Consider the following 55,969-nt stretch of genomic DNA (forward strand, 5'->3'; position numbering starts at 1 on the left):
GGCACCACTTTGAACTGTTTCAAACGCCGCGACTAGGCGGCCTTCACATGACGCTTACGACGATTGTTTGCAGCGTGAGCAGTTGAAACTCTGGTTTGAGCATGTGTGCGCTATTGCAAACCCGGTTATCAGTGCCTACCTGCAAACCGCCTTGATAACAGGCGCCCGCCGTGAAGAAGTGGCGGAGCTGCGCTGGGCCGATGTGGACTTTCAATGGAACAGCATGACCATACACGACAAGGTAGAGGGAGAGCGCACGATACCGTTGACGCCCTACGTTAAAAGCCTGCTGCTGGGCTTGCAGCGACTCAATAACGCCCCCTCTAATGTTCGCTACCTGGAGCGCCTGAAAGAGCAAGGCAAGCAGTGGAAGCCGTCCAAGTGGGTTTTCTTTAGCCCGGCTGCCGAGTCTGGTCGCATACAGGAGCCGCGTGTAGCGCATAACAAGGCTATACAGGCCGCTGGATTGCCACACCTGACGATACATGGCTTGCGCCGTTCCTTTGGCACGCTGGCCGAATGGGTAGAGTGCCCTGCTGGTGTAGTGGCTCAAATACAGGGCCACAAACCAAGTGCCACCGCAGAAAAGCACTACCGGCGCCGCCCCCTAGACCTGCTACGCATGTGGCATACGAAAATAGAGGGCTGGATTCTTGAGCAGGCCGGTATTGAGCAGCCAACGGCCGGGACAGCCAAACCCAAAGCAATTACCGCCGCCTGACGACTTCAGGCAAAGCGGGGGCGGATGGTATTGAACCTACCAGTGCCCCCTGACCACAACCCTACTGAAAGGAGTAGAGATCATGGCTAACCACGATATTAGCCCAGGCGTGAAATATAGTGAATGTCTTTGGGGCGATTTAATCGTAGGCACTAAGGAACAATTGCAGGCTCTAAGTCTTGGTGTTGGTCTCGCCTTCCCGGGCGAGCCCGGCGGTCCTAAGCGCACGCTTAATGTACGAGACCCTCGAGGCTACAAAGCTGAAATCTCAAACCTATATCACGAAGATGATGATCTATTTACAGTGCATCTTTATTTTCCGAATTGGCCTAAGAGTCCAGAGCCGGAATGGAAACCTGCATTTGCCGGTGTCAAGAAGTGCGAGCACACCTGGGGGGATGAATATACCGGTAGTGCCGAGGCGTTAGTTGCCGCGGGCCTTGTACCTGTTGGCCATTTTCCTGGTCAACCAGGTATGCGCAAAACGCGCGTCACGATCCTTCCCGATGGAACCTTACCTAGCGGGCCCCCTACGACAAATCCGCGTCTAGCGAAATTCCCTGGCGCCCGGAAGATTGCGCGCGCCTCCGTTTCATTATATAGAGTCCAAATCCACGGACCGGAGGACGAGTGTAGCCGCCGTTGGATGGCATCTATGGCTGCTAAGGAAGAGTGGCGGCGGAAAGTCCGCGCATTACCACGCCCCCACCGACTGGAGGCCGGGATGACATCGCAAAAGCAGAATCATCACGCACGCGGAAACCTCCGTCTTGTGTGGTCTGCCGCCTAACCGCCTTACGCCGCGCCTAGCTCGACGGAGCGAAAACCGGGTACGTTCCCCGGCCGGCGCGGCACCTTATACATCGAACGATATACACAGGAACGAGTGTTATGCATGAAATGGAACCTAAGGATTCTGGCGATGACTTGCAGGAGCATCCACTTGTTACGTTCGGACGAGAGAAGAGATACGTTCTTGAATCAATGGCGGAATTTCGGAGAAAAGCCAGCGATAGCGAACGGAAAATAGAACATATACGCCGTGCGATTCTTGGGGATAAAAAATTAACTCTGGAACAAGCTATAGATGCAATCACTAGGCTTTCACCCAGTGCTATGGACCTTGTGGTCTTGTTGGTAAATAGCAATGACTTAGAAGACCGGTTCGAGAAAGGAATACAGGCGGCTGCAGCGGGGGCGCGCTCCGCAATGGGCAGGAAAGGCGGGGAAGCGGAAAAACTACCAAAGACCAAGGCATACGCTTTGCAGTTAGCAGGAGAGTATGTTTCTGCCCATACAACATTGCAGTGGGCTGGAACCATTGCCAATGCCATAAAAGCACGGGTCTATTTATACTCACGGTGCAAAGAAATTCGCGAGAATCTTAGTGAAAACTCCGACACTCTAAAGACGTGGATAAAAAACAGCAATTTGTCGCAAAAACGACGATAAATTAGGGAGTAGTAACCGCTTGCTGCCCCCCATTAACCGCTTGGTAATCTGTTAGAAGCGCCGCTAAAAAAACACAATCAAGTCTGAATCAACAAGCCGCAAGGCTAAAGGATATAGACTCATGACAGGCATAGCTTCCCAACAGTTTCCGTCTCTGGAAACTATTACACGCCCCGCAGTAGACACTGCCGCGGCAGCTTTCTACCTTAATCGTAAACCGCAGACCCTGCGCACGTGGGCATGTTTTGAGGATGGCCCCATTCGCCCCATGCGTATCAATGGGCGTCTTGCCTGGCGCGTGTCAGATATCAAGCAGGTGATGGGGGTCAAATGAACCCCTCCTTCATTACAGGTGGAAGTGATTTGACGGGAGGGCGCTGACATGGCCCGATCCCGAAATATCAAGCCTGGCTTTTTTACAAACGACGAACTGGTAGAGCTGCCGTTCGAGTATCGGCTGTTGTTCATTGGCCTTTGGACTATCGCTGATCGGGATGGCCGATTGGTTGATCGCCCTAAAAAAATAAAAATGGAGATTTTTCCAGCGGATAACGTCGATTGCGAGAAAGGGATTTCGATGCTGGCCAGCGCTGGTTTTATCACCAGATACTCGGTCCATGAACAGCAGTTTATTCAAATAAAAACTTGGGTAAAACACCAAAACCCGCACATTAAAGAAGCCAAGAGCACCATACCAGCACCGGGATTGCACGGTGCCAGCACCATACAAGAACCATGCGAGGCACAACCTTTACCGGAACAAGCCGGGCTGATTCCTGATTCCCTTAACCTGATTCCTGATTCCCTTAAAACTACATTGTCGGGTAACCCCGACGAATCACTCAACACTCAGGCCAAAGAGGTATTGGAGTATCTGAACACCAAATCGGGGAGAAACTACCGGATGGTTGAGGCCAACATGGACCTGGTGGTTGCCAGACTTAAAGCGGGTGCGACGGTTTCAGATTGCAAAGCCGTCATCGATGCCAAAACCACACAGTGGGCCAGTGATAAAAAAATGCAGGAATACCTGCGCCCGACCACCTTGTTTAACCGAACAAAGTTTGAGCAGTACCTAGGCCAGCTTGGGGGCGGTGGGTCCGTTTCCGGAACGGAATGGGAGAGTGCGATATGAGAGGCCAAAACGCCATCATTCGTATGCGCCTGGACGGCTACAAACCCGCATTTGTTTTTGTTGATGCTCTGGATCATCCGTGCGAGGAATCTTACTTTCGAGATGCCGAGAACAATCTGATGAACGGCGGCCAGGCGCTTATTCATATCGGTTCCGATGATCAAGTGCCAACTTTGGATTTAAGGGCCGTAGCGGGCACCACAGTCGTTTTAAACGGCACTGATCGGGATCGGCTGCGTGGCATCTATGCCCAACTGAAAAAATTCAAGCCATCGCGCATTGTCGCCTCGACGCCGGATTTTGTCTTCGACTCACAGGAGAAAATGGCATGAACGTCGTGCCCCTTATCACGCCTGATAGTTTTAATTTTCGCGAATACATGGCCGCTACTGAGCCACAGGTCAAGGTGTTGCCGGCGGACGCGTGGCGCAGCCAGCTTTTGGACGCTGCGCGCGGCGGCCATGCTTTGCAAGGCGCTCGGCTGCCTTGGACAAAAACACATGACCATATTCGGTTCCGTGGGGGTGAGGTAACGCTCTGGCAGGGCATTAATGGGCATGGCAAAAGCCAGCTGCTTGGCCAGGCGTGTCTCGGATTCGCATCGCAAGGCGACCCCTGCTGTGTGGCCAGTTTCGAGATGAAACCCATTTCGACGCTGAAACGCATGCTGCGCCAAGTGGCGATGAACGACCAGCCCGGCGAACAGGCAGTAACCCAATTAATGGACTGGGCCCACGGTCGTTTTTGGTTGTATGACCAGATGGGCATGGTTAAGCCGGAAATGATTTATGCGGTTATTCGGTATTGTGCTGACCGCCTCAAAATCAAACATATCGTCATTGACAGCCTCATGAAGTGCGTTCGAGGTGAGGATGATTACAACGGGCAGAAAAACTTTGTCGATGTTCTGGCCGGCCTGGCGCGTGACTTGGACGTGCATATTCATCTGGTCCACCATGTCCGCAAATCTGAAAACGAAGAGCGGGTGCCCGGCAAGTTTGACGCCAAAGGGTCCGGCGCCATATCCGACCAGGTCGACCAGGTACTGACCGTCTGGCGGAACAAGAAAAAGGAGCAGGCCGTCGAAAAGCTGCTGCGAAACAATCAGCTCATTGACGCCACTACCAAGGACACACCCGACGCTATTTTGCTGTGTGACAAAAACCGGCATGGCGAGTGGGAGGGCCGTACGGCGCTCTGGTATCACCCACAAAGCCTCCAATACACCGGCGACCAACGCTGTATTCCGTTGGACATGCTAGGGGGGCGCTATGAATGAGCAGCAAGCATTCTTGGCCACTAGGCGAACCCATAGGGCAATCAACGTAGCCATACACAGTACGAAATCTTTCCGAGCATGGGCTGATCCGGCAGGCTTTGACTCGCTCTCAACACCGGAATTTTGGAGTTTCAAATGACAGTTCAGAAAAAACGAATGGCAAAAAAGCCGAGCAAGACTCCTTTCGCCGATGCGATGAAGCGAAATGGACTCGCGTCCGGTTCGGAAACGCAGCGGCGCGTGACGAAAATGTTCAAAACCGGCGACGGTCTGGAGTTTCCTGTGGACGTTCCGGCTGGGAGCAGCGTCGATGAATAAAACTATCAGCCCGGTGAAGGTCGCCAGCGATCACGTGGACGCGATCAAGGCTCAAATCAAGCGCTGTGACAATGTTGCTGAGGAAGCCCAGCAAGTTTCGACAGCGTTGGAGATGCTGCGCCAGGAGCGGGCCGATCTGACTGCGCATGCGTTCCTGAAACAGGAAACTTGCGATACGACCGGGATCGACGCGAAAATTGCTGAAGCCGAAATAAAGAACGCCGACTTGCACTCACAGGCCAACGCAGCGACAGGCGCCAGGGAAATGCTGGCAGCTCAGTTGGCGGAGGCCGAAAAACTCCTTGAGACGGCGCAGCAAGACAGGCGCTTGCAATGCTTTCAATTGCTTGTTGAAGAACGCAATCGAGCCTCCGAAGAGTACACCGCAGCGTTGGACGCACTGCGGTTGAGCTTGATTCACATGGACGCAGCGTGGGGGTTGTCGACAAAGTATGAAGTCGAAGGTCATGGACGCCTGTCGGGATCCGAGTATCTCCGACGAAATCTCTATGATGGCCTTAATTGGTATCAGCACTGGGTTGACGATAGACGGCCAGCTATTCAGGCAGAGATTGCGGAACGCCTGGGCCTGGACTCGGTTTAGTCTGAAGGACAGGCATCACGCCTAACTCAAGCAATCGCCGCTGTTTGACGGTTTCAGGCAAAGGCGGGGGCGGCCGGTATTAGATGTACCGGCGCCCTAACCATCATTCACTATACAGAAGTAATAACGATGGCTGACGTACGTTCTACCCAATCCGCTGTTAACAAAGCCTTTATCTTTCTTGGCCGCCAGCATGAGCAAACCGACCGTATCGTTGCGCTTCTGGCCGGGGCAATCGCGATGGATCGGGACGCCCCCCTTTGGGTCCTTCCGCCGCTTTTTTAAACACGAGGCATTGCGCACCCCGATGTGGCCCCAGCTATGGCCATCGAAAGGTGTTCGCAGTGTTCGCACCGGCGCCGGGCCAGCGCTGGCGGCGGCTCGGGCGCGAGGGGAAGCAGCCGTCGCACCCACCAATGAAACCGGGGCTCTTGGCGATAACAAGCGTAAGTCGCTTGTCTTTGGAGGTACCCGATGAATGGCACGTAAAGGGTGCGAACACCAGTGCAAACACTGCGAACACTGTTCGCACTGGTGTTCGCACAAGAAATCCCTTGCTGGCGGGGCCGGTCGTTACCGGATAGCCAGACGCGGATTAGTCGGTGAGTGCCGCGGATAGCAAAACCCCGACAGGCGGCGCGGTGCGGTTCCTTCACTGGCGGCCGCCATCTATTGGGGAATACGCTGAAAGCGCGACCTGGAGCATGTACCGATTCCCTGGCCTGCGTATTAATTATCCGCCTGGGGCCAGGTTGACCGTTTGGCAATTCGGCTCTGACTATTTTTCCAGTGCGTCGGCGCCGGCTGTCAAATACAACTCACGGCACAATCGACCTGAGCCATAGCCCGGGAAAGTAAGGCTATATCGTCCCGCAATGCTTAAAAAAAGGGGCGCATGGTGGGAGCTGAGCCAGGCCGTCAAGGGCTTGAACGCCGCCTTGAGAGAGCAGGCTGCAATGCTGGATATGCTTTGATGTGGTGGTCAAGGCCTGATGCACTGGCTGCCAAAAAGGTGGCTACAGAAAAAAAGGGGGGGTGGTCGACTGGCCAACGGGTTACCAGTCGCAAGGTTATCAAGTCGGCAAACCTACATCGTCACCAGTGCGCAGGATTGGGGCAGGGCGCAGACACGCGGCGGCGGCCGCACAGAGCAAAGTGCAACGTTGCACTTTGATTCGGTGGCAAAACACGCCGCAGAGTCTGGGGCAAGCCTCTGCACTCAAAAGATGGCCGACAAGGTAAAGGCTGATCCTGGTGGCAGAAAATGCACATTTCGCGCCAAGGATATTGCTCATAAAAGAGCAATTTGCTAAACTACATGTGATTTCCGGCGCTACGGCGCTCGGCTGGAGTCTGAGAGGTCTAAGCCCCTCTCAGCGGCCCACCGAAGGCGATATCAAGCCGTGGTGGGTGTCAGAGAAGAAGGCCCCCTTTATTGGGGGCCTTTGCTTATGCGGGTTCCAAGTGATAGATACAATAAAGAAAAATAACGCTCTAAAGCTCTACTTAAAGACCGGCGAGGTTGTTATCTGCAACTTCGATACTGGTTTTATGGTTCCGGAAATGGTCAAGATCAGGCCCGTGGTTGTCATATCCAAGTCAGCCACTCATTGGCGTGGGCTTTGCACGATCGTCCCACTTTCGACTACATCTCCCGAAAAGGTAGAGGGCTGGCATATTCAAATTGCGAATCCACTCGCAAAGGTGCTTCCCTTGAGCCATGAGTTTGCCAGGGCGGAACGGGTGTGGGCAAAGTGCGACATGCTGTACACGGTTTCGTTTGATCGTCTTTCGCGACCCCATCGTCGCTCAGGTGGTCATCGCTGCTATGACGGTGTCCGGATGGCAAAAGATGATTTGGATGCGGTTTTTAGGGGTGTACGGGCCTATCTTCCTGCTGAGCGGTAAGGCAAAGCATCTTCCCCTCATTTGCATGATGTTGATAACCGGGTCAGCGCTATGTATGCGCCTGTGGCGCCCTTGGACAAAAATAGTCAGTCTTTAGTCAATATGCGGAAATACTAAGCCCTGTTTTTTGGCGGCTGTTTTGGTATTGACTGTTAAAGTCTACACAGTGGCTACATGGTGTAAGAAAAGCAAAACGCCAACCCTTGCGGATTGGCGTAAGTGCTTGAATCTACTGGTGCCGGTTAGAAGAGTCGAACTCCTGACCTTCGCATTACAAGTGCGCTGCTCTACCAACTGAGCTAAACCGGCAAAGCAGACATTCTACAAGATTTTTGTGTTTAGCGTTTGCCGCTAACACACGCAGAATAAGGCTTTGCAGGTTTTCTAACCGTGACAGCGCAGGACAGGAAAGTTAATAAATCACTGTCTTATGCAGTAAGACCTTTAATACATATAAAGGGGCGCTTGTGTTGCTTAATTACTTTTTTATCAATGGGTGCCGACCCAGCCGTTAAATCGACAATGTCTGTGCGGCAACGCGATACACGCAATTGTCCGTGTATGGTCAGAAGAAAGAGGCCAGTGCCAGGCGCGCCTGCCGGGCAAGTGCTGTTATCTCTAATCAGGAAATTCCTGGTCTTACGGATAGGTCATAACTGGTATTAAGAGAAATAACGGCAGTCACGTACCATTTCCCAAAAGCAAAATATGGAGACAAAATCATGAACGTCATTGTAAATAATGGCTATGCCGCCATTAACGCTCCGCCACCTTGTCACGGCATTTGCCGTTAACAACCATGATTGCCAGGGATAAGTTTCTACGGGCGCAAGTGGGTGTTGTTGTCGTGTTGACAGTGCTTGGTTCGTGGTATTTCGGCTCCAAGTATGGCTTTATCAACCCACAACTTTTCCCAACGCCCGAACAGTTCATTGCGGCGGCGCGTCAGTTAACACTGGGCGAAGGCTATGCCGGAGGGCTTTTGCTCCAGCATATTTTGCAAAGTGTAAAGCTTATCTTGCTGGGGTTTCTTGCTGCGACGGCTCTAGGTGTGCCATTAGGGCTATGGATTGGCTGGAGCAGAAAGGCCGAGGCGCTGGTGGGCCCCGTTTTTCTACTAATTCGGCCCATTCCTGCATTAGCCTGGATCCCATTAGCCATTGTATGGCTCGGGCTGGGTGATGCAGCGAAAATCATGATTTTATGGCTTGCTGCGTTTGTACCTTCGGTTATCAATAGTTTTACAGGCGTGCGCAATATTCCCTTAACCATAATCGAAGCCAGCCAAATGCTCGGTATTCGCGGGTGGCCTCTTGTGAAAGAAGTGATTGTGCCGGGCGCATTACCGTCCATTTTCACGGGAGTGCGGTTGTCACTACAAGTCTGTCTTACGGCTCTTGTCGCCGCAGAGCTTCTCGGTGCTCCCTTAGGATTAGGCAAAATTCTCTACCAGGCAAGTCTGGATATCTATCCTGCGATGATTCTGGTGGGTATGGTAACCGTAGCGATTGTCGGCTTTGTGCTCACCGCAGCATTTGATTATGTTGAGCACCTTTCGATGCCCTGGCGTACAAACAACTGAGGTTTTACGATGGACGGCAGACTTACTAAAGCACAGGCCATTGCGCTTCCAATAACGGGAATGCTGCTTTTTTTCGGCATATGGGTTTTTGCGGCTTGGGCCAAACTGGCGCCACGTGAATTTTTGCCATTTCCTTGGGATGTATTGGACGAAGGACTAAAACTAGTAACGGTTCCATTTTCTGGCTTAACTCTGCAAGACCACCTGGCCGCCAGCATTGGACGATTCATGAGTGGCTTCTTCTTGGCCGCGGCTGTCGGGGTTCCGATGGGTCTGTTAATGGGCTGGTATCGTTGGCTGGACAATATCGTGACGCCCCTGTTTGATAGCTTGCGGTTTATTGCTCCTATTGCGTGGGTACCCTTTGCGGCATTGTGGTTTGGAGCTGGAATTGGCGGCCCCACCATGATTATCTTTGCCGGAGCCTTTCCCCCATGTCTCATTAACGCTTATCGAGGCTCCCTCTTTGTCGAACAAAAGTATATCGAGGCGGCACAGGTCTACGGTGCTTCAGGCGTCCGCATTGTCTATGAGGTGCTTTTACCCGCCGCGCTCCCATCTGTCATCGCCGGCCTGCGAGTTGGTGCAGGGGCTGGCTGGCAATCGTTGATTGGTGCCGAATTGATCGCGTCTAACAGTGGTATTGGCCTATTGATGGTGCGCGCGCAAGCCGCCTTGGACACCCCGATTGTGATGGTGGGCATGATCGCTACGGGTGTAGTGGGCATGCTTATTGATTTTGGTTTGGGTGGTGTTGAGCGTTGGCTTAATCATAAGCGAGGCTGATGGATTTATGAGCAATATTGTCTTTTCTAATGTCTCTCGTAGCTTTCGTCGGGAAGGTAAAGATTTCCTGGCTCTCGATGACATTACTTTTTCTGTGCAGGAAAAGGAGTTTGTCGCCGTGGTCGGACCCTCTGGCTGTGGCAAAACTACGTGTTTGCGCATGGCTGCCGGGCTGGAGTTCGCCAGTACGGGGAGTGTTGCAGTGGGTGGCAAGGAGGTTAAAGCTCCGGGGCCGGAGCGTGCAGTGGTGTTCCAGCAGTTCGCACTATTTCCATGGAAGACCGTCTCGGAGAATATTCGGTTCGGGCTTCGGTCGCTGCGTGTTGCTCGCAGCGAGGCAGACGAGCGCATCCAATGCAATATACGGCTTATGGGTTTGGACGGCTATGAATCTGCCTATCCCCATCAGCTTTCCGGTGGCATGCAGCAACGTGTGGCAATTGCTCGTGCCTACGTGCTCAATCCCAGCGTACTTTTAATGGACGAACCCTTTGGGGCGCTCGATGCTCAAACTCGTACGGTGATGCAGGAAGAGCTGCTGCGCGTGGGGCGGGTCAATCCGCGAACCGTGATGTTTATCACTCATGCCGTCGAAGAGGCCGTTTATCTGGCCGACCGTGTGGTTGTGATGACCCGCCGTCCAGGAAGAATTCAGGAAATAGTCGATATTAAGCCAGTTCGTGATGCCGAAGGATGGCAACAGTACGAACGCATTGAAGACGTAATGGATCTTGAGTCATTTGTGCATCTGCGAACGCAGATCTGGCGGTTGTTGCGTGAGCAAAACGAATCAGTAGCTAATTAATCCCCAACGCGTTGAGTTTCTATCGTTACAGTTGTCTTTGAAATAAATCGAGGAGAAATGGTATGAATAAGATTATTAATTGGGTTGTGGCCGTGTTGCTAATGCTCACAACCTTGGGCGTTTCAGCTAAAGAATTGCAAGAGGTTCGTATAGGCTCGCAGCCTGCCTTGTTTAGTACCCTACCCTTTTTAGTAGCTGAAGAAAAAGGTTGGTGGAAGGATGTCGGCCTGAAGGTAACAATTACCAACTTCCCTGCCGGCGCACCGCAAATTGCAGCGAGCAGATCGTGGGATGTGGGCATAGTTGGATCGGTGCCTGCAGTACTCGGTGCCGTGCGGTTCGGGCTTCACACGATCGCGCTCGCCGAAGATCAGTCGGCCGTCAACGCACTCTACGTGCATGGTCCAAATAGTGATAATTACATCAAAAATCCCGCGTCAATCAAGGGTAAGACGATATATCTGACCGGAAACTCTACGGTAGACCTGGCCGCTCGGTACTGTCTAAAGAAGTTTGGCCTGAAAAAGGGTGACGTCACCATACGGTCAATGGATCAAGCTCAGATTGTATCTGCCATGAGTTCAGGTAGCGTCGAAATTGGTGCGCTATGGGCGCCCAATACGTACACAGTAGAAGAGAAAGCGGGTGCTAAGCTGCTCTGTTCGGGTAAGGATGCCGGTGTTTTGATTCCTGGCAACGTAGTCGTACGGGCAGAGTGGGGTAACGCTCATCCGCAACGAGTAGCGGCCTTTCTTGCTGTCTATTTGCGTGCCCAGCGTTGGTTGGAGGCCAACCGGAAGGATGCTCTTGCCTTGATGAAAAAATACTACGCAACGGGTGGTGTCTCCATCTCGGAGGCGGCGATGAATAAAGAGTTTGATCGTCGCCCCACTTTTGATCTTTCCCAACAATTGGCTTTATTCAAGCGCGGCTCGCAAGCGTCTCGCGTTGATACCAATATGAATACAATTGCTTCCTTTTCGAAAGAGGTCGGCGCTTTGCGTGCGGATGAGCCATTGCCGGACCCCAAGACGTATATCACCGATAAATACTTAAAGTTGGTCAATAACAATCCGAAACTGAAATCATTTGCTGATTTAACTAGTCGTGGCAAGGGGCAGTAAATTTCTTCATCGCTCGATGTCCTCTGATGCCGGAGGCTTCTCAACTGCCTGGGCGTATCAACCCGGCAGTTGGCGAGCGGTAAGTGACGATCTATCCAGACCTAATCTGCGTGCTGCCGTGTTCAGATTAATGACGCAGTACACGCCCGGACTGCACGTCGTTTCGCATTCCGTCGCGCACGGCAAAGCGCCCGTTAACCATGACGTGAACGAAACCTTTGGGCGAATTGAGAGGCGCTCGCACGGTCGATTCATCGTGCACGAGTTCCGGATTGAAGACGGTAACGTCAGCGAATGCTCCCGCTCGAAGCCTCCCTCGATCGGCCAGCCCAAGCCTTTCGGCGGGCCGAACAGTGATACGATTGACCGCTTCCACTAATGAAATAATTCCACGTTCGCGGGCATAGTGGCCAAGTAAGCGGGCCGTCCATCCGTAGCCGCTGAGCGATCCGATAAGCCCCTTTAGCGGGCCGCGTTGCGAAAGGGCCAACGTATCTGACATCACCATGCACTTGTTTTCTCGCATACACATGCAAATGTCATTGTCGTTAAAACTGTGGGAAGTCCACATCATTTGCGGCAAACCCTCTCCTTCTTCCATTAGTAGATCCAGCACTGCATCAAATGGCTCTACGCCTCGAAGTTGAGCGATGTCCGAGAAATTCATGCCAATCAGGGCAGCATTCGCTACCGAATGCAATAATACAATGTCACTCCAGCGTCCTACCGTAACCAGGCGCCACATGTGGTTTGGATTCTCCTTCATGCGTTTGCGCAAAGCCGGGTTTTTAAGACGTTCGAGGGTTTTGGTTGTACCGCCTTCGCGTGCCCACATAGGCAGTACCGACACCGTACTTGTATGGTTCCAGTCATGCGGGATAATATCAAAAGCAACGTCTACGCCTTCGCGCTCTGCGCGATATAACATTTCGAGCGTGTGCTGCATGGCCATGGCAGGCGCACCAAACTTGGGTTGTATGTGCGAGATTTGGAGTTTGGCATTAGTGTGCCGTGCCGTTGCAATGGCTTCGGAAAAACCCAGGTCGTAATAAACATCACGGTTACGCACATGAGTGGAGTACAGGCCATTGCGTTTGGCCGCGACGGTGGTTAGTGTCGTGATCTCTTCGAGCGAGGCCGCAATGCCTGGCCAATATTCGAGACCCGTCGAAAATCCCCACGCTCCGTCGTCAAAGGCTTCTTCCGTGAGCCGCTGCATGGCGGCTATTTCGTCAGCGGTGCTAGGCGATGAATCATTTTCTTTAACGGTGCCATGAATTGCACCATGGCCGACGAATGCCGCCACATTGACGGCAGGACGCGCCTTTTCGAGCTGTTCGAGATACTCTCCGAAAGAGCGCCAGTTAATTGGGACACCGACGTCGACGTAACCGAACAGTTGACTGCCGCCTGCGTGTCGGCCGAGCGGCGCACAGCTAAATCCACATTGTCCGATGACTTCTGTTGTGACGCCTTGGCAGAGTTGGCTATCAGCACGTCCGTCGGCAAGTAGCGTGAAATCGGAATGGGTGTGGATGTCGATGAAGCCGGGTGTCACGGTTAATCCGCTTGCGTCGATACGGTTGGCTGCGCTGGCTTGCTTCAAATCACCCAGTGCAATGATGCGGTCTCCTGCAATACCAATGTCGGCCACGAAACTCGGTGCTCCAGTGCCGTCAATGATTTCACCGCCTGCGATAATAGTGTCGAACATGAATTGGCCTCCTTATGGCTGTTCAACGTTAGCAGTCCAATAAATGCGCAGGTAGGTCCAGATGAATTTTATTGATAAGGCCAGCGTATTCACACTACGACTCCTCGAATGAGGTATGACCTTGGTAAGTCGTGTTTTTGGCGATTAAGGGTTCAGCATGAGTTCTTCTGCGATGATCTTTACCCCCGGTTCAATACGGTCTATTGCAATAGACGAATAGCCGATTCGCAGATGATTTTGCGGTTGTTCGTTGCCGGCGAAGAAGACGTCTCCAGGTTCGACGACAACACCTCTTGCATAGAGGCGCTGCGCGAGCTTTCGTGTGTCCAGCCCTGGCGGCCCGCTGATCCAGAGCGCTGAGCCGCCTTCTGCGGGCACTTGTGACAGTTGCGGCGTATAGGTTTGCAGGGCCGAATATAAAGCGGCGGCCCGATGCCGGTAAGCTATATTAAGCCGACGCATGAAAGCTTCATGGTGGCCGTGGGCGATGAAGCTGGCCGCTGACTGCTGATTATTGGTCGGCACGTGTCGCATCATTAGACGTCGTAGGGATCGAAGCTCGCGTATGAGTTCTGCCGGCGCCACGACAAAGCCTAGCCGCAGACCATGGGCGAGTGTCTTTGAGAGGCTGCCGACATAGATAACGCGCTGCGCAGTGTCCAGGCTTTTAAGGGCGGGAGTCGGCCGGCCTGAAAAATTAAGCTCACTTTCGTGATCGTCCTCGATCACTATGAAGTCATCGCGCGCCGCATAGGACAGTAACAGGCGTCGTCTCTCGAGCGACATGGTTACCGTAGTCGGGCATTGATGGCTAGGCGTGACGTAAACATAATCGCAGTGTGACAGCGTGGCGTCTGGCACAAGGCCATCGCTATCTACGGCCAAAGGCTGGATGTTTTTTGATCTGAGCGAAAAATTGTTGCGTGCGTCAGGATAACCGGGATTTTCAATACCGATTCTGGTATTTGGGCCTATCAGTAGTTGGGACAACAGAAATGTGGCTTGCTGAGCCCCTGCGGTAACAAGAATTTCGTCTTGCTCGACCCATATGCCGCGTGCGGGAAGCAGGCGTCGCTGGATTTGTTCGACGAGTGGTTCATTGTCGCGGTCGAGGTGATCGGGAGCCCAGAGATGTAAGGCGCGTGGCTGAAGGGATTCCAGTACGCACTCGCGCCAATCGTGGATCGGAAACAGGCTGGCGTCAAACTGCCCGTAAATAAAGGGAAATGGCTGTTGCTGCCAGTCGGCCGGCTTTTCTATGTTCTGTTGTGTTGATGGGGTAATAAGCAAACGGCGTTCCCAAGCGACGCCTTCTCGTGGCATCGCCTCGTCAGGTTGCTTCCGGGCACCAAGATGGGCGGCCTGAGGTTGTTCGGCAACCACATAACCGCTGCGTTGCTGGCCTACAACAATGCCTTTGTCTGCCAGTGCCTGCAACGCCAGCATGACCGTCGTACGAGATAGCCCGAGCGTCTGGGCCAGAAGGCGGCTGGAGGGAAGGGTTTCGCCTGGAAGAATAAAACCTTCTATAACGGCATGCATCAGCATGTCGCGCAATTGCCCTTGCAATGTGCTGGATTGCTTTTCGAATTGCCGGAATAGCTGCGGCCACATTATGTCGATGGTGCGAGTCAACGGCTTCATTTTGTGGCTCACGGTGTCGGCGGAGGGTAAAAAATGCTGGCTTTATGGATAGATCATATCTGGTATTAAGAGAAACAACCACAGTCACGTACCATTTTCAAATTATCCCTGCAGCCAGTCTGCAATTGCTGAGCCGGCACCAGGTCAATAGGTCTACGCAGGTCAAAGAAGATAGCTATGCCTTTCGCACTATCTGGCGATGCGTGGGTTGCCCTATTCAATCGAGAATTCTGGAGACTAATGTGCGTTACATCAAGACGGCCGCAGCAATCGGACAGGTTCGCGCCGAGAACAAATTGATTCAGGAGCGTGTAGAGGCGATGCTTGCCGACATAGAAAAGCGGCGTGAACAAGCGGTTATCGACTATGCGCGACGGTTGGACGGCTGGGAAGGTGATTTTGTGCTTTCTGCGTCAAAGCGTGAAGCACTTATCAGTGAAGTGCCCGATGGGTTGCGGGAGGATATTTGTTTTGCACATAATCAGGTTGTCAGGTTTGCCCAGGCGCAACGTAACAGCCTGACCGAATTCGAGATTGAAACTGAACCGGGTGTACGGTTGGGCCAGCGTGTGGTTTCGATCGCCGCCGCAGGGTGTTATGTCCCCGGAGGGCGTTATGCTCACGCCGCGTCAGCCATCATGAGCGTTGCTACTGCCAAGGTCGCCGGTGTTTCGGGTATTGTCGCGAGCTCGCCTCCGCGTGGCCCAAGTATAAACTCCGCGGTGGCTTACGCGATGGACCTTTCCGGCGCCGACATTATTCTTGAAATGGGGGGAGTACAGGCCGTCGCCACCATGGCTTACGGGCTGTTTGGTTGCCCGCAGGCCGATATTATCGTGGGCCCCGGTAATGCCTATGTGGCGGAAGCCAAACGTATTCTGTTTGGACAGGTAGGCATCGATGTTTTCGCCGGTCCGACAGAGTCGGCGATTATTGCCGACGGAAGCGCCGATCCGATGACCATTGCCGTCGATCTGGTGTCCCAGGCCGAGCACGGCCCGAATTCTCCGGTCTGGCTTTTTACCACGTCCGAGCGCCTGGGCCACGCGGTCGCTGAACTAATGCCCCAGGTGGCCGCCGACATGCCCAATGCGGATGTGGTCATTGCCGCATGGCGCGATCATGGCGTGATCATATTGTGTGAATCACGCGATGAGGTGGTGAAGATCAGTGATCAATATTCTCCCGAGCATGTGCAGGTTCTTGCCGAAGATCCGTCTTGGTGGCGCGACAATCTCAGCAACTATGGATCCTTGTTTCTTGGCGAAGGAAGCACCGTTAGTCACGGAGACAAATGTTCGGGTACCAATCATATTCTTCCTACCAAGGGCGCCGGTCGTTACAGTGGCGGCCTGAATGTACAAAAGTTTCTAAAAGTTCTTACCTATCAAGAGCTCTCGCCCCAGGCCAATAAGGTGTTCAGTGCCGTAGGCTCGCGGATTTCTCGTGCCGAGGGTATGGAGGGTCATGCGCGGGCGTGTGATTGGCGGTTGCGCAAGTATTACCCCGACACGTGCTGGGATTTCGACGTCTACGAGCAAAGGAACTACGCATCAAGCGCGGGAGATAGCCGTGGAAAACTTTGAAAAGTCTTTTACCCAGCAAGAACCAGTGCCGGAAATCGGCATTGAGCGTGCCATTGAGATAATGCGTGGCGGGCGCTTGCATCGCTATAACGTGAATCAAGGCGAAACCTCCGAAGTGGTGACTCTCGAAAACCAATTCGCGAATTATCTCGGAGTGGACTACTGCCTGGCATGCGCTTCGGGTGGCTACGCAATGGTGACGGCATTGCGGGCCTTTGGACTGCAGGCGGGCGAGTCTGTGCTGACCAATGCGTTAACGCTGTCGCCTGTTCCTGGCGCCATCCATGCGGCGGGGGGCAAGACGATTTTAGTGGAGACGACAGACCAGCTCGTGCTCGACCTGGACGATCTGGAGCGAAAGCTGGGTGATACCTCCTCCCGGCTTGTGCTGATCTCTCATATGCGCGGCCATATTGTCGATATGGACGCCTTGTTGGCCATTCTTGACAGGCATGGTGCGTCGTTGATCGAGGATTGTGCCCACACAATGGGAGCCGCCTGGGCGGGGCGTAGCAGCGGAACTTTCGGGGTTGCAGCCTGTTTCAGCACCCAAACGTATAAACATATCAATTCGGGAGAGGGTGGCTTCCTGACCAGCAATGACTCCGGCCTGATGGCGCGAGCGGTAATTCTGTCTGGTTCCTATATGTTCTACGATCAGCATACAGCGGGGCCGGCGCCTCATGTGTACACCGATATACGGCTCGATACGCCAAACTGTTCCGGCCGCATGGATAACCTGCGTGCAGCCATATTGTTGCCTCAACTATCCTGTTTGGGTGACCGCGTTTCGCGCTGGAATGAGCGCTATCACGCCGTCGCATCCGAGTTGGACGGGGTGGACGGTCTGAAAATGCCGCTGCGGCCGCCCGAAGAGCAGTTCGTCGGCAGCTCAATACAATTTCTTGTCCCCGGCATCAGTACATCACAGGCCAATGTCTTGCTTGTGACATGCAAGAAGCGTGGCGTTGAGCTTAAGTGGTTTGGTGCCGCGGAGCCTCGTGGCTATACCAGTCATTACTCAAGTTGGCGTTATCTAGACACGCAAACCCTGCCACAGACAGACCAAGTGCTTCACAGTCTGTTTGACATGCGTATTCCACTTACCTTTTCTATTGATGATTGCCATCTTGTCGGACGAATCATCAGGGAGAGCTTCAACGTTTCATTAAGTTCATAAGTTCGCATAATCAGGGGACAACACCATCAGCAAGCGCTACTTGACGACAGTAAGACGCGGGCGCTTGGGATCGTCATCGGGCGAATCGGGGGGGGCGTCGGCAGCCGGTTTGGCGGTATCGCCGTCGGCGCCGCTGTCGCCGGAATGAGGTTGGGATGGCTCTACATCGAAACCCATGCCGGCGCCGGTTTCCCGGGCATAAATGGCCGATACCGCGGCTACCGGCACGAAAATGTGCTCGGTGACGCCGCTGAAACGGGCTTGAAACTCGATAAACTCATTGCCCAGGGTAAGCCGGTTGGTGGCCAGCGTGCCGATGTTCAGGGTAATCTGGCCGTCGTGGATATGTGCTCGTGGCACAACCGTGTTGGCATCGACCGTTACAACAATATGAGGGGTATAGCCGTTATCGGTACACCACTCGTGCAAGGCGCGGATCAGATAGGGTTTTGTCGAAGTTTCAGGCATGGATTTAGCGGCGCATAACTTTTTCGGACGGAGTCAACGCTTCGATATAGGCCGGGCGCGAGAAAATGCGCTCGGCGTATTTCTGGATCGGGGCCGCGTTTTTAGGCAGCTCGATCCCGTAGTGATCCAGGCGCCAGAGCAAGGGGGCGACGGCCACGTCGAGCATGGAAAACTCTTCGCCCAGCATGTACTTGTTTTTCAGCAGCATGGGGGCAAGTTGCGCCAGGCGATCGCGGATGTTGTGACGCGCATTGTCGAGTACCTTGCTGTCGGTTTGTGCGCGATTCTCGAGCGTGGAAACGTGTACGAACAGCTCTTTCTCGAAGTTGTACAAGAATAGGCGCGTGCGGGCCCGCATGACGGGATCCGCCGGCATGAGTTGCGGATGCGGGAAGCGCTCGTCGATGTATTCGTTGATGATGCTCGACTCGTACAACACCAGATCGCGCTCGACCAGGATGGGAACTTGGCCGTAAGGGTTCATAACTGCGATGTCTTCAGGCTTGTTGTAGAGGTCGATATCGCGAATTTCGAAGTCCATACCTTTTTCGAACAGCACAAAGCGGCAGCGTTGAGAAAAGGGGCAAGTCGTTCCGGAGTAGAGCACCATCATGTTGTGGGTTCCATCTTAGAAGTAAAAACAAGAGCACGCCAAAAACTCGGCTCATAAAAGGGAAATAGGCGTATTACGTTACGCCTATTTCTTGACCGGCAGCTTAAGCGATCAGCTAAGCGCTACCGGATGTAACAATGCTACTTGACGTCTTTCCAGAACGCGGCATTCAGGCGCCACGCAACCAACAGGAAAAAGGCCAGGAAAATCAGGACCCAGACCCCCAGTTTTTTGCGGAACAACTGGGACGGCTCGGCCATCCAGCCCAGGAAATTGCTGATGTCGGCAACATTGTTGTCGTAGGCAGCCACTTTGGACGGGTCGGCGGATGCGAAAGTGTCTTTGGAGACTTCCGGGCCGTGATAGTTGCTGAGAGCCACGGTCTTGATTTCGGAGAAACCCTGATCGTCGTACTTGCTGGTGGTCTGTTCCCATTTGGCTGTGCCATCGGCCTGTTCGACTTCGTGGATGGAAACGCGGGTCAGCGTGCGCGGGCCTTGCAACTGCCATAGCACGTTGGGCATGGCCACGCTTGGGAATACGAGATTGTTCCAGCCCGTATGCATGGAGGTGTCGCGGTAGAAGCTGCGCAGGTAGGTGTAGATGTAATCGACGCCCGAGTGCCCCAGGTTCTGCGATTTGGCGCGCGCGATCACCGACAGGTCGGGGGGCGAAGCGCCAAACCACTTCTTGCCGTCGGCCGGCGTCATGGCGACCTGCATCAGGTCGCCGACTTTGGTGCCGGTAAACAAGAGGTTCTTTTTGATTTCCGCATCGGTAAGACCGATATCGGTCAGCTTGTTATAGCGCATGGAATTGGCGCTATGACAGTTCAGGCAGTAGTTGACGAACAGCTTGGCCCCGTTTTGGAGCGAAGCCAGGTCGTTGATTCGATCGGGTGCGCGGTCTAGCGGATACCCACCTTCGGACGCGAAGGCGGCCGTGAAGGTGAGGGATATCGCAATGGCACCAAGCAGCTTTTTAATCATGATCATTCCGTACGGTATTAGGCCTTAGTGAGCGTGAAACGTGACTCGGTCGGGAACGGGTTTGAATGTACCCAGGCGGCTCCAGACTGGCATCAGGAGGAAGAAGCCCATGTAGATCACGGTTCCGATTTGACTGATCAGGTTGTACGTGGGGTTGGGCGGTTGAGTGCCCAGGAAACCCAGCACCAGGAAGGCCAGAATGAAGATCGCGTACAGGAATTTATGCCACGTTGGACGATAGCGTATCGACTTGACCGGGCTGTGGTCGAGCCAGGGCAGGAAGAACAGGATGACTACCGAGCCGCCCATGCTTACAACACCCCAGAATTTGGCGTCCAGGGTTTTCATGAGGATTGCGACGATAATGAGGATGACCGGCACGATAATCCGCCAGGCGCCCGACAGCTTGCCTTTGAAGAAGAGGGCAATGGCGGCGATGAGGGCGCCGGCCGACAGCACCCAGGTAAAGTCGCTGGTGGTGGCGCGCAGCATCGTGTAGAACGGCGTGAAGTACCAGACCGGAGCGATGTGCGGCGGTGTTTTCAGCGAGTCGGCGGGAATGAAGTTGTTGTACTCGAGGAAGAAGCCGCCCATTTCCGGGCCGAAGAAAATAATCGCGGCAAAGATCATGAGGAAGCCCGCCACACCCATGATGTCATGGACCGAGTAGTAGGGGTGGAAAGGAATGCCGTCCAGCGGGTGGCCCTGAGCGTCTTTGGGGCCTTGCTTGATTTCGACGCCATCCGGATTGTTGGAGCCGACTTCGTGCAAAGCGATGACGTGAGCCACCACCAGTCCGATGAGCACCAGCGGAATCGCAATCACGTGGAAGGCAAAGAAGCGGTTGAGCGTTGCATCCGAAACCACATAGTCGCCGCGAATCCACAGGGAGAGTTCAGGTCCGATGAAAGGAATGGCCGAGAACAGGTTGACGATAACCTGCGCACCCCAGTACGACATCTGGCCCCAGGGCAGGAGATAGCCGAAAAAGGCTTCGCCCATGAGACAGAGGAATATCGCTACGCCGAAAATCCAGACGAGTTCGCGGGGCTTGCGATACGAGCCGTAGAACAAGCCGCGCAACATGTGCAGGTACACGACCACGAAGAACATCGAGGCGCCGGTGGAGTGCATGTAGCGAATCAGCCAGCCCCAGGGGACTTCGCGCATGATGTATTCGACCGAGGCGAACGCCATCGCGGCATCGGGCTTGTAGTTCATGACCAGGAATATGCCGGTCACGATCTGGATCACCAGCACCAGCAGTGCCAATGAGCCAAAGAAATACCAAAAATTGAAATTTTTCGGTGCGTAATATTCCGACATGTGTTCTTTGAAGAGGGAGGTAAGCGGGAAGCGCTTATCTATCCAACCTAAAAACCCTGTCGTATCGACGGTTTTCTCGCCAGCCATGAAACGGCTCCTTTTTCTATCTTACGAGGCGTGTTGATTCAAAATCATGTGAAGCAGGGGCTTCCGGTATGGAAGCCCTTAAGCCTTGTTGTCTTCGTCGACGCCGATGGTAACCATCTTGCCGTCGGCCGAAAATGCATAAGGCGGTACTTCGAGATTGTCGGGAGCGGGCATGTTTTTGAATACCCGCCCGGCCAGGTCGTAAGTAGAGCCATGGCAAGGGCACAGAAAGCCGCCTTCCCAGCTGGCGGGCAAGCCGGGCTGGGCGCCCACGTCGAAGTGCGGCGTGGGTGAGCAGCCCAAGTGGGTGCAAATGCCCACGCAAACCAGGTATTCGGGTTTGCGCGAGCGATATTCGTTTTTGGCGAATGGGGGTGTGAAGCCCGGGCGATCGGAATTGGGATCGGCCAGCTCAGGATCGTTTTTCGGCAAATCTTTGAGTTGCTCGGGGGTGCGGTGCAGTATCCATACAGGCTTGCCGCGCCATGCAACGGTGTGCATTTCACCGGGGGCGATTTTGGAAATGTCGACTTCAACTGGGGCGCCGGCCGCTTTTGCTCTTTCGGACGGAGCAAAAGAACTGACAAAGGGAACTGCGGTGGCGACGCCTGCTACACCGCCTACTGCACAGGCAGAGGCGACCCAGAAACGGCGCGAGGGATCGGGTGGAAGGTTGGGATCAACCGCACCGGCATCATCGAGCTGTGTCTTATCCTGACTCATTCTTGTATCCTTATTCATGCCCGTCCGGGCATTACCATTCACTGTTTTGGCATATGTAAAAGCTTAGCAACCGCGTATTATAGCGTTAGCCCGTTGTCGGGTGAATTACTAAAGGATGAACACATGAGCAAAGCAAAAGGTTTTCTGGGAGAGTTTCGAGAATTCGCCGTTAAGGGAAACATGATCGACCTGGCCGTTGGTGTCATCATTGGCGCGGCTTTTGGGAAGATTATCGACTCTCTGGTGAAAGACGTCATCATGCCGATCATCAGCTTCATCTTTGGCGGCAAAGTTGATTTTACCAATCTATTCTGGGTACTGTCTCAGCCCGCGAATTATGCGGGCCCGCATACCTACGCCGATTTGACCAAGGCTGGCGCGGTCGTACTGGCATGGGGCAACTTCCTGACCATCCTGATCAATTTCATCTTGTTGGCTTTTGTGGTGTTTTGTCTGGTGAAGGCGGCCAATACAGCCCGCACCAAGATCATGAAAGAAGAGGCGGCCGCTCCTGCGCCGACTCCGGCAGACATCGTGCTGCTGCAGGAAATCCGCGACCTGCTTAAAAAATAATTGCCCGCTTCACGTTCTTTAGCATTCTCTTGAACCAAGGCCACGCCGATTCGCGTGGCCTTGGTTTTTATATCGGGTTGTCCAGGTCGATAAATTCCACCCGTATGCCGAACTGCGCGGCCACGGCCTGGCCAAGCGCCTGTATGCCGTAGCGCTCGGTGGCGTGATGGCCGGCTGCAATGAATCCTGTGCCGGTTTCTTGCGCCCAGTGAAAGGTTTGTTCCGAAGCTTCACCCGTGACGTACGCTTGTGCGCCGGCGGCGGTGGCGGCCTCGATCATGCTTTGCGCTCCCCCGGTGCACCAGGCGACGCGTTCAATATTTTGTTGTGGATTACCAACAACCAGGGGCTGGCGCTGTAAAGCTTCGTAAATTTCATCGCCCAGCGCACCCAGTGTTTTCGCGCGGGTCGGGCGGCCCAGCCAGACCAGTCCGTCGGGGCCGCAGGTAAGGGGCTGGCCGGATTCATCGTGCTCGGGCTCGAAACCCAGCACACGCCCCAATTGCGCGTTGTTGCCCAACACAGGGTGGGCATCGAGCGGCAGATGATAGGCCCATAGATTGAGCTCGTGCCGCAAGGCCAGGGCAAGCCGGGCGCGTTTCGGTCCGCGGATGCAGGGGTCTTCGTTTTTCCAGAACCAGCCGTGATGAACCAGTACCGCATCGGCCTTTTTCGCGACGGCAAGCTCGATGAGCGCCTGAGAGGCCGTAACTCCGGTGATAATGTAGGTAATTGCGCCTTTGCCTTCGACCTGGAGTCCGTTCGGACAGTAGTCCTTGAAGCGCCAGGCTTGCAAGGTAGTATCGAGCCAGTGAGTGAGCTCCTGCGTGGAAACCTGATTCATTTTTGCCTTTTGCCTTATGCGTCGATTGTGGTTGCTATTCGCCCAAACAGTAACGGTCTGCCTCGGTATTTTATTCATCGTGGCAACTTTGCGTCCCGATTGGCTGCACTCGTCGCCAAGCGGTCGCTCCGCGGCGCCGCAAATCTCGGCGGCCGGCGAGGTCTCGTATGCCAAGGCCGTTGCCCTGGCTACCCCCGCTGTTGTGAATGTTTATACCAGCAAGAAGATTCGGGTGCCTGTGGTGCCGCTGCCCAACGACCCCGAACTCAACCGGCTTTTCCGCGATTTGCCTGGGTTCAGCCGGCGCAAGAAAACGACCAATCTGGGTTCGGGCGTAATTGTGCGCGCCGACGGCTATGTGCTGACGAATTATCACGTGATCGAAGCGGCCGATTCGATTCAAGTGGCCTTGAGCGATGGCCGGCAGGCCGCTGCCAAGCTGGTCGGGGCGGATCCCGATAGCGATCTGGCGGTCCTGAAGATCGACTTGCCCAATCTGTCCGCCATTACGTTCAACAGCGAGCGCCATGTCCAGGTCGGCGACGTCGTGCTGGCCATCGGCAATCCGTTTGGCGTGGGGCAGACCACGACCATGGGTATCGTGTCGGCCTTGGGGCGCAATCGTCTCGGGATCAATATTTACGAGAATTTCATACAGACCGATGCGGCAATCAACCCGGGGAATTCAGGCGGTGCCCTGATCGACACCATGGGTCGTCTGGTTGGCATCAATACCGCGATTTATTCCGAGAACGGCGGTTCGCTGGGCATTGGTTTTGCCATTCCGGCTGAAGCCGCGCACAAGATCATGGAACAGATCATCGCCACCGGCTCGGTGACGCGCGGCTGGCTGGGCATCGAACCCCAGGATATCACTCCCGATCTGGCCAGGGCCTTCAACCTGCGGCAGGACGATGGGGTGATTATTGCCAGCGTACTTAAAAACGGCCCGGCCGGCCGGGCCGGCATCCGTGTGGGCGACATTGTGCTCAAGATCAACGATCAGCCTGTGTACGACACCATAGGCTTTTTGAACCAGATCGCGCCCTTGCCCCCTCGCCACGAAGTCACATTAACGATCTTGCGTGGCGGCAGAGTCATCGAGCAGACTGTTCAGGTCGGCACGCGCCCGCGCATCACCAAGCCGTAGGCGGCGTTTCTCCGACGCAATTCGCGCATCGAATGCGCCCGCCGAATTCACTCGTCGAGCGTGCTGATCTCTTTGCTTTCGGCTTCGCGTTCCTTGGCTTCCTGTTTCTTGAGCATGCTGGCGACGAATACGCCCAGCTCGAACAGTACGCACAGGGGGAAGGCCAGCATGAACTGGCTGAGCACGTCGGGCGGTGTAACCACGGCCGCGGTGATGAATGCCCCGACAATGACGTAGCCGCGAATCGAGCGTAGCTTTTCCACCGTGACCACGCCGGTTTTGACCAGTAGTATGACCGCTATGGGCACCTCGAAGGTAACGCCGAAGGCCACGAACATGGTCATGACGAAGTTCAGATAGGCTTCGATATCTGGCGCCGGGGTAATCGAATGCGGCGCGAAAGTGGCAATGAAGTGGAAGACCGTGCGGAAAACCACGAAATAGCAAAATGCCATGCCCAGCAGGAACAGCAGCGTGCTGGAGATGATGAGCGGCATGGCCAGGCGTTTTTCGTGTTTGTACAGCCCCGGGGCGACAAACGCCCAGGCCTGGTACAACACGAAGGGCAGGGCCAGGATCAGCGCCGCCAGCATCGTTACCTTGACCGGCACCATGAACGGCGTGATCACCCCGGTGGCGATCATGCGGGTGCCTTCGGGCAGCGTGGCCAGCATGGGCTGGGCCAGGATGTCGTAGATTTTCGAGGCGCCCGGATAAATGAACAGCACCACGAAAATGATCAGCACGGCAAAGGCCGCGCGCATCAGCCGCGTACGCAGCTCGATGAGGTGCGAGATGAAGGAGTCTTCTTGAGGGGCGTCCTGTGTCACTGTGGCGTCCCGGTAGGTGGTTTGGGATGGGTTTCTTCGACCAGTGCGCTGGCTTCGGCGAAGCCGGGCAGGCTTTTCTGGGTATCGGGTACCGCCGGTTCGAGTACTGCCGGCTCGGAGGCCTCCGCATGAGCGGCCTCGTGCAGGGATTTCGATGCGTCGGCAAGGGCGTCTTTAGCCTCTTGCAAAGGCGCTTGCAGGCTCTTGCTGGTTTCCTCCAGCGACGTCTTTACCGACCGGGCCGCGTCTTCCATCTGGTCTTTCAGGCTGCTCAGGTCGCCGAGGTCCATTTCGCGCTGGATATCGCCCTTGACGTCGTTGACGTAGCGTTGGGCGCGGCCAACGAGATGGCCGACGGTGCGGGCCACTTTGGGCAGGCGTTCGGGACCGATCACGACGAGCGCGACGGCGCCGATCACAATGAGCTCACTAAAGCTGACGTCGAACATGGATAGGCAGATCGCTTAAAAAAAGACGGGGTACACCGGCAAAAACAATTGGCCGGCCTCAGGCGTCGGATTTCTCTTTTACCTGCACGTCGATGGTTTCGCCGGCCTTGACTTGCTGCGGGATGGCGCCTTCGGCAGGTTTGGTTTCATCGTTGGCATCGTTCATGCCTTTTTTGAATCCCTTGACTGCATTGCCCAGGTCTTCGCCGACATTGCGCAGCTTTTTGGTGCCGAAAATCAGGGCAATGATGACCAGAACGATCAGCCAGTGCCAAATACTAAAACTACCCATGATGGTGCTCTCCGGTTATGCGGCAGGTGCCACTCTTTTATTCCAGGGGCGAGGGCCCCCGATGATATGAAAATGCAAATGGGCGACTTCTTGCCCGCCATCGATGCCGCTATTGGCGAGCAGCCGAAAACCGCCTTCGGGTCCGGGCCGGCAGCCATGATCGAGCGCAAGCCGGGGTACCAGGGTCATCATTCTACCCAACCACGCCGCGTCGTCGGGTTGAATCTCCTGCATTGAAACAATATGGCGTTTCGGGATAAGTAGCAAGTGTACGGGAGCCGCCGGCTGAATATCGTGAAAAACAAACAAATCTTCGTCTTCGTAGGCCTTTTTGGATGGAATTTCACCCTTGGCGATTTTACAAAACAGACAGTTGTCGCTCATTGTGGTTTGCTCTTTAGTGAGGCTCGGGCCGATTGGCTTTCTCGACCAGGCCGGATACCCCTTCGCGGCGCGCCAGTTCGCGCAGCACATCTTCGGGGCGCAGATTGTAATGCGCCAGCGCCACCAGCGTGTGAAACCACAAGTCGGCGGTTTCGCACACCACGCGGTCGGGTGCGTTGTCTTTCGCGGCCATGACGAGTTCGGTGGCTTCTTCGCCGATTTTCTTCAGGAACGCATCGGGGCCGCGCGCCAGCAGCTTGGCCGAGTACGAGGTAGCCGGATCGCCGCCGTTTTTGGGCAGGCGCGATTCGAGGGTGTCGGCCAGGCGGGACAGGATGTCGGCGTGGGCGAAATCGGGTGCGGTCATTTGTAAATCAGCTCGGGGTCTTTCAGTACCGGGTCGGTGGTGGTCCAGACGGCGTCGGCGGCATCGCCGTCGAGGCGTCGAAAAAAACAGCTTTCTCTGCCAGTATGACAGGCAATGCCCCCCTGTTGTTCCACTTTGAGCAAAATGACGTCGCCATCGCAGTCCAGCCGGATTTCGCGCACGATTTGCACATTGCCCGATTCTTCACCCTTGCGCCACAGGCGACCGCGCGAGCGCGACCAGTAAACGGCGCGCCGGGTGGCGGCGGTTTCGGCAAGCGATTCGGCGTTCATCCAGGCGACCATCAGTATGGTGCCGGTGGTGGCATCTTGAGCGATGGCGGGAAGCAGGCCGTTGGCGTCGAACGTCACGGCGGAAAGCCAGTCGGTATTTTGAATCATAGGGGTAATCGTACCTTAATACCTTGATCCGCCATGAATTCCTTGGCCTGCCTGACGGTGTGCTGCCCGTAATGGAAGATGCTGGCTGCCAGGACGGCGCTGGCGCGGCCGGTGGTTACGCCATCGGCCAGGTGCTGCAGATTGCCCACCCCGCCCGAGGCGATGACCGGGACCGGCACCGCGTCGGACACGGCCCGGGTCAGTTCGAGATCGAAGCCCGATTTGGTTCCGTCGCGGTCCATGCTGGTAAGCAGGATTTCGCCAGCGCCGTAATCGGCCATTTTGCGGGCCCATTCGACGGCATCGATGCCGGTGGCTTTGCGGCCCCCGTGCGTGAAGATTTCCCATTTGGGCGCCGCGCCCGGCGCCGAGCTGCGGCGGGCGTCGATGGCGACCACTATGCATTGCGAGCCGTGATAATCGGCGGCGGCCCTGACGAGTTCGGGGTTGCTGATGGCCGCGCTGTTGATCGAAACCTTGTCGGCGCCGGCATTGAGCAGGCGCTGGATATCGGCCACCTGGCGCACCCCTCCGCCGACCGTCAGGGGAATGAATACCTGGGCCGCAACGGCTTCGATAATGGGCAGGATCAGGTCGCGGTTGTCGCTGGTGGCGGTGATATCGAGAAATGTCAGTTCGTCGGCGCCCTGCTCGTTATAGCGCTGCGCGATTTCGACAGGGTCGCCCGCGTCGATCAGGTCGACGAAATTCACCCCTTTGACCACTCGCCCGGCAGTGACGTCCAGGCAGGGGATGATGCGCCGCGTCAGAGAGTCGTCGGCGAGTGCAGCCCGGGGCGCGTTCATGATGCGCCGAGTTCGTCGGCCAGGGTTTGCGCCGCATCGAAATCGAGCGTGCCTTCGTATAGGCTGCGCCCCAGGATGGCCCCTTCGACGCCCTCGCTTTCGACGGCGCAAAGCGCTTCGATGTCTTTCAGGTCGGTGACCCCGCCCGAGGCGATTATCGGGATTTTGACGTGCTGCGCCAGTTTGACCGTGGCTTCGATGTTGACGCCCGAGAGCATGCCGTCGCGGCCGATGTCGGTGTAGACAATGGCTTCGCAGCCGTAGTCTTCGAATTTGCGGGCAAGATCGAGTACGTCGTGGCGCGTGAGCTTGCTCCAGCCGTCGGTGGCCACTTTGCCGTCGCGCGCGTCGAGGCCAACGATGATATTGCCGGGGAAAGCGCTGCAGGCATCGCGCAGAAAGCCGGGATCCTTGACCGCCGCCGTGCCGATGATGACATAGGCGATACCGCTGTCGAGGTAGCGTTCGATGGTGTTGAGATCGCGGATTCCGCCGCCGATCTGCACCGGAATTTCGTCGCCCACCGCGCGGATGATCGACTTGATGGCGGCTTCGTTTTTGGGCTTGCCGGCAACGGCGCCGTTCAGGTCGACCAGATGCAGTCGCCGGGCGCCCTGGTTGAGCCACTGCGTGCCCATGGCGGCAGGGTCGTCGGAAAAGACGGTTGCGTCGTCAAGGTCTCCTTGGCGAAGGCGTACACAACGCCCGTCTTTGAGGTCGATGGCGGGGATGAGAAGCATAATCGATAGTCGGTAAAAGCAGTTGGTAAAAAAATGACAGCTCGGATTGAACCCTAAGGGTTCCAGGTAACGAAGTTGCGATACAGGCGCAAACCGTCGTCGGCGCTTTTTTCTGGGTGAAACTGTACGGCAAAAATATTAGCTGCTGCAATCGCACAGGTAAAGCTTACTCCGTAATGGGTTTCCCCGACAGCCAGAGCGTGATCGGCGGGTTCGGCGTAATAACTGTGCACGAAATAAAAAAACGTATTGTCGGCAATGCCGTCCCATAGTACATGCGGCCGTGTCTGGCTGACACGGTTCCAGCCCATGTGCGGCACTTTCAACAGTTCCTGGCTGGCCGCGGCCTGGCCTGCCGCGGCATACTGCGGGCCGTCAAACCGCCTGACCTTGCCGGGAAAGATATCCAGGCATGGCGTATTGCCTTCTTCGCTATGGGAGAACAGCATTTGCTCGCCCACACAAACCCCCAGCAGGGGCTTGTTGCGGGCCGCGCGGACAACGGCCTCGCGCAGGCCCGATTCGTTCAGGGTGCGCATGCAATCGGGCATGGCTCCCTGGCCGGGGAATACGACCCGCGAGGCTTGGTCGAGCTCCTGGGCGGTGCTGCAAATTTTGATATCGGCCTCGGGGGCGGCGGCGCGCAGGGCACGGGCAACTGAATGAAAATTGCCCATGCCGTAGTCAACAATGGCGATGGTATTCACGGTCGGTCGGTGGTCGTCGGGGGTTAGAGTACGCCTTTGGTTGACGGAACGACTCCTGTGCTGCGCGGATCGAGTTCCGTTGCCATGCGCAGGGCGCGGCCGAAGGCCTTGAAGACGGTTTCGCACTGATGATGCGAATTGGTGCCGCGCAGATTATCGATGTGCAAGGTGACCAGGGCGTGATTGACAAACCCCTGGAAGAATTCACGAGTGAGATCGACATCGAACTGGCCCACGTGCGAGCGGGTAAACGGGATGTGGTATTCCAGCCCCGGGCGTCCCGAGAAATCGACCACCACGCGCGACAGGGCTTCGTCGAGCGGCACGTACGAGTGGCCGTAGCGGCGCAGGCCGGCCTTGTTGCCCACCGCGGCGGCAAAGGCCTGCCCCAGGGTGATGCCGACGTCTTCGACCGTATGGTGATCGTCGATGTGAGTATCGCCGTCGCACTGGATATCGAGGTCGATCAGGCCGTGGCGCGCGATTTGGTCCAGCATGTGGTCCAGGAAAGGAACGCCGGTATTGATCGATTGGCGGCCGGTGCCATCAAGATTGATGGCTACGCGGATGCGCGTTTCGTTGGTGTTTCGGGTGATGTCGGCGGTACGCATGGTCAGGACTGAATTATCTCGGTTGGGCTGTGGTGATAACGGCGCTTTCCTGCATGGTATCAATAAAAGCGCCGCAACAGTAATTGCTCAAGGAATCGTGTACAGGCTGCCTGGCGCCGGCTTAATCCGGTTTGATGCGGTACTGGGCGCTGGCGGCGTGGGCCTGCAGGCCTTCGCCATGAGCCAGGGTGGAGGCGATGCGCCCCAGCGTTTGCGCGCCGGCCTGCGAAACCTGGATCAGGCTGGAGCGTTTCTGGAAATCATACACCCCCAGCGGCGAGGAAAAACGCGCTGTGCGGGATGTGGGCAGCACGTGATTCGGCCCGGCGCAGTAGTCGCCCAGGGCTTCGGAGCTGTAGCGCCCCATGAAAATGGCCCCGGCATGACGGATCTTTTCAGCCCATTTTCCGGCGTCTTCGGTCGAGATTTCCAGATGCTCGGGAGCAATCTCGTTGGCCATGGCGCAGGCTTCGTCCAGGTCGCGCACCAGAATCAGCGCGCCGCGGCGGCCAAGGCTGGCGCGAATGATATCGGCGCGCGGCATGCCCGGCAGCAGGCGCGCAATGGCCGCTTCGACCTCATCGAGATAGGCGGCATCGGGACAGAGCAAAATGGCCTGCGCCAGCTCGTCGTGCTCGGCCTGCGAGAAGAGATCCATGGCAATCCAGTCGGCGGGCGTCGAGCCATCGCAGATGACCAGAATTTCGCTGGGACCGGCGATCATGTCGATTCCGACCGTGCCGAAAACCCGGCGCTTGGCCGCGGCCACATAGGCGTTGCCCGGCCCGACGATTTTGTCGACCGCGGCAATGGATGCGGTGCCGTAAGCGAGTGCTCCGATAGCCTGGGCGCCGCCTATGGTCCAGACGCGATCGACTCCGGCGATGGCGGCGGCCGCCAGCACGATGGGGTTGCGCGTCCCCTTGGGGGTGGGCGTGACCATGATCACTTCGGCTACGCCGGCCACTTTGGCCGGAATGGCATTCATGAGCACCGACGACGGATAGGCCGCCTTGCCGCCCGGAACGTATAGCCCGACGCGGTCCAGCGGAGAGATTTTCTGCCCCAGTACCGTGCCGTCCGCCTCGGTGTAAGTCCAGGTTTCGCTGCGCTGGCGCTCGTGATAGCCGCGTACCCGCGAAGCGGCGGCGTCAAGGGCCTGGCGCTGTTCGCCGGGCAGGGCCTCCAGGGCCGCGAGCCACTCGCCGCGGGGAATTTCGAGGGCGGCGACGCTGGCCGCCTCGACCTGGTCGAAGCGCCGGGTGTATTCAAGCAGGGCATCGTCGCCGCGCGCCTGGATGTCCTTGAGTATGTCGGCGCTGGTGCGTTCGATGGATTCGTCTTGCGAGGCATCGAAGGCCAGCAGCTTGCGCAAGGTAGCCAGGAAATCGTCGGAACGGGTGCTGAGGCGGTTGATCAATGACATGGTGCGGTGGCAGGCGGATAAGGGTAAAAATGCGTTCAGGCTTGCGAGGCGCGCGCAAAGGCGTCGATCAGGGGTTGCAGTTCGGTTGACCGGGTTTTGAGCGAAGCCTGGTTGACGATAAGGCGCGAGGAAATCGGCACGATATCTTCCACAGCCACCAGATGGTTGGCCTTGAGCGTGCCGCCGGTCGATACCAGGTCGACGATGGCATCGGCCAGGCCGACCAGGGGCGCCAGTTCCATCGAGCCGTACAGCTTGATCAGGTCGATATAGACGCCTTTGCCGGCGAAGTGTTCGCGCGCCGCCTGCACATATTTGGTGGCGACCCGCAGGCGCGAGCCCTGGCGCACGGCGGCTTCGTAATCGAAACCCTGGCGTACGGCGACGCACAGGCGGCATTTGGCGATATTCAGGTCGATGGGCTGGTACAGCCCGCCCGGGTGCAGCGCGGCGTGCTCGAACAGCACATCCTTGCCGGCAATGCCGAAATCGGCGGCCCCATACTGCACATAAGTGGGTACGTCGGAGGCGCGCACGATAATCAGCCGCAGCCCCGGGTCGCTGGTGGGCAGGATCAGCTTGCGTGACGATTCGGGGTTTTCGGTGACATGAACATTGGCCGCCGCCAGCAGCGGCATGGTTTCGTCGAAAATGCGCCCCTTGGACAAGGCGAGCGTCAACGGAGCGGTGGCGAGCCTCATGCCACCTCCTGGGCGCGTACTCGCCGGATATCGGCGCCGATGGCGCACAGTTTTTGTTCCATGCGCTCGTAGCCGCGGTCAAGGTGATAAATGCGTTCGACGGTCGTGTCGCCCTTGGCCGCCAGGCCGGCTATGACCAGGCTGGCGGAAGCGCGCAGGTCGGTGGCCATGACGGTGGCGCCCGACAGCGAATCGATGCCGGTCACGACGGCGGTGTGCCCGTCGATATCGATCTGGGCACCCATGCGGCCCAGTTCCTGCACGTGCATGAAGCGGTTCTCGAAAATGTTTTCGACCATGACGGCGGTGCCGTCCGCAATGCAGTTCAGGGCCATTAATTGCGCCTGCATGTCGGTGGGAAAACCTGGGTATTCCCGGGTGCGTATGCCCACGGCCTTGGGGCGCCGGTGCATGGCGCAACGTATCCAGTCGGTGCCGCACTCGATCTGCAGGCCCGCCTCTTGCAGTTTGTCGAGCAGGGCGCCCATGGTGTCGGGGGCGGCGTGCCGCAACATGATTTCGCCGCCGGTGGCGCCCACCGCGCACAAAAAGGTGCCGGCCTCGATGCGGTCGGCCACGACCCGATGGCTGGCGCCGTGCAGGGAATCGACCCCGTCGATGACGATGCGGTCGGTTCCGTGCCCCTGGATGCGCGCACCCATCTTGATCAGCAGTTCGGCCAGATCGGAGATTTCGGGCTCGCGGGCCGCATTTTCCAGCACGGTCTGGCCTTCGGCCAGCACCGCCGCCATCATCAGGTTTTCGGTGCCCGTGACAGTCACCATATCGGTGCGTATGGATGCGCCTTTCAGGCGCTTGGCCTTGGCGATCACGAAACCGTGTTCGATCCTGATGTCGGCGCCCAGCGCGGCCAGGCCCTTGATATGCTGGTCGACCGGCCGCTGGCCGATGGCGCAGCCGCCCGGCAAGCTGACCCTGGCTTCGCCGAAGCGGGCCACCAGCGGGCCCAGCACCAGGATGGAGGCGCGCATGGTCTTGACGAGTTCGTAGGGGGCTTCGAGGCTGCTGACCTGCGCGGCGCTCAGGCTGACCGTACCGTCGTTGCCGCGCTCGGCGCGCACGCCCATTTGGCCCAGCAGGCGCAGCGTGGTGCCTATGTCGTTGAGCGCCGGGACATTGCTGAGCGCGATGGTATCGGAACTGAGCAGGCTGGCGCACAGGATCGGCAAGGCGGCGTTCTTGGCGCCCGAGACGGTAACTTCGCCTTCCAGGCGCCTGCCCCCTGTGATTGACAGCTTATCCATTCAGGCTGGCCTTGTATTCGTCAGGGGTGAGGGTGCGCATCGACAGGGCGTGGACTTCGGCTTTCATGCGTTCTCCGAGCGCCGCATAAACCAGTTGATGGCGCGCGATCAGCCGCTTGCCTTCGAAGGCCGGGCTGACGATAAGGGCTTCGAAGTGCGAACCGTCGCCCTGGACTTCAAGGTGTTCGCAGGCGAGGCCGTCGGCAATGTATTGGCGTATTTGTTCAGGGGTAGGCAGCATGATCAATTCCGGAGTTTATAGCCGCTGGCTAACAGGCGTAGGGTACAGAAGCAAAGGATGGCGAATACGCAGCTGACGACCGCCAGGCTGTGCCACGGCGAGACATCGGAGACCGCAAAGAAACCGTAGCGAAAGCCGTCTATGGTATAGAAAATGGGGTTCCAGCGCGATACGGCCTGCCAGAAGCTGGGCAGGCTGTGTATAGAGTAGAACACACCCGACAGGAAGGTGGCGGGCATGATCAGGAAGTTCTGGAAGGCGGCGAGCTGGTCGAATTTTTCGGACCACAATCCGGCGATCAGCCCGAGCGTGGCCATGATGCCGCAGGACAGAATTGCAAAGACCAGCAGCCACAGCACATTGGCGGGGGGCAGCGGTATGAAAAACAGGGCTACCAGCCAGACACAGGTTCCCACGCACAAGCCGCGCACAATGGATGCGATCAGGTAGGCGCTGAAGATTTCGCGGTGCGACAGGGGCGGCAGCAGTATGAACACCAGATTGCCGGTAATGCGGCTTTGTATCAGCGATGACGAGGGATTGGCAAAGGCGTTTTGCAGCATGCTCATCATCATGAGGCCGGGAATCAGGAAGGCGGTATAGGGCACGGTGCCGTACACCTGGACCCGGCCTTCCAGGACATGGGCAAACACAAGCAGGTACAGCAGCGCCGTCAGGACCGGCGCCGCAATCGTCTGGAAGCTGACTTTCCAGAAACGCGATAATTCCTTGCGCAGCAGGGTCGGGAACCCTGAGCCCATATCGGTGCGCGGTGCGATAACAGGTACGCTCATGCCGCCACGCCCAGCGTATCGTCGTGCATGATGCGCACAAAAGCGTCTTCGAGGTCGGTGCCGCCCACACGTGCCAGCAGGGCCTGCGTGGTGTCGAGCGCGACAACGCGCCCGTGCTTAAGCATGGCGATGCGCCCGCACAGCGCTTCGGCTTCTTCAAGATAGTGCGTAGTCAGCAAAATGGTGTGTCCGGCCTTGTTCAGGCGCGAGATGAATTCCCACAGCGTGCGGCGCAGGTCGACATCGACGCCCGCCGTGGGTTCGTCCAGAATAATGACCGGCGGACGGTGGACCAGGGCTTGCGCCACCAGAACGCGGCGCTTCATGCCTCCCGACAGCGCGCGCATATTGGAGTCGGCCTTATCGGTCAGACCCAGGTTGCTGAGAATTTCGTCGATCCAGTCGTCGTTGTTGCGCAGGCCGAAGTAGCCGGACTGTATGCGCAGGGTTTCACGCACGGTAAAGAACGGGTCGTAGACGATCTCCTGGGGCACGACGCCCAGCGAACGCCGGGTTTGTTTATAGTCGGTCACCACGTCGTGGCCGCAAATGCTGGCTGTGCCCGAAGTGGCGCGCGCCAGTCCGGCCAGAATCGAGATAAGCGTGGTTTTGCCGGCGCCATTGGGGCCAAGCAAGCCGAAGAATTCGCCGTATTCGACGCTTAGGCTGACATCGTCAAGTGCCCGAAAGCCTTTTGCCGCAGGGGTTGAGGAAAACCATTTTTTCCAGCCGCTCGAGCGGGGTGGATAAGTTTTTGATATGTGATCTAGAGTGAGGGCGGGCATAATAATAGAAAAGCCTGGCTCGGGATGAAGCCAAGCTAAGTATTATAGGGGAACACCGCCTCGGGCGACTTGCCTACTTGTTACGCTGGTTCAATGCCTGGATCAGGCCATCGATGCCGTTCTGCGCGATCTCGCCGGCAAACTGGTTGCGGTAGTTCTGGATGAGCCAGATTCCTTCGACATTGAGGTCGTAGATTTTCCAGCCCTGAGGGGACTTTTCAAGCCTGTAGTCGATGGCCACAGACGGCGCATTGCCCTGCGTGAGCGTCGAACGCACCACCACGTCGTCGGCCTTGGGGTCGCCGCGGAACGGCGCGATCGTAAGAGTTGAATTCTGGTCGACTTTGGTGAGTGCGCCGCTGTAGGTGCGGATCAGGGTTCCCTTGAAAGCCTGTACCAGGTTTTGCTGTTGCTGGGGTGTGGCCTGGCGCCAGTAGCGTCCGGCCGCCAGCCGCGTGGTTTTTTCGAGATCGACGTAGGGCAGTACGTATTCGTTGACGAGCTCGTTGATCTTCGCAAGATTGCCCTGTTTCGCCTCGGCCGATTGCTTGATGGCATCCAGCGCGTTATTGCCGACCGCCTGAACGAAGGCCGGAGGGGCGCCGTTGGGGTCGACCGCCTCTTTGGCGTGCGCCGCGGCGCATAGCCCGGCACCCAGCAGGGTCATGGCGAACAGGCGCTGCAGAGCGGAGAATGAAAATGGTTTGAAACGCATAAAGGCTCCTGGTTACTGCCCCGTTTTGTTGACGGGTTTTACGGGCGGCGTCGCGGGTTGCGCTTCGTCGTCGGAGTAATTAGGCAGGTTGTCATCGGAATAGTTCGGCAGATTATCTTTGTTCATTCGAACCTTGTGCCCTTGCACCATCGCCTTGCGGCGTTGCAGATAGGCGTCGCGTATGAAGCTGTAGCGATCAAGAGCCACCGAGTCGACCAGCTTGTCGGTATCCAGAAGATTAGCGCGTGTGTCGATAAATGCCATGCCAACAAGTGAATTTCGTAACGGAATGTTGTCGATGGCACCGATCGACAGGTAGGTTGCCGCGCCGCCGAACACGTCGCCCGCCCTGCCCACGCCGTCGCGCACCGAGCTGGGTCCGAGCAGAGGCAGCACCAGATAAGGGCCGGGTTTGAGCCCCCATACGCCCAGCGTTACCCCGAAATCGTTTTCGATGCGTTTCGAGCCGTTCATGGAGGCCACGTCGATACATCCACCCAGGCCCATGGTCGAGTTGAACAGCACACGCCCGAGAGTATTCACAAAATCGTGCCCGCGGCCCTGGATGAAGCTGTTGAAGGCCGACCAGACGTCCCAGACGTTATTGAAGATATTGTGCACGCAGGTTTGCACGGGCTTGGGCGTGAGCGCCGCGTAGCCCGAAGCGACGGGCTTGATCAGCGCCTTGTCGACCGTATCGTTGAACTTGTACATGCCGCGGTTGTAGCTTTCCCACGGGTCGTTGGGGTTGGGGTGAGGTACGCTGGCGCAGCCCGCCGCAATGGCTGCGATGGCCAGTACAGGGGCCAGGCGCGCGAAACGCCGCGCGGGAGCGGAGGTAGGGGTGTGTGAAGTATTCATGAATGTGCTTTTGATTTTTAATTTACATTTTGTATTCTAGGGCTTTGCCGGTTCGCCGCTGCCCGAACCCTCTTTATGGGTCGTGCTGTCCTTGGCCGTACCTTCCTTGCTGGCGGAACTGTACAGGAATTTGCTGATGAGTTCTTCAAGAACAACGGCGCTTTGCGTGTATTTGATCTGGCTGTTCTGGGCCAGCATCTTGTCGTCGCCGCCAGGGGTCAGGCCGACATACTGCTCGCCCAGCAGGCCCGAGGTCAGGATCGAAGCCGATGAATCGTCGGGAAACTGGTATTGCTTGTTGAGGTCGAGCGTGGCCACGGCCTGGAAACGCTGGTTGTCGAAGGCGATATTTGCCACGCGCCCGACCACCACGCCGCTGCTTTTGACCGGCGCGCGAATTTTCAGCCCGCCAAGATTGTCGAAATGCGCCTGGACCTGGTAGGTGGGAGCAAACGAAAATGAGCTCAGGTTGCCGGCACGCAATGCCAGGAAAACCAGGGCAATGGCTCCCAGCAGTACAAACAGCCCAACCCAGAAATCAGTTTTTTCACGCGTCATGATTATTCCGTCTATTTTTCAATTGCTAAACATCAGGGCGGTCAACAGGAAGTCGAGCCCGAGCACCACCAGCGCGCCGTTCACCACCGTGCGGGTCGTGGCGCGGGCAACGCCTTCGGGCGTCGGTTTGGCGTTCCATCCTTCGTAGAGCGCTATAAGCGTTACCGCGATGCCGAAGACCAGGCTTTTGATGACGCCGTTGGCGATGTCGTTGAAGATATCGACGCCGTTTTGCATTTGCGACCAGAAAGCACCCGGATCGATGCCGATCAGCACCACGCCGACAAACCATCCGCCGATGATGCCGACCATGGAAAACACCGCCGCCAGGATCGGCATGGCGATGACCCCGCCCCAGAAGCGCGGCACCAGCACGCGGCGTATGGGATCGACAGCCATGACCTCCATGGCGGCGAGCTGCTCGCCAGCCTTCATCAGCCCGATTTCCGCTGTAAGCGAAGTCCCGGCGCGGCCGGCGAAGAGCAGGGCGGTTACGACCGGACCCAGCTCACGCGTCAACGACAGGGCGACCAACAGGCCGAGCGCCTCTTCGGAGCCGTAGCGATTAAGCGTGTAATAACCTTGCAGGCCCAGCACAAAGCCCACGAACAAGCCCGAGACGGCAATGATCAGAAGCGAATAATTGCCGATGAAATGCACTTGCTGCGAAACCAGCCCCGGACGCTTAACCAGCAGACTGCTGCGGGCCAATATGCCGCCCAGCAGGCGGGCATAGGCACCCAGGCCGGTAACGCGCACCCGTACGGCATGGCCAAGGGACGTAATGACGGCGGCGGGCGACCTCATGGACGTGCTCCGTGTTGCCCCAGCCATTTCTGGAACGCGGGGGTTTCCGGGTAGTGAAACGCAATGGGGCCGTCGGGATCGCCCTTGAGGAATTGCTGCACGTAGGGATCCTGGGCGTTTGAAAGCTGTTCGGGCGTGCCGCTGGCGATCATCCGGCCCTGCCCGACCATATAAACCAGATCAGCGATTGCGAAAGACTCCGCCACATCGTGGGTAATCAGAACCGAGGCGCAATTCAGCCTGTCGGTGAGCGTACGTATGAGCTTGGCGGTAATGCCCAGGGAAATCGGATCCAGGCCCGCAAAAGGCTCATCGTATAAAACAAGTTCGGGTTCCAGCACAATCGCCCTGGCCAGCGCCACGCGGCGCGCCATACCGCCGGAAATTTCGGAAACCTTCAAATGCGCCGCCGCGCGCAGGCCCACGGCATCCAGCTTATCGAGCACCAGCTCGACGATTTCCTTTTCCGTCCGCTGAGTATGCTCGCGCAAGGGAAACGCCACGTTTTCAAAGACATCCAGATCGGTAAACAGCGCACCTTGCTGAAACAGCACACCCATGCGCTGCCGCAGCTCGCGCAGCGTATCACCCGACACATGGGCGATATCCTGATCGAAAACGGAGATGGTTCCAGCCTGAGGGGCCAACTGCCCAGTCGCCCCGCGCAGCAAAGTAGTCTTGCCCGACCCCGAGCCCCCCATCATGGCCACGACCTGACCGCGATGAACCTCGAGATTGACGTCGCTCAGCACAGTGAAATCGCCGTATCCCAATGTCACGCCGCGAAACTGCAGAATCGCGTGGTCGGGACGGAGATCAGCGCTGGAACTCATAAAACTAGTCTCATATTGGAAGGTACGCAGGATGGCGCAACGAGAGCATGCATCGAGTGGCCTCAAATTGACAGCTTAGCATTGTATCCCGGCTGTATAAAAACACACCCCCCGCCGCAAATGGCGCCCTTCAGAGGAAAAACGCGCGCGATCCCTTCAAGGCCGCACAAGCAAAAACAACACAGCCCCCACCCCAAGCAGCAAAAACGGACTGACCCGCGTATACATCAGCAGCAGCGTCGAAACAATAGCCACCCCCCAAGCCCATATCCCGCCCTCCGCCGCCTTCAGAATAGTGCCCGTGGCCGCCAGAATCATCCCCGCCGCCACAGGAATCAGCCCCTCTTCAATAGCCTTGATCAACAAAGTACTCTCATAGCGCGCCCACAACTTCGCCAGGTAATACACCAGCATCGCCGCCGGAACGAAAATAGCAAAAGAAGCCACCAGGGCCCCCATCATCCCCGCCGCATCCCAGCCGATCAAAGTCACCAATAGCGACCTGGGGCCGGGTATCAGGCGCGAAAGCGCAAACAGATCAAGAAACTGCGAATTATCGATCCACTTATAAACCTCGACCGATTCCCGATGTATCGCCGGAATAATGCTTTGCCCGCCCCCGACCGTCAAAAATGACAGCGGCGCGAAAACCTTGAACAGATTGATTAGGGTATCGATCATTGGGCTTGTTGCTGGCTGCGTGGATAGTAATAGATATGTGAATTATGAAGAGCGCGGCATGCGGCGCCGCAGCCGGTAATAGGCAATCGCGACGGAGCAGGGGGCCGCGCACAACACCACCCAGATCAGAGGCAAATTCAAGAGAAAAATAAAGCCGAAAGTGCCCACCACGATCAACGTCGGCAGCAGGCCATTGACCGCGCGTTTGGCGGCGCGCAGGCCCATTTCCAGCGACAGGCCTATGGCCGCCGCGGCAATGCCCGCCAGCGCGAGATGCATATTTTGCGATTGAGTGAGCCGTGAAAAGATCGCCGCCAGGGCAATGGCCAGGAACATGGAGGGCACCACCATCCCCACAGAGGCCGCCAGGGCACCCTTGCCGCCGCACAGCTTATAACCGATCCAGATGGAAAGATTCACCACATTCACGCCCGGGAAGGCCTGGGAAAGGGCCAGCCCGCTTAGAAATTCCTCTTCCGAAATCCAGTGCCGCTGGTGCACGAATTCCCGCATCAGCCAGCCGCTCAGGCCGCCGCCGAAACTGGTCAGGCCTATGCGGGAAAACGCCCAGAATATCTGCAGTGGGCTGGGTCGGGGCGCAGCAGGTTCGGTAGCCATGTTCTTTGCCGAAATTGAAAACCGGCTACCCAGGGGTAGCCGGTATAAACGGGACAGATATCCAGGGTTCAGCGGGGTAGTGTACTCGCTCCCATCAAGTACTCGTCAACCGATCGCGCGCACTGGCGGCCTTCGCGTATGGCCCAGACAATGAGCGACTGGCCGCGGCGCATGTCGCCGGCCGCAAAGACCTTGCCGGTGCTGGTGCTGTAGTCGTCGGTATTGGCCTTGGCATTGCCGCGCGCATCGAGATCGACATTGAAGGCTTCCAGGACATTCCTGACAGGCGAAACGAAGCCCATGGCCAGCAGCACCAGGTCCGCCGGGATGTCGAATTGCGAGCCTTCGATTTCACGCATCTTGGTCTGGCCGGTGGCTTCGTCCTTGAACCATTCCAGACGTGCCGCAACCAGCTTTTCGACCTTGCCGCCTTTGCCTTCGAAGGATTTGGAGGTTACGGCCCAGTCGCGCTCGCAGCCTTCATCGTGGGACGAAGACGTGCGCAGCTTGGCCGGCCAATAGGGCCAGGTAAGACCCTTGTTTTCCTCGCCCGGCAGCTTGGGCATGAGCTCGAATTGCGTTACCGAGGCGGCGCCCTGGCGGTTGCTGGTGCCGACGCAATCGGAGCCGGTGTCGCCGCCGCCGATCACTATTACATGCTTGCCCTTGGCCAGCGTTTGCTTGGCGATCCGATCGCCGGCGCCCACCTTGTTTTGCTGGCGCAGGAAATCCATGGCGAAATGGATGCCTTTCAACTCCCTGCCGGGGATGGGCAGGTCGCGCGGGTTCTCCGCGCCGCCGCTCAGAACAATGGCGTCGAACTCGGCCTTCAGCGACTCGGGAGTGCGCACCGTCAGCCCGTCTTCGGCGTTGGCGGCATCGCCCACGTAGGTCGACGGGCAGAACTCGACCCCTTCCGCTTCCATTTGAGACAGGCGGCGGTCGATATGCGATTTTTCGAGCTTGAAATCGGGAATGCCATAACGCAGCAGGCCGCCGATGCGATTGCTTTTCTCGAATACCGTGACGGCGTGGCCGGCGCGGGCGAGCTGCTGCGCGCAGGCCAGCCCGGCCGGGCCCGAGCCCACTACGGCGACCTTCTTGCCGGTTTTCCTGCTGGGTACCTGGGGAGTCACCCAGCCTTCGGCCCAGCCTTTGTCGATGATGGCGTGTTCGATCGACTTGATGCCGACAGCGTCGTCATTGATGTTCAGGGTACAGGCGGCCTCGCAGGGAGCGGGGCAGATGCGGCCGGTGAACTCCGGGAAATTGTTGGTTGAATGCAGCACATCGAGCGCGCTGCGCCATTGCTGCTTGTAAACCAGGTCGTTCCAGTCGGGGATGACATTATTGACCGGGCAGCCGTTGCTGCAAAACGGTATGCCGCAGTCCATGCAGCGTGCGCCCTGTTGCTTGGCCTCGTCGTCGCTAAGGGTATGGACGAATTCACGCCAGTGCTTGAGACGCTTCTGAGGCGCCTCGTACGCTTCCTTGACGCGCTGAAATTCGATGAAACCGGTAATCTTGCCCATGCTCTCGTCCTCAGGCGGCTATTTGTTGCAGGTTGTTGGCGCGCCACATTTCACCCAGCGCACGGCGGTAGTCGGTCGGCATGACTTTCACGAAAGTGCCGCGCGCCTGTTGCCAGTCGCCGAGTATGTCGCGTGAACGGAAGCTGCCTGTATACCGGTAGTGGTCCTCGATGAGGCGGCGCAAAATGGTTTCGTCGGTTTCCCGCTCGCTGCCGCGCACCGCGCTGTGCCAGCTGTCGATGCCATTGGCTTCGACCTGCTGGGCATGGGCGAGCACGGGCTCGAGCTCGACCATGGACAGGTTGCAGTGTTCGCGGAAGGTATTGTGCGGATCCCAGACATAGGCGACTCCCCCCGACATGCCCGCCGCAAAGTTGCGCCCGGTTTCGCCCAGCACCACCACGGTGCCGCCGGTCATGTATTCGCAGCCGTGGTCGCCGGTGCCCTCGACGACCGCCGCCGCGCCCGAATTGCGCACCGCAAAGCGCTCGCCCGCGACGCCATTGAAATAGGCTTCGCCGGCCAGCGCACCGTATAACACGGTATTGCCGGCGATGATGTGGTCGGGGCCGAAGCCGCGGAAGTCATTGGGCGAACGCACGATAATGCGGCCGCCCGACAGGCCCTTGCCCACATAATCGTTGGCTTCGCCAACCAGATCGAGCGTGATGCCGTGGGCCAGGAAGGCGCCGAAACTCTGGCCGGCGGCGCCATTGCACTGAATGTGTATGGTGTCGTCGGGCAGGCCCTCGTGGCCATAGCGCTTGGCAATGACCCCGGACAACATGGCGCCGATGGTGCGGTTGCGGTTGCGCACGGGTGTAATGAAGGATACTTTTTCGCCGTGTTCGATGGCGCCCTTGCTGCGTTCGATGAGCAGATGGTCGAGCGCCTTGGCCAGGCCGTGATCCTGTTCTTCGGTTTGATAGCGCCCGGCTGCCGAGTCAATCTGGTGGAATACGCGGGAAAAATCCAGGCCCTGCGCTTTCCAGTGCTCAATGCCATTGCGCATGTCGAGCAGATCGACACGCCCGATCAATTCGTTGAACGAGCGGATGCCGAGCTGAGCCATGATTTCGCGAACCTCTTCCGCAACAAAGAAGAAGTAGTTCACCACGTGCTCGGGCTTGCCCTGGAATTTCTTGCGCAATTGAGGGTCTTGCGTGGCCACCCCGACCGGGCAGGTGTTCAAGTGGCATTTGCGCATCATGATGCAGCCTTCGACGACCAGCGGCGCGGTGGCGAAACCGAATTCGTCGGCCCCAAGCAGGGCGCCGATGGCCACGTCGCGGCCGGTTTTCATTTGGCCGTCGGCCTGTACGCGGATGCGGCTGCGCAGGTTGTTGAGCACCAGCGTCTGCTGCGTTTCGGCCAGGCCCAGTTCCCAGGGCGTGCCGGCATGCTTGATCGACGATACGGGCGAAGCGCCGGTGCCGCCATCGTGGCCGGCGATGACGACGTGGTCGGCCTTGGCTTTGGCCACGCCTGTTGCAACAGTGCCGACACCGACTTCGGAGACGAGCTTGACCGAGACCGAGGCGGACGAATTGACGTTCTTCAGGTCGTGAATAAGCTGCGCCAGATCTTCGATGGAGTAAATGTCGTGATGCGGCGGAGGCGAGATCAGGCCTACGCCGGGCACCGAGTAGCGCAGCTTGGCGATGTAATCGGACACCTTGTGTCCGGGCAACTGGCCGCCTTCGCCCGGCTTGGCGCCTTGAGCCATTTTGATCTGGATCTGGTCGGCGCTGGACAGGTATTCGGCCGAAACGCCGAAACGCCCCGACGCGATTTGCTTGATGCGTGAACGCAGCGAATCGCCGGCCTCCAGCGGCACATTGGCCTCGACGCGGTCGGAGCCCAGCAGCGAGGCGAGCGTATCGCCCTTTTTGATGGTGCTCTTGCCGGCGCGCATTTCGTCGCGATAACGCAGTTCGTCTTCGCCGCCTTCGCCGGTGTTCGATTTGCCGCCAAGGCGATTCATGGCCACGGCCATGACCGTATGCGCCTCGGTCGAGATCGACCCCAGCGACATGGCCCCCGAGGCAAAGCGCTTGACGATTTCCTTGGCCGGCTCGACCTCGCTCAGGGGAATGGCTCGCGCCGGATCCACCTTGAACTCGAACAGGCCGCGCAAAGTCATGTGGCGGCGCGACTGATCGTTGATGAGTTGAGCGTACTCTTTATACGTGCTGTAGTTGTTGGCCTTGGTCGCGTGCTGCAGCTTGGCGATCGAATCGGGCGTCCACATATGCTCTTCGCCGCGGATGCGGAAAGCGTAATCGCCGCCTTCATCCAGGGCGTTTTTCAAGACCGGGTCGTCGCCGAATGCCGCCCTGTGCAGGCGCAGGGCTTCCTCGGCGACTTCAAAAATGCCTATGCCCTGGATATTGCTGGGAGTGCCGGTAAAGTATTGATCGACGAGCTTGGACTGCAGGCCGACCGCTTCGAAAATTTGCGCGCCGGTATAGGACATATAGGTCGAGATGCCCATTTTGGACATGACCTTGTTGAGCCCCTTGTCGATAGCCTTGATATAGTATTTGATGGCCTGCTCGGGGTTGTCCAGCGTGGACAGCGATTCGAGCGCCAGGTAAGGGTGAATGGCTTCGGCTCCGTAGCCGCCCAGCAAGGCGAAGTGATGCACTTCGCGCGCCGATCCGGTTTCCACGATCAGGCCGGTGTTGGTGCGCAGGCCGGCGCGGATCAAATGCTGGTGAATGGCCGAGGTGGCCAGCAGGGCGGGAATGGCGACGCGTTCGCTGTCGATCTTGCGGTCGGACACCAGCAGAATGTTGTAGCCGCTGCGCACCGCATCGGCGGCGTTCGAGCACAGGCCCGCGATACAGGCCTCGATGCCTTCGCGGCCCCAGATCGCGGGGTAGGTGATGTCGAGTTCGAACGTGCGGAACTTGTGCGACGTAATGTGTTCGATATTGCGAATTTGCGCCATGGCGGCAAAGTCGAGCACCGGCTGGGCCACTTCCAGGCGCAGCGGCGGGTTGACGTTGTTGATGTCGAGCAGATTGGGTTTGGGCCCAATGAACGACACCAGCGACATCACCATTTGTTCCCGAATCGGATCGATAGGCGGGTTGGTCACCTGTGCAAACAGCTGGCGGAAATAGTTGTAGAACGGTTTGGCGCGGTTCGACAAAACGGCCAATGGCGCATCGTTGCCCATGGATCCGGTAACTTCTTCGCCGTTGCGGGCCATGGGTTCGAGAATGAACTTGAAGTCTTCCTGGGTCCAGCCGAAAGCCTGCTGGCGATCGAGCAGCGAGGCGGCCTGGGCCGGCGCCTCGGCGATTTTCTGGGCCGGCAGCGATTCCAGCTTCAGGCGCAGGCGCTCGATCCACTGGCCATAGGGGCGGCTGTTGGCGAGCTGCGACTTGATCTCGGCGTCATCGATGATGCGGCCTTGCTGCAGGTCGATCAGGAACATCTTGCCCGGCTGCAGGCGCCATTTCTTGACGATGCGATGCTCGGGAATCGACAACGTACCGGCTTCGGAAGCCAGGACGACCATATCGTCATCGGTGATCAGGTAGCGCGCCGGGCGCAGCCCGTTGCGGTCCAGCGTGGCGCCGATCTGGCGGCCGTCGGTGAATGCCACGGCGGCCGGGCCATCCCAGGGCTCCATCATGGCCGCATGATATTCATAGAAGGCGCGGCGGTGCGCATCCATATTGGTGTGCTGTTCCCAGGCTTCCGGGATCATCATCATCATGGCGTGCGCCAGCGAATAGCCCGACATCACGAGCAATTCCAGGCAATTGTCGAAGGTTGCCGTATCGGATTGGCCTTCATAGACAATCGGATAAAGCTTGGGCAGATCGTCTCCCAGCACCGCCGAATGCATGGCGCCTTCGCGCGCGCGCAGCCAGTTGAAGTTGCCCTTGACGGTGTTGATTTCGCCGTTGTGGGCAATCATGCGATAAGGGTGGGCCAGCGGCCAGGCCGGGAAGGTATTGGTCGAGAAACGCTGGTGCACCATGGCCAGGGCGGACACGGCGCGGGTGTCGGCCAGGTCGCGATAATAGCGGCCGACCTGGTCGGCCAGAAGCAGGCCCTTGTAAACGACGGTGCGCACCGAGATCGAGGGTACGAAGTATTCCTGGCCGTGCGCCAGCCGCATATGCTGGATGGCATGGCTGGCGGTTTTGCGGATGACGTAGAGTTTGCGCTCGAGGGCATCGGGCACCATGATGTCGGGGCCGCGGCCGATGAAGAGCTGGCGGATGACCGGCTCGCAGGCGCGCACGGCGGGCGACATGGGCATTTCGGTGTCGACGGGCACATCGCGCCAGCCCAGGACCACCTGGCCTTCGTCGCGCACGGCGCGCTCGAGCTCTTGCTGGCAGGCCAGGCGCGAGGCCATTTCCTTGGGCAGGAACACCATGGCCATGCCGTACTCGTCGGGCGGCGGCAGTTCGATGCCTTGAGCGGCCAGGTCCTGGCGGTACAGGGCATCGGGAATTTGAATCAGGATACCGGCGCCATCGCCCATCAGCTTGTCGGCTCCGACAGCGCCCCGGTGGTCGAGGTTTTCGAGAATCTTCAGGCCTTGCTGAATGATGGAGTGGCTTTTGCGCCCCTTGATATGGGCCACAAAACCGACGCCACAGGCATCGTGCTCGTTTTCGGGCGAGTACAGCCCCTGGGCAGGCGGCAGGCCGATACGCGTCGCGTCGATAGCGGCTTCAGAAGAGCCGGAGGGGGTCGGAATTTGGGACATAAGGGGACTCCGCAGAGTTCTGCGCTGGAAATGTTGCGTTGCAAGATCTAAAAGATACTGCGGTCGGCTTCGCTTGGCAAGAATTTTATATAGGGTACGTCCCTAAATAAAATACATTAAATCTTTTGTTTTAAAAATAAGGGACGTATCAATTTCATTGGGAAAAGGTGCATCCCGGCTCCCGAATGGGATGGTTTCGAGAGAAATGGACATGTTGCGCCCAGTCACTGCCGCTTGCTTGAACGCGAGGTCGCACGTGATTGCGCCGATCGCGAAATAAAGAATCAGAGGGCGATCTTTCTGGGTCTGCCTCGTGGGGCGGGAGTCAGCCGGCGGCTGGCATGAGCTTCAAGCTGCTGCAGAAACGCCGGGTCTCCAAGCGCCCACTGGCCGAACAGCGCCTGTTCGATTTGCTGGCGCTGGTTCAAGGACAAGCCTGCGCGCAGGCGCTCCCGATACTGGGCCTGCCGGTCGAACGGAGTGTTGCCGGCGTTCCAGTAATCGGGGTGATCGTCGGCCCACGCGCCGGCCGTGGCCTGGATGCCGGCGTGATAGGCCGCCGATGACCAGGGCCAGCTTTCGGCCTGCTCGACATAGGCCAATTGCACCGGCAAGGATTCCAGCCAGATCAGGGCGGGCAATACCCACCGGCCCGGCTCGAGCAGGGCGCTGCGATAACGCTCGGCGAACACCCTGCCGTGCCGGTACCGGGCCGCGAAACGCCGGCCGAGGGTCTGGATGAGCTTGGGCAGGTTCTCGCGGCCTGGAGGCGTGGCCAGCAAGGCGATGCGGTCGTTGATCAGCGACCAGCCGTGCACGGCGACACGATGTTCGCGGGCGCTGTCATGCAGCCATACCAGCATCTGGTCGAGTTCCGCGGCCGGGCTGGGATCGGACTGCCGGGCCAGCGGCTGCGCAAAACGGGCCTGTACAAGCTGGGGAGTTTGCGGAGCGTAAAGGCGTGGCAGTCTGGCCATGGTAGGTGGTTTGAAGACGATACAAAGGGTTTCGATTTTACTCGCAGGAACGTGTTGCATAATAGCCGTTAAAGCGCGTGCGGCCATATGTCTATACAAGAATGCGCGCATCTTATACTATGCCCATGAAGAGCTCGTTGCGATCGTCGGCGCAACGGCATCAAACCAGCAATCAGGAGTCCAACATGAAAACGATAGCAGCCATTGCCTGGAAAGCGGGTGCGCCCCTGACCATTGAAGATGTCGAACTGGAGGGCCCCAAGGCCGGCGAAGTGCTGGTCGAAATCAAGGCGACGGGAATTTGCCATACCGATTACTACACTTTGTCGGGCGCCGATCCCGAAGGGATTTTTCCATCCATACTGGGGCATGAAGGCGCCGGCGTGGTGCTGGAGACCGGCCCCGGGGTCACGTCGGTCAAGGTGGGCGACCATGTCATTCCCCTGTATACGCCGGAGTGCCGCCAATGCAAATTCTGCCTGTCGCGTAAAACCAATCTGTGCCAGGCCATACGCGCCACGCAGGGCAAGGGCCTGATGCCGGACGGCACTTCGCGCTTCACCGTGGGCGGCAAGCCCGTAAGCCACTATATGGGTACGTCCACCTTCTCCAATCATATTGTGGTGCCGGAAATTGCCCTGGCGAAGATTCGCGACGATGCCCCTTTCGACAAGGTTTGCTATATCGGCTGCGGCGTCACGACCGGCGTGGGCGCGGTGGTGTTCACGGCCAAAGTCGAAGCCGGCGCCAATGTGGTGGTTTTCGGCCTGGGCGGCATAGGCCTGAATGTGATCCAGGGTGCCAAAATGGTGGGGGCCGACAAGATCATCGGTGTCGATTTGAATCCCCGGCGCGAGGCACTGGCACGCCAATTCGGCATGACTCATTTCATCAACCCGTCCGAAGTCGACAATGTCGTCGACCATATCGTTCAACTGACCGACGGCGGCGCCGATTATTCGTTTGAATGCATAGGCAATACCAAGGTCATGCGCCAGGCCCTCGAGTGCTGCCACAAAGGCTGGGGACAGTCCATCATCATCGGCGTGGCCGAAGCGGGCGCCGAGATTTCCACCCGTCCGTTCCAACTGGTGACGGGGCGGCAATGGAAGGGCTCGGCCTTCGGCGGCGCCCGCGGGCGCACCGACGTGCCCAAGATCGTCGATTGGTATATGGAAGGCAAGCTCAATATCGACGACTTGATCACGCATATACTGCCGCTCGAAAAAATCAACGAGGGCTTCGACCTGATGCATCGTGGCGAATCGATCCGTTCGGTGGTGATGTACTGATGTCGCACGATATGCTGGAACTCGTCAGCGAGCATCGATGCTTCGGGGGGCGGCAGCGTTTCTACCGCCATGCCTCGGGCGTCATAGGCTTGCCCATGCGCTTTTCGGTCTTCATTCCCGCCCAGGCCGAGCAGCAGCGGGTGCCGGTGCTGTTCTTCCTGGCCGGCCTCACCTGCACCGAAGAAACTTTCATGATCAAGGCCCATGCCCAGCGTTTCGCGGCGGAGCACGGGCTGATGCTGGTGGCGCCCGACACCAGCCCGCGCGGAGCCAACATTGCGGGCGAAGACGCCAGCTGGGACTTGGGTACGGGCGCGGGGTTCTATGTCGACGCCACGCAGGCGCCGTGGAACACGCATTACCGCATGGAAAGCTATGTGGCAAAGGAATTGCACGGCATCGTCACCAGCACCTTGCCGGGCGATGCGGGCCGCGTGGGTATTTTCGGCCATTCGATGGGCGGTCATGGCGCCCTGGTGCTGGCGCAGCGCCATCGCGGCACATTTCATTCGGTATCGGCGTTTGCACCCATTGCCGCACCTTCGCAATGCCCGTGGGGCGAGAAGGCGTTTACGGTCTATCTGGGGCCCGACCAAGGCGGTTGGGCCGGCCACGATGCCTCGCGGCTCATGGCTGAAGCGGATTGTCCCTTTCCAGACGGAATCCTGATCGACCAAGGTCTGGCAGACGGTTTCCTGGCCGAACAGCTTTATCCCGAGGTGTTCGAGGCCGCCTGCGCGCAGGCCCGGCAGCCTCTAACCTTGCGTCGTCATGAAGGCTACGATCATGGCTATTATTTTATTTCCACCTTCATTCAGGACCATATGGCCTTTCATGCCGAGCGTTTGAAAGCATAGGCGCCTGGGATCGAAGGTTGGAGTATTTTTGATTCTAGTGTTTATGGCATTCGGTGGAGGATAGGTATTTAAAGACGCCGTCTATCGGGGCTTAGGGCCAGGACCGGCACGGCGTGCTTCATCCGGATTTAGCACGTCAAGGCGGGCGTCGGGCGAACTCGCGCCGTCCCGCGACGCGGGCCGGCACTCAGACAGCGCCCGACGACTTCCCCCGCCTTGCCGAGCTAAATCCGGCGCACGCCTTACGCCGGCCCTGGCCCCAAGCCCCGATAGACGGCTTACGTTAGGGCATGCCTGGAATGACGTTACGGGGTGCCTGGAATTAACGTGCTCGCACCAAGGGTCAACTTACCTGTACTCATGGTTCTATCACGTGGCCACTCGATGTGCCAACCCTGGATTTACTAAGCACCCGACGCCTCAACGTATCTCTCGATGCATTGCCTCAACGCGAGCCGCAGGGTGGGCGGTGCTGTGCAGGCCGGCGGTAGTCCAGCGCCGGGTGCTGACGAAGGGAAGGCGGGGGCCTTCGGCGGGCCCTGTTTGAACGGAGCCGCGCCAGCGGCGCAGTGAGTTGGCCCGACGCCCGCCTGGACGAGGCAGACCCGGGCAGTCGGGGCGCGTAGCGCCTCGACCGCTGGACGTGCCGGACTGCACAGCACCGCCCACCCTGCGGCGTCTTTATAGAATTAACCGCCGCCTACACAAACAACACAGTCCAAATCAATGGAACCACAGCGCCGAATACTAACTACTTCAGCAACCGCCATTCCCCGTCTTTAACCGTAATCAACTCACGCCCGCGGTCATCGAAACCGCTGTGATCTTCAGGCGTCATGTTGTACACCCCTTGCGTAGCCACCAACTCATGTGTTTTTTCAAGCGCATCGCGTAAAGCACTCCGGAATTCCTTAGTGCCAGGCTTGGCTGACTTCTCCGCAATTGGAATCGCGCGTTCCAGCAGCATTCCCGCATCGTAGACATTCGCGCCAAAGGTCGCGGGACGCTCCCCATAGACCTTCTTATAAGCGGCAATGTAATTTTCGGCAATTTTCTTCGACGGATTGGCGTCGGAAATCTCCGGCAGTACCAGCATCAGGCTGGCGGCCAGAATAGTGCCGTTGACATCCTTGCCGCCGAGCTTCAGGAAGGCTGGCAACGCGGCGCCGTGGGTTTGATAGAAAGTACCTTTATAGCCTTGCTTGGCCAGGGTTACCTCGGGCAGCACGGCAGCTGCGCCCGTGCCGGCTATCAGTACGGCGTCGGGCTTGGCGGCGAATATCTTCAGCGCCTGGCCCGTCACGGTACTGTCGGAGCGCTGGTAGCGTTCGGTGGCCACGATCTTGATATTGTGCGCCTTGGCCAGCTGCGTGAAGACCTTCAGCCAGTTTTCGCCATAGGCATCGTTCAGGCCGATGAAACCGGCGGTCTTGACGTGAGACTTGACCATCTGATCAACCAGCGCCTTGGCGATAATATCGTCGTTCTGGGTGGTCTTGAAGACCCACTTCTTTTGCGGCGTCATGGGCAGGACTACCGCGGCCGTGCCTACCGGCGCCAGCATGGGCGTACCCGATTCGGCCGCAAACTGGATCACGCCCATGGCATTGGGCGAACCTGATGGCCCGATGATGGCATCCACTTTTTCTTCGGTGATCAGCTTCTTGAAGTTGGTGACGGTTTGAGTCGGGTCGCTGCCATCGTCCAGCGAAATGTACTGAATCGTCAGGTCGCCGATTTTCTTGGGCAGCAGCGCGACGGTATTTTTTTGCGGAATGCCGATCAGGGCGGTAGGGCCGGTGGATGACGTAACGACGCCGATTTTTACCTGGGCGAGAACCGGGGTTGCGCCCAGTGCCGAGATGACGACCACTGCCGTAGCGAGTTTCTTCAATAACATATTGTTGTCTCCGTTGAGTGCCATCGAGTGGCTGCTGAAAAGAATGCCTGGGGAAGGCTTGTCGTGAATATATCGTGTTATGCGCGAACGGGGTTTAAAGTATAAATAGTTTATGTTTAAAACAAAAGGCTTGGTGCGGGAAAGAGCCAAGGGCGGGACAGCCATGGGCCGAACCGCCGGATGGTCAGATGGTGATCGAGCCGATGCTGGCGCCTCCGCATACATACAGCGTCTGGCCAGTTACAAAGCCGTTGGCCGGATCCGAGAAAAACATCACGGCGCGGGCCACATCGTCGGCCCGGCCCAGGCGCTGCACCGGAATGCCCTTGGCAATATTCTGTTCGCGTTCACTGCCGGCGGGGATCACATCGTAAAACATATCGGTCTGGATAGGGCCGGGCGCCACCACATTGACCGTGATGCCCTGCGGCGCCAGTTCCAGCGCCCAAGTGCGCGCCATGCCTATCATGCCGGCCTTGGTGGCCGAATAGGCTGTACGGGTCTGCAGGCCCAGCGCGCCGCGCGAGGACATCAGCACGATGCGGCCGAACTGGTGCTGGCGCATCGAGGGCAGGCAGGCCTGCACCAGCGAAATGGCCGATCCCAGGTGGATCTGGGTCAATCCCTGCAATTCGTCGAGGGTGACATCGGGCAGCAGATGCGGCCAGATCACGCCGGCATTGTGGATCACGTGCGTGACGGCGTGGTCGCGGGCGATTTCGGCGCCGGCCTGCTCGGTTGCCGCGGCGTCGAGCAGATCGACCTTGATCGAACGCAGCCGGGGATGGCTGATCTCGGAATCGCGGCGTGCCAGGGAAATGACGTCGTAACCGGCATCGAGCATCTGGTGGCAGATCTCGGCGCCGATGCCGGCGCTGCCGCCGGTGACGACGGCTGTGTAAGACTTGGACAAAGCGTTCTCCGGTGTCAGGCTTGGGCTGCGGAAATCAAGGCCAGGACGCGCAAAGGGCTGCCCGAGCCGCTGCGAATCTTCAGGGGTGCCGAGAAAATCACGGCCCCCGTGGCCGGCAATTGATCCAGATGGGTCAGGCATTGCAGGCCATAGCGATTGTTGCCGTGCATGTAGTAGTGGCAGGGATAGGGCGGATTCAGATGCTGGGCCTGCCCGGTATCGGTACCCACCGATTCGGTGCCGAAGCCATGCACATCGCGCTCCTTGATCAGCCAGGGCACGACTTCGGCATCCGGTCCGGGCGAGTGCGCGCCGTCTTCACGCATGTTCAGGTAATCGTTGGGCTTGGCGCGCTTGGACCAGTCGGTGCGCATCAGCACCCAGGATCTTGGCTTGATCCGGCCGTGCGTGGCTTCCCATTGCTTGACGAAGTCGATCGTCAGCAGGAAGTCGGCATTTTCCCTGGATTCGGCCGAGCAGTCGATAACCGCCGCTTCGGCGACGAAGGCGTCGATGGGAATGGTGTCCACGGTGTTGTTGGGCTGGTCCTTGCCGCTGACCCAATGCACCGGCGCGTCGAAGTGGGTTCCCGTGTGTTCCGAGCAGGAAAAATTGTTCCAGTACCAGGCGGGACCGCGCTCGTCGTAACGTGAAATTTCTTCGATGCGAAAGGGCCAGGCCTGGCCGAATTCGGGCGGCAGCACAATGGTGGGAAATTCGGGAGTCAGAGTCTCGGTCAGATCGACGATCCGGATATTTCCCGATACGAGTTCCGACATGAACTGGGCTAGTACTGGCGTGGTCATGATGTCTCCATAAATCCAAATCGTTTGAGAGGGCTCATGAATCGCCCAGCTCGCGTTCCAGGCCCTTGGGGTTGTCGCGCAGGCGAGCCATGAATTCCTGGGCGACATCGCCGACATACACATCCTCGGTGCCGTCCCGCAGGGCTTTCACGATGGCGTTTGCAATGGCGGCGGGGCTGACGCGCGGCGGCGGCGTGAGCTGCTCCCATTCGTGATCGATGGGGCCTGGAAATACATTGACCACGCGCACACCCGACTGGCGCATTTCGTTGCGCAGGCATTGCGCGACGGACAGCGCGGCAGCCTTGGATGCCGACCAGATGCCGCGCGACGGCAGGCTGACATGAGCATAGATCGACAGGATATTGACCCAGGCCACGGCGCTATTGACGCCATCGGCGGTCCGCCCGGCCATGGCCGGGCCGAAGTGCTGCGCCAGGCGCAGCAGGCCCAGGCAATTCACATCGAGCGCATCGTGCGCTTTATTCAGATCGCGGTTGAACAGGACGCCGCCGTCGCGTTCGTAATCGGCGGTGTTCACCAGAATGTCGACCTTGCCCCCTATGGAGCGCGAGATGCGCTCGACCGAATCGGTGTCGGTGACGCTGAAGGCTTGCACCTGGATGCGCGGATCCTGGCACAGGGCATCGAAGTCCGGCGATTTCTTCCAGGTTTCCGGATCGCCCGCGAACACGGTGCCGGCGCCGGCATCGAGCAGGGCTTTGATGACAGCCATGCCGACCGCGGTCTTGCCGTCGGTGACCAGCGCGCGGCGAAACTTGGGATCGCCGGAAGTTTCTCGTAGAGTGGGATCGTCTGCCATATTCGGTGTCTCGTGTTCCGGGAGAGCGATCATGACGGCGTGGCCGCTGCGATCGAGTTTAAGGGCCATCCTGACCGGGCTGCCATCCTGGCAATCGCCATGTACGTGTGCGACGATCGACGGGCCGGCGGCCAGTTGGACCGTACCTATGCGCCAGGGCAGGCGCTCGCGAAAATACAGATCGTTGCTGTGGTGCAGGATGGTCGAGGCCAGCAAGCGGCCCTGCGGCTCGACCGCCTGCCATGTCAACTGGTCCGACAGGCACCGGTGGCATACCTCGCGCGGCGGATACTGCACCGCCTGGCATTCCTGGCAGACTTGCAGATCGAAGCGGCCGACCGCGGCGGCGGCGGTCAGGCCCAATGCGCGCCGGCTGCGCAGGCCGGGCGGCAGCGTGGGCTGCCGGGTGCGCGCGACGGGATTTTTCCTGGATGGCTTGTTCAGCGCCCGTGTCATGCCGCGCTCCTTGCCAGCAGGGCGGCGGCGGTACAAATGCCGCGGTCGTAATTGATCATGCCGAAACCGCTGACCAGGCCGATGTCGGCTTTGGCCACTTGGGTGGCGCCGGCGCTGTTCGTCAACTGGCGCATGGCTTCGACCATGCCCAGATAGCCGCCTGCCGCGCCGGCCTGGCCGACTGAAAGCTGGCCGCCATTGGTATTGAAGGGAAAGCTGCCATCGATGGTAAAGGTATGGTCGCGCACGAATTGCGGCGCGGCGCCTTTTTCGCAGAAGCCCAGGTCTTCGATCTGCATCATGTTGATGACGGGGTAATCGTCGTAGGCTTGCATGAAATCGACATCGCCGGGCCCGACCCCCGCATGTTCGTAGAAGGCGTCCCGATCCATGGTCCAGCCGCCGCGAAACTGCATGGGGTCTTCGGCCCAGGCATTGTGCCGCTCTATGGTCGACAGAATGCGCACAAAAGGCAGCTTGAGCGCCCGCGCTTTTTCTTCACGCATGACCAGAAAGGCGTCGGCGCCGGCGCAGGGCATGACGCAGTCGAACAGGTGTATGGGGTCGGTGATCTGCCGGGCGTCAAGGTATTGCCGCAGGCTCAGCGGCTTTTTCATCAGCGCGTGCGCGAAACGCAGGGCATTGTCGCGCTGGGCCACGCACAGTTTGCCGAAATCTTCGCGAGTGGCCCCGGTTTGCCGCATATAGTTCTTGGTAAGCAGGGCGAAGCTGGCGTTGGGGCCGCCCGCGCCATAAGGGTAGACGGCGTCCTGGGCGAAACGCGAGAACTGGCTGACGGTATGGCGGAACGAGTCGACGTGGTTGGTATCTCCGGCCACGCAGGCGACGATGTCGGCATCGCCCGCCTGCACCGCGCGGGCGGCGCGGCGCAAGGCAATGACGCCGCTGGCGCCGCCCATGGGAATGTGATCCAGCCAGCGGGGGCTCATGCCCAGATGCTGGGTCAGGCCCACGGCCGTGTCGGGAGCCAGCGTAAAGCTGGACACGCACAGGCCGTCGATATCGTGCTTGGCCACGCCGGCGCCGCGCACCATCGCGCCCAGCGCTTTCCCCAGCCACCAATGGGCGCTGTGAATCGAGTAGCGTACGTAGGGAATGGTGACCGGAACGGTTGCCACGATGCCCTGGTAGCCGGTTCGCGTGGGCGTCATGGTGCGAGCTCCTGCCGTTT

Annotated in this window: 57 protein-coding genes, 1 tRNA gene and 1 pseudogene (1 of these 59 cut by a window edge); 18 read left to right on the forward strand and 41 right to left on the reverse strand. The window is 58.1% G+C overall.

Features of this window, described 5'->3' with window-relative positions:
* Positions 1-52 precede the first annotated feature (52 nt).
* From ACYVIS_RS18180 to ACYVIS_RS18215, 8 genes and pseudogenes are all read left to right on the forward strand, one after another.
* A pseudogene (locus tag ACYVIS_RS18180) lies at positions 53-721 on the forward strand (tyrosine-type recombinase/integrase); the annotation flags it as partial.
* Between the two features lie 891 nt (positions 722-1,612).
* Positions 1,613-2,173: a hypothetical protein gene (locus ACYVIS_RS18185; protein WP_460874649.1), complete on the forward strand. Its 561-nt coding sequence runs from the start codon at positions 1,613-1,615 to the stop codon at positions 2,171-2,173.
* Between the two features lie 382 nt (positions 2,174-2,555).
* Positions 2,556-3,308: a conserved phage C-terminal domain-containing protein gene (locus ACYVIS_RS18190; RefSeq protein ID WP_460874650.1), complete on the forward strand. Its 753-nt coding sequence runs from the start codon at positions 2,556-2,558 to the stop codon at positions 3,306-3,308.
* Positions 3,305-3,640, forward strand: coding sequence for a hypothetical protein (locus tag ACYVIS_RS18195; protein WP_460874651.1), 336 nt, complete (start codon positions 3,305-3,307; stop codon positions 3,638-3,640). Before ACYVIS_RS18190 ends, ACYVIS_RS18195 begins: the two co-directional genes overlap by 4 nt.
* Positions 3,637-4,587, forward strand: a complete 951-nt coding sequence (locus ACYVIS_RS18200) for an AAA family ATPase (RefSeq protein WP_460874652.1) — start codon at positions 3,637-3,639, stop codon at positions 4,585-4,587. Before ACYVIS_RS18195 ends, ACYVIS_RS18200 begins: the two co-directional genes overlap by 4 nt.
* Positions 4,588-4,722: 135 nt before the next feature.
* Positions 4,723-4,905, forward strand: coding sequence for a hypothetical protein (locus tag ACYVIS_RS18205; protein WP_460874653.1), 183 nt, complete (start codon positions 4,723-4,725; stop codon positions 4,903-4,905).
* A complete protein-coding gene (locus ACYVIS_RS18210; RefSeq protein ID WP_460874654.1) occupies positions 4,898-5,509 on the forward strand; it encodes a hypothetical protein in 612 nt (203 codons plus the stop codon). The genes ACYVIS_RS18205 and ACYVIS_RS18210 overlap by 8 nt, the downstream gene beginning before the upstream one ends.
* A gap of 1,254 nt (positions 5,510-6,763) precedes the next feature.
* A complete protein-coding gene (locus tag ACYVIS_RS18215) occupies positions 6,764-7,417 on the forward strand; it encodes a type II toxin-antitoxin system PemK/MazF family toxin (RefSeq protein ID WP_460874655.1) in 654 nt (217 codons plus the stop codon).
* A gap of 233 nt (positions 7,418-7,650) precedes the next feature.
* Here ACYVIS_RS18215 and ACYVIS_RS18220 read toward each other — a convergent pair.
* Positions 7,651-7,726: transfer RNA gene (locus ACYVIS_RS18220), tRNA-Thr, on the reverse strand.
* 490 nt (positions 7,727-8,216) lie between these two features.
* Between ACYVIS_RS18220 and ACYVIS_RS18225 the strand changes: the two genes are divergently transcribed.
* The 4 genes from ACYVIS_RS18225 (at position 8,217) to ACYVIS_RS18240 (ending at position 11,714) form a co-directional block, all read left to right on the forward strand.
* Positions 8,217-8,999, forward strand: coding sequence for an ABC transporter permease (locus tag ACYVIS_RS18225; RefSeq protein WP_232741680.1), 783 nt, complete (start codon positions 8,217-8,219; stop codon positions 8,997-8,999).
* A gap of 9 nt (positions 9,000-9,008) precedes the next feature.
* On the forward strand, positions 9,009-9,785 hold the full coding sequence (locus tag ACYVIS_RS18230) for an ABC transporter permease (protein ID WP_460874656.1): 777 nt from the start codon (positions 9,009-9,011) through the stop codon (positions 9,783-9,785).
* A gap of 7 nt (positions 9,786-9,792) precedes the next feature.
* Positions 9,793-10,590, forward strand: a complete 798-nt coding sequence (locus tag ACYVIS_RS18235) for an ABC transporter ATP-binding protein (RefSeq protein WP_232741678.1) — start codon at positions 9,793-9,795, stop codon at positions 10,588-10,590.
* A 62-nt stretch (positions 10,591-10,652) separates the two neighbouring features.
* Positions 10,653-11,714, forward strand: a complete 1,062-nt coding sequence (locus tag ACYVIS_RS18240) for an ABC transporter substrate-binding protein (RefSeq protein ID WP_460874657.1) — start codon at positions 10,653-10,655, stop codon at positions 11,712-11,714.
* Positions 11,715-11,841: 127 nt separating this feature from the next.
* Here the strand turns inward: ACYVIS_RS18240 and ACYVIS_RS18245 are convergent, their stop codons facing one another.
* A complete protein-coding gene (locus ACYVIS_RS18245; protein WP_460874658.1) occupies positions 11,842-13,428 on the reverse strand; it encodes an N-acyl-D-amino-acid deacylase family protein in 1,587 nt (528 codons plus the stop codon).
* Between the two features lie 144 nt (positions 13,429-13,572).
* Positions 13,573-14,985: a MocR-like pyridoxine biosynthesis transcription factor PdxR gene (gene pdxR / locus ACYVIS_RS18250; RefSeq protein ID WP_460874659.1), complete on the reverse strand. Its 1,413-nt coding sequence runs from the start codon at positions 14,983-14,985 to the stop codon at positions 13,573-13,575.
* Between the two features lie 329 nt (positions 14,986-15,314).
* Here pdxR and hisD (ACYVIS_RS18255) point away from each other — a divergent pair, with 329 nt between their 5' ends.
* A complete protein-coding gene (gene hisD, locus ACYVIS_RS18255; RefSeq protein ID WP_460874660.1) occupies positions 15,315-16,658 on the forward strand; it encodes a histidinol dehydrogenase in 1,344 nt (447 codons plus the stop codon).
* A complete protein-coding gene (locus ACYVIS_RS18260; RefSeq protein ID WP_460874661.1) occupies positions 16,645-17,838 on the forward strand; it encodes a DegT/DnrJ/EryC1/StrS family aminotransferase in 1,194 nt (397 codons plus the stop codon). The genes hisD (ACYVIS_RS18255) and ACYVIS_RS18260 overlap by 14 nt, the downstream gene beginning before the upstream one ends.
* A 36-nt stretch (positions 17,839-17,874) precedes the next feature.
* Here ACYVIS_RS18260 and ACYVIS_RS18265 read toward each other — a convergent pair whose 3' ends face one another.
* The 5 genes from ACYVIS_RS18265 to petA all read right to left on the reverse strand — a co-directional run bounded on the left by ACYVIS_RS18265 (position 17,875) and on the right by petA (position 22,044).
* Entirely contained in the window at positions 17,875-18,306 is a 432-nt protein-coding gene (locus tag ACYVIS_RS18265) for a ClpXP protease specificity-enhancing factor (RefSeq protein ID WP_232741674.1), read from the reverse strand.
* A gap of 4 nt (positions 18,307-18,310) precedes the next feature.
* On the reverse strand, positions 18,311-18,919 hold the full coding sequence (locus ACYVIS_RS18270) for a glutathione S-transferase N-terminal domain-containing protein (protein WP_232741673.1): 609 nt from the start codon (positions 18,917-18,919) through the stop codon (positions 18,311-18,313).
* A gap of 140 nt (positions 18,920-19,059) precedes the next feature.
* Complete coding sequence (locus ACYVIS_RS18275; protein ID WP_232741672.1) at positions 19,060-19,914, reverse strand: cytochrome c1; 855 nt, start codon at positions 19,912-19,914, stop codon at positions 19,060-19,062.
* Positions 19,915-19,932: 18 nt separating this feature from the next.
* Positions 19,933-21,321, reverse strand: coding sequence for a cytochrome b (locus ACYVIS_RS18280; protein WP_232741671.1), 1,389 nt, complete (start codon positions 21,319-21,321; stop codon positions 19,933-19,935).
* 78 nt (positions 21,322-21,399) lie between these two features.
* Positions 21,400-22,044 (reverse strand): ubiquinol-cytochrome c reductase iron-sulfur subunit, encoded by a 645-nt coding sequence (petA, locus tag ACYVIS_RS18285; protein WP_232741670.1) that lies wholly within the window; start codon positions 22,042-22,044, stop codon positions 21,400-21,402.
* 123 nt (positions 22,045-22,167) lie between these two features.
* On the opposite strand from petA, the gene mscL reads away from it, so the two are divergent.
* Positions 22,168-22,617 (forward strand): large conductance mechanosensitive channel protein MscL, encoded by a 450-nt coding sequence (gene mscL, locus ACYVIS_RS18290; RefSeq protein WP_460874662.1) that lies wholly within the window; start codon positions 22,168-22,170, stop codon positions 22,615-22,617.
* Between the two features lie 67 nt (positions 22,618-22,684).
* On the opposite strand, the gene ACYVIS_RS18295 is transcribed toward mscL, so the two are convergent.
* Complete coding sequence (locus ACYVIS_RS18295; protein ID WP_460874663.1) at positions 22,685-23,461, reverse strand: Nif3-like dinuclear metal center hexameric protein; 777 nt, start codon at positions 23,459-23,461, stop codon at positions 22,685-22,687.
* 16 nt (positions 23,462-23,477) lie between these two features.
* Between ACYVIS_RS18295 and ACYVIS_RS18300 the strand changes: the two genes are divergently transcribed.
* Positions 23,478-24,611 carry a S1C family serine protease gene (locus ACYVIS_RS18300; RefSeq protein WP_460874664.1) on the forward strand — a complete coding sequence of 378 codons (1,134 nt, stop codon included), beginning with the start codon at positions 23,478-23,480 and terminating at the stop codon, positions 24,609-24,611.
* A 47-nt stretch (positions 24,612-24,658) separates the two neighbouring features.
* Here ACYVIS_RS18300 and tatC read toward each other — a convergent pair whose 3' ends face one another.
* From tatC to ACYVIS_RS18430, 26 genes are all read right to left on the reverse strand, one after another.
* Positions 24,659-25,441 carry a twin-arginine translocase subunit TatC gene (gene tatC / locus ACYVIS_RS18305; protein ID WP_232741666.1) on the reverse strand — a complete coding sequence of 261 codons (783 nt, stop codon included), beginning with the start codon at positions 25,439-25,441 and terminating at the stop codon, positions 24,659-24,661.
* On the reverse strand, positions 25,438-25,890 hold the full coding sequence (gene tatB / locus ACYVIS_RS18310) for a Sec-independent protein translocase protein TatB (RefSeq protein WP_460874665.1): 453 nt from the start codon (positions 25,888-25,890) through the stop codon (positions 25,438-25,440). Before tatB ends, tatC begins: the two co-directional genes overlap by 4 nt.
* Positions 25,891-25,948: 58 nt before the next feature.
* Positions 25,949-26,182 carry a Sec-independent protein translocase subunit TatA gene (gene tatA, locus ACYVIS_RS18315; RefSeq protein WP_232741664.1) on the reverse strand — a complete coding sequence of 78 codons (234 nt, stop codon included), beginning with the start codon at positions 26,180-26,182 and terminating at the stop codon, positions 25,949-25,951.
* A 15-nt stretch (positions 26,183-26,197) separates the two neighbouring features.
* The gene (locus tag ACYVIS_RS18320; RefSeq protein ID WP_232741663.1) at positions 26,198-26,566 is read right to left on the reverse strand and encodes a histidine triad nucleotide-binding protein; all 369 of its coding nucleotides are present in this window, start codon (positions 26,564-26,566) and stop codon (positions 26,198-26,200) included.
* A 13-nt stretch (positions 26,567-26,579) separates the two neighbouring features.
* Positions 26,580-26,933 (reverse strand): phosphoribosyl-ATP diphosphatase, encoded by a 354-nt coding sequence (locus ACYVIS_RS18325; protein WP_232741662.1) that lies wholly within the window; start codon positions 26,931-26,933, stop codon positions 26,580-26,582.
* Complete coding sequence (gene hisI / locus ACYVIS_RS18330) at positions 26,930-27,334, reverse strand: phosphoribosyl-AMP cyclohydrolase (RefSeq protein WP_232741661.1); 405 nt, start codon at positions 27,332-27,334, stop codon at positions 26,930-26,932. Before hisI ends, ACYVIS_RS18325 begins: the two co-directional genes overlap by 4 nt.
* Positions 27,331-28,140 (reverse strand): imidazole glycerol phosphate synthase subunit HisF, encoded by an 810-nt coding sequence (gene hisF / locus ACYVIS_RS18335; protein ID WP_460874666.1) that lies wholly within the window; start codon positions 28,138-28,140, stop codon positions 27,331-27,333. Before hisF ends, hisI begins: the two co-directional genes overlap by 4 nt.
* Entirely contained in the window at positions 28,137-28,880 is a 744-nt protein-coding gene (gene hisA, locus ACYVIS_RS18340; RefSeq protein ID WP_232741659.1) for a 1-(5-phosphoribosyl)-5-[(5-phosphoribosylamino)methylideneamino]imidazole-4-carboxamide isomerase, read from the reverse strand. The genes hisF and hisA overlap by 4 nt, the downstream gene beginning before the upstream one ends.
* 53 nt (positions 28,881-28,933) lie before the next feature.
* Positions 28,934-29,587, reverse strand: coding sequence for an imidazole glycerol phosphate synthase subunit HisH (gene hisH / locus ACYVIS_RS18345; protein WP_460874667.1), 654 nt, complete (start codon positions 29,585-29,587; stop codon positions 28,934-28,936).
* Between the two features lie 23 nt (positions 29,588-29,610).
* On the reverse strand, positions 29,611-30,198 hold the full coding sequence (hisB, locus tag ACYVIS_RS18350; protein ID WP_232741657.1) for an imidazoleglycerol-phosphate dehydratase HisB: 588 nt from the start codon (positions 30,196-30,198) through the stop codon (positions 29,611-29,613).
* 121 nt (positions 30,199-30,319) lie between these two features.
* Complete coding sequence (hisD, locus tag ACYVIS_RS18355) at positions 30,320-31,624, reverse strand: histidinol dehydrogenase (protein WP_460874668.1); 1,305 nt, start codon at positions 31,622-31,624, stop codon at positions 30,320-30,322.
* 35 nt (positions 31,625-31,659) lie between these two features.
* On the reverse strand, positions 31,660-32,325 hold the full coding sequence (gene hisG / locus ACYVIS_RS18360; RefSeq protein WP_232741655.1) for an ATP phosphoribosyltransferase: 666 nt from the start codon (positions 32,323-32,325) through the stop codon (positions 31,660-31,662).
* The gene (gene murA, locus ACYVIS_RS18365; RefSeq protein ID WP_460874669.1) at positions 32,322-33,590 is read right to left on the reverse strand and encodes a UDP-N-acetylglucosamine 1-carboxyvinyltransferase; all 1,269 of its coding nucleotides are present in this window, start codon (positions 33,588-33,590) and stop codon (positions 32,322-32,324) included. Before murA ends, hisG begins: the two co-directional genes overlap by 4 nt.
* Positions 33,583-33,831: a BolA family protein gene (locus ACYVIS_RS18370; protein WP_232741653.1), complete on the reverse strand. Its 249-nt coding sequence runs from the start codon at positions 33,829-33,831 to the stop codon at positions 33,583-33,585. The genes murA and ACYVIS_RS18370 overlap by 8 nt, the downstream gene beginning before the upstream one ends.
* Positions 33,832-33,833: 2 nt before the next feature.
* Positions 33,834-34,625, reverse strand: a complete 792-nt coding sequence (locus tag ACYVIS_RS18375) for an ABC transporter permease (RefSeq protein WP_232741652.1) — start codon at positions 34,623-34,625, stop codon at positions 33,834-33,836.
* The gene (locus ACYVIS_RS18380) at positions 34,622-35,410 is read right to left on the reverse strand and encodes an ABC transporter ATP-binding protein (RefSeq protein ID WP_232741651.1); all 789 of its coding nucleotides are present in this window, start codon (positions 35,408-35,410) and stop codon (positions 34,622-34,624) included. Before ACYVIS_RS18380 ends, ACYVIS_RS18375 begins: the two co-directional genes overlap by 4 nt.
* 73 nt (positions 35,411-35,483) lie before the next feature.
* A complete protein-coding gene (locus tag ACYVIS_RS18385) occupies positions 35,484-36,125 on the reverse strand; it encodes an MlaC/ttg2D family ABC transporter substrate-binding protein (RefSeq protein WP_370635879.1) in 642 nt (213 codons plus the stop codon).
* Positions 36,126-36,137: 12 nt separating this feature from the next.
* Positions 36,138-36,986, reverse strand: coding sequence for an MlaA family lipoprotein (locus ACYVIS_RS18390; protein WP_460874670.1), 849 nt, complete (start codon positions 36,984-36,986; stop codon positions 36,138-36,140).
* Between the two features lie 36 nt (positions 36,987-37,022).
* On the reverse strand, positions 37,023-37,544 hold the full coding sequence (gene mlaD / locus ACYVIS_RS18395) for an outer membrane lipid asymmetry maintenance protein MlaD (RefSeq protein WP_232741649.1): 522 nt from the start codon (positions 37,542-37,544) through the stop codon (positions 37,023-37,025).
* An 18-nt stretch (positions 37,545-37,562) separates the two neighbouring features.
* Positions 37,563-38,351: a lipid asymmetry maintenance ABC transporter permease subunit MlaE gene (gene mlaE, locus ACYVIS_RS18400; RefSeq protein WP_232741648.1), complete on the reverse strand. Its 789-nt coding sequence runs from the start codon at positions 38,349-38,351 to the stop codon at positions 37,563-37,565.
* The gene (locus ACYVIS_RS18405; RefSeq protein WP_460874671.1) at positions 38,348-39,184 is read right to left on the reverse strand and encodes an ABC transporter ATP-binding protein; all 837 of its coding nucleotides are present in this window, start codon (positions 39,182-39,184) and stop codon (positions 38,348-38,350) included. Before ACYVIS_RS18405 ends, mlaE begins: the two co-directional genes overlap by 4 nt.
* A 156-nt stretch (positions 39,185-39,340) precedes the next feature.
* A complete protein-coding gene (locus ACYVIS_RS18410) occupies positions 39,341-39,865 on the reverse strand; it encodes a chromate transporter (protein ID WP_232741646.1) in 525 nt (174 codons plus the stop codon).
* A gap of 42 nt (positions 39,866-39,907) precedes the next feature.
* Complete coding sequence (locus ACYVIS_RS18415; RefSeq protein ID WP_460874672.1) at positions 39,908-40,483, reverse strand: chromate transporter; 576 nt, start codon at positions 40,481-40,483, stop codon at positions 39,908-39,910.
* Between the two features lie 68 nt (positions 40,484-40,551).
* The gene (locus ACYVIS_RS18420; protein ID WP_232741644.1) at positions 40,552-42,015 is read right to left on the reverse strand and encodes a glutamate synthase subunit beta; all 1,464 of its coding nucleotides are present in this window, start codon (positions 42,013-42,015) and stop codon (positions 40,552-40,554) included.
* A gap of 10 nt (positions 42,016-42,025) precedes the next feature.
* On the reverse strand, positions 42,026-46,753 hold the full coding sequence (locus tag ACYVIS_RS18425; protein ID WP_460874673.1) for a glutamate synthase-related protein: 4,728 nt from the start codon (positions 46,751-46,753) through the stop codon (positions 42,026-42,028).
* A gap of 284 nt (positions 46,754-47,037) precedes the next feature.
* Complete coding sequence (locus ACYVIS_RS18430; RefSeq protein ID WP_460874674.1) at positions 47,038-47,730, reverse strand: hypothetical protein; 693 nt, start codon at positions 47,728-47,730, stop codon at positions 47,038-47,040.
* A 185-nt stretch (positions 47,731-47,915) separates the two neighbouring features.
* On the opposite strand from ACYVIS_RS18430, the gene ACYVIS_RS18435 reads away from it, so the two are divergent.
* Both ACYVIS_RS18435 and fghA read left to right on the forward strand, forming a co-directional pair.
* Positions 47,916-49,022, forward strand: coding sequence for an S-(hydroxymethyl)glutathione dehydrogenase/class III alcohol dehydrogenase (locus ACYVIS_RS18435; protein WP_232741641.1), 1,107 nt, complete (start codon positions 47,916-47,918; stop codon positions 49,020-49,022).
* Positions 49,022-49,879: an S-formylglutathione hydrolase gene (gene fghA, locus ACYVIS_RS18440; RefSeq protein WP_460874675.1), complete on the forward strand. Its 858-nt coding sequence runs from the start codon at positions 49,022-49,024 to the stop codon at positions 49,877-49,879. Before ACYVIS_RS18435 ends, fghA begins: the two co-directional genes overlap by 1 nt.
* Before the next feature lie 751 nt (positions 49,880-50,630).
* Here the strand turns inward: fghA and ACYVIS_RS18445 are convergent.
* The 6 genes from ACYVIS_RS18445 to ACYVIS_RS18470 all read right to left on the reverse strand — a co-directional run.
* Complete coding sequence (locus ACYVIS_RS18445; RefSeq protein WP_460874676.1) at positions 50,631-51,779, reverse strand: ABC transporter substrate-binding protein; 1,149 nt, start codon at positions 51,777-51,779, stop codon at positions 50,631-50,633.
* 184 nt (positions 51,780-51,963) lie between these two features.
* Positions 51,964-52,692 carry an SDR family NAD(P)-dependent oxidoreductase gene (locus tag ACYVIS_RS18450; protein ID WP_460874677.1) on the reverse strand — a complete coding sequence of 243 codons (729 nt, stop codon included), beginning with the start codon at positions 52,690-52,692 and terminating at the stop codon, positions 51,964-51,966.
* A 14-nt stretch (positions 52,693-52,706) separates the two neighbouring features.
* A complete protein-coding gene (locus tag ACYVIS_RS18455) occupies positions 52,707-53,498 on the reverse strand; it encodes a cyclase family protein (RefSeq protein ID WP_460874678.1) in 792 nt (263 codons plus the stop codon).
* 34 nt (positions 53,499-53,532) lie between these two features.
* Positions 53,533-54,777 (reverse strand): SDR family NAD(P)-dependent oxidoreductase, encoded by a 1,245-nt coding sequence (locus ACYVIS_RS18460; protein ID WP_460874679.1) that lies wholly within the window; start codon positions 54,775-54,777, stop codon positions 53,533-53,535.
* Positions 54,774-55,949 carry a thiolase family protein gene (locus tag ACYVIS_RS18465; protein ID WP_460874680.1) on the reverse strand — a complete coding sequence of 392 codons (1,176 nt, stop codon included), beginning with the start codon at positions 55,947-55,949 and terminating at the stop codon, positions 54,774-54,776. The genes ACYVIS_RS18460 and ACYVIS_RS18465 overlap by 4 nt, the downstream gene beginning before the upstream one ends.
* Positions 55,946-55,969 carry the 3' portion of an AMP-binding protein gene (locus ACYVIS_RS18470; RefSeq protein WP_460874681.1) on the reverse strand. The gene runs 1,617 nt beyond the window's last position, so only the last 24 of its 1,641 coding nucleotides appear in the window; its start codon lies beyond the right edge, outside the window; its stop codon occupies positions 55,946-55,948. Before ACYVIS_RS18470 ends, ACYVIS_RS18465 begins: the two co-directional genes overlap by 4 nt.

The sequence above is a fragment of the Paralcaligenes ginsengisoli genome, assembly GCF_054781135.1.

Bases quoted from the DNA above. Each gene is read 5' to 3' on its own strand.
- ACYVIS_RS18185 (WP_460874649.1), top strand. From the start codon at position 1,613: ATGCATGAAATGGAACCTAAGGATTCTGGCGATGACTTGCAGGAGCAT.
- ACYVIS_RS18320 (WP_232741663.1), bottom strand. From the start codon at position 26,566: ATGAGCGACAACTGTCTGTTTTGTAAAATCGCCAAGGGTGAAATTCCA.
- ACYVIS_RS18325 (WP_232741662.1), bottom strand. From the start codon at position 26,933: ATGACCGCACCCGATTTCGCCCACGCCGACATCCTGTCCCGCCTGGCC.
- hisA (WP_232741659.1), bottom strand. From the start codon at position 28,880: ATGCTTCTCATCCCCGCCATCGACCTCAAAGACGGGCGTTGTGTACGC.
- ACYVIS_RS18210 (WP_460874654.1), top strand. From the start codon at position 4,898: ATGAATAAAACTATCAGCCCGGTGAAGGTCGCCAGCGATCACGTGGAC.
- ACYVIS_RS18205 (WP_460874653.1), top strand. From the start codon at position 4,723: ATGACAGTTCAGAAAAAACGAATGGCAAAAAAGCCGAGCAAGACTCCT.
- mlaD (WP_232741649.1), bottom strand. From the start codon at position 37,544: ATGACGCGTGAAAAAACTGATTTCTGGGTTGGGCTGTTTGTACTGCTG.
- ACYVIS_RS18195 (WP_460874651.1), top strand. From the start codon at position 3,305: ATGAGAGGCCAAAACGCCATCATTCGTATGCGCCTGGACGGCTACAAA.
- petA (WP_232741670.1), bottom strand. From the start codon at position 22,044: ATGAGTCAGGATAAGACACAGCTCGATGATGCCGGTGCGGTTGATCCC.
- ACYVIS_RS18435 (WP_232741641.1), top strand. From the start codon at position 47,916: ATGAAAACGATAGCAGCCATTGCCTGGAAAGCGGGTGCGCCCCTGACC.
- ACYVIS_RS18295 (WP_460874663.1), bottom strand. From the start codon at position 23,461: ATGAATCAGGTTTCCACGCAGGAGCTCACTCACTGGCTCGATACTACC.
- ACYVIS_RS18385 (WP_370635879.1), bottom strand. From the start codon at position 36,125: ATGCGTTTCAAACCATTTTCATTCTCCGCTCTGCAGCGCCTGTTCGCC.
- ACYVIS_RS18300 (WP_460874664.1), top strand. From the start codon at position 23,478: ATGCGTCGATTGTGGTTGCTATTCGCCCAAACAGTAACGGTCTGCCTC.
- ACYVIS_RS18370 (WP_232741653.1), bottom strand. From the start codon at position 33,831: ATGCTGCCTACCCCTGAACAAATACGCCAATACATTGCCGACGGCCTC.
- ACYVIS_RS18465 (WP_460874680.1), bottom strand. From the start codon at position 55,949: ATGACGCCCACGCGAACCGGCTACCAGGGCATCGTGGCAACCGTTCCG.
- mlaE (WP_232741648.1), bottom strand. From the start codon at position 38,351: ATGAGGTCGCCCGCCGCCGTCATTACGTCCCTTGGCCATGCCGTACGG.
- ACYVIS_RS18265 (WP_232741674.1), bottom strand. From the start codon at position 18,306: ATGCCTGAAACTTCGACAAAACCCTATCTGATCCGCGCCTTGCACGAG.
- tatB (WP_460874665.1), bottom strand. From the start codon at position 25,890: ATGTTCGACGTCAGCTTTAGTGAGCTCATTGTGATCGGCGCCGTCGCG.
- ACYVIS_RS18225 (WP_232741680.1), top strand. From the start codon at position 8,217: ATGATTGCCAGGGATAAGTTTCTACGGGCGCAAGTGGGTGTTGTTGTC.
- hisG (WP_232741655.1), bottom strand. From the start codon at position 32,325: ATGAGGCTCGCCACCGCTCCGTTGACGCTCGCCTTGTCCAAGGGGCGC.
- hisD (WP_460874668.1), bottom strand. From the start codon at position 31,624: ATGTCATTGATCAACCGCCTCAGCACCCGTTCCGACGATTTCCTGGCT.
- ACYVIS_RS18190 (WP_460874650.1), top strand. From the start codon at position 2,556: ATGGCCCGATCCCGAAATATCAAGCCTGGCTTTTTTACAAACGACGAA.
- ACYVIS_RS18390 (WP_460874670.1), bottom strand. From the start codon at position 36,986: ATGAATACTTCACACACCCCTACCTCCGCTCCCGCGCGGCGTTTCGCG.
- ACYVIS_RS18420 (WP_232741644.1), bottom strand. From the start codon at position 42,015: ATGGGCAAGATTACCGGTTTCATCGAATTTCAGCGCGTCAAGGAAGCG.
- murA (WP_460874669.1), bottom strand. From the start codon at position 33,590: ATGGATAAGCTGTCAATCACAGGGGGCAGGCGCCTGGAAGGCGAAGTT.
- ACYVIS_RS18445 (WP_460874676.1), bottom strand. From the start codon at position 51,779: ATGTTATTGAAGAAACTCGCTACGGCAGTGGTCGTCATCTCGGCACTG.
- fghA (WP_460874675.1), top strand. From the start codon at position 49,022: ATGTCGCACGATATGCTGGAACTCGTCAGCGAGCATCGATGCTTCGGG.
- ACYVIS_RS18200 (WP_460874652.1), top strand. From the start codon at position 3,637: ATGAACGTCGTGCCCCTTATCACGCCTGATAGTTTTAATTTTCGCGAA.
- ACYVIS_RS18235 (WP_232741678.1), top strand. From the start codon at position 9,793: ATGAGCAATATTGTCTTTTCTAATGTCTCTCGTAGCTTTCGTCGGGAA.
- hisF (WP_460874666.1), bottom strand. From the start codon at position 28,140: ATGAACGCGCCCCGGGCTGCACTCGCCGACGACTCTCTGACGCGGCGC.
- ACYVIS_RS18230 (WP_460874656.1), top strand. From the start codon at position 9,009: ATGGACGGCAGACTTACTAAAGCACAGGCCATTGCGCTTCCAATAACG.
- ACYVIS_RS18245 (WP_460874658.1), bottom strand. From the start codon at position 13,428: ATGTTCGACACTATTATCGCAGGCGGTGAAATCATTGACGGCACTGGA.
- ACYVIS_RS18270 (WP_232741673.1), bottom strand. From the start codon at position 18,919: ATGATGGTGCTCTACTCCGGAACGACTTGCCCCTTTTCTCAACGCTGC.
- ACYVIS_RS18280 (WP_232741671.1), bottom strand. From the start codon at position 21,321: ATGGCTGGCGAGAAAACCGTCGATACGACAGGGTTTTTAGGTTGGATA.
- ACYVIS_RS18425 (WP_460874673.1), bottom strand. From the start codon at position 46,753: ATGTCCCAAATTCCGACCCCCTCCGGCTCTTCTGAAGCCGCTATCGAC.
- ACYVIS_RS18380 (WP_232741651.1), bottom strand. From the start codon at position 35,410: ATGCCCGCCCTCACTCTAGATCACATATCAAAAACTTATCCACCCCGC.
- ACYVIS_RS18460 (WP_460874679.1), bottom strand. From the start codon at position 54,777: ATGACACGGGCGCTGAACAAGCCATCCAGGAAAAATCCCGTCGCGCGC.
- ACYVIS_RS18410 (WP_232741646.1), bottom strand. From the start codon at position 39,865: ATGATCGATACCCTAATCAATCTGTTCAAGGTTTTCGCGCCGCTGTCA.
- hisI (WP_232741661.1), bottom strand. From the start codon at position 27,334: ATGATTCAAAATACCGACTGGCTTTCCGCCGTGACGTTCGACGCCAAC.
- ACYVIS_RS18275 (WP_232741672.1), bottom strand. From the start codon at position 19,914: ATGATCATGATTAAAAAGCTGCTTGGTGCCATTGCGATATCCCTCACC.
- ACYVIS_RS18240 (WP_460874657.1), top strand. From the start codon at position 10,653: ATGAATAAGATTATTAATTGGGTTGTGGCCGTGTTGCTAATGCTCACA.
- ACYVIS_RS18415 (WP_460874672.1), bottom strand. From the start codon at position 40,483: ATGGCTACCGAACCTGCTGCGCCCCGACCCAGCCCACTGCAGATATTC.
- ACYVIS_RS18375 (WP_232741652.1), bottom strand. From the start codon at position 34,625: ATGAGCGTACCTGTTATCGCACCGCGCACCGATATGGGCTCAGGGTTC.
- hisB (WP_232741657.1), bottom strand. From the start codon at position 30,198: ATGCGTACCGCCGACATCACCCGAAACACCAACGAAACGCGCATCCGC.
- ACYVIS_RS18455 (WP_460874678.1), bottom strand. From the start codon at position 53,498: ATGACCACGCCAGTACTAGCCCAGTTCATGTCGGAACTCGTATCGGGA.
- ACYVIS_RS18430 (WP_460874674.1), bottom strand. From the start codon at position 47,730: ATGGCCAGACTGCCACGCCTTTACGCTCCGCAAACTCCCCAGCTTGTA.
- mscL (WP_460874662.1), top strand. From the start codon at position 22,168: ATGAGCAAAGCAAAAGGTTTTCTGGGAGAGTTTCGAGAATTCGCCGTT.
- ACYVIS_RS18405 (WP_460874671.1), bottom strand. From the start codon at position 39,184: ATGAGTTCCAGCGCTGATCTCCGTCCCGACCACGCGATTCTGCAGTTT.
- tatA (WP_232741664.1), bottom strand. From the start codon at position 26,182: ATGGGTAGTTTTAGTATTTGGCACTGGCTGATCGTTCTGGTCATCATT.